At 66.3% G+C, this 56,342-nt stretch carries 53 protein-coding genes, 1 tRNA gene and 1 pseudogene (2 of these 55 only partly in view); 22 read left to right on the top strand and 33 right to left on the bottom strand.

The window, feature by feature from the left end:
* Positions 1-624 carry the 5' portion of a type 1 glutamine amidotransferase gene (locus tag P0086_RS17835; RefSeq protein ID WP_275787949.1) on the bottom strand. 120 nt of this gene lie to the left of the window's left edge, so 624 of the gene's 744 nt are visible here — the first part of the coding sequence; its start codon is at positions 622-624; its stop codon lies off the left edge, out of view.
* A gap of 69 nt (positions 625-693) precedes the next feature.
* Entirely contained in the window at positions 694-1,920 is a 1,227-nt protein-coding gene (locus P0086_RS17830) for an ROK family transcriptional regulator (protein WP_112600478.1), read from the bottom strand.
* A 270-nt stretch (positions 1,921-2,190) separates the two neighbouring features.
* Between P0086_RS17830 and P0086_RS17825 the strand changes: the two genes are divergently transcribed.
* From P0086_RS17825 to pyrC, 6 genes are all read left to right on the top strand, one after another.
* Entirely contained in the window at positions 2,191-3,216 is a 1,026-nt protein-coding gene (locus P0086_RS17825) for a sugar ABC transporter substrate-binding protein (RefSeq protein ID WP_148651356.1), read from the top strand.
* Positions 3,217-3,407: 191 nt separating this feature from the next.
* The gene (locus P0086_RS17820; protein WP_112608957.1) at positions 3,408-4,490 is read left to right on the top strand and encodes an ABC transporter permease; all 1,083 of its coding nucleotides are present in this window, start codon (positions 3,408-3,410) and stop codon (positions 4,488-4,490) included.
* Positions 4,490-5,272 (top strand): ATP-binding cassette domain-containing protein, encoded by a 783-nt coding sequence (locus P0086_RS17815; protein ID WP_112600655.1) that lies wholly within the window; start codon positions 4,490-4,492, stop codon positions 5,270-5,272. The genes P0086_RS17820 and P0086_RS17815 overlap by 1 nt, the downstream gene beginning before the upstream one ends.
* Positions 5,269-5,895 (top strand): nucleoside triphosphate hydrolase, encoded by a 627-nt coding sequence (locus P0086_RS17810; protein WP_148149447.1) that lies wholly within the window; start codon positions 5,269-5,271, stop codon positions 5,893-5,895. The genes P0086_RS17815 and P0086_RS17810 overlap by 4 nt, the downstream gene beginning before the upstream one ends.
* Positions 5,896-5,970: 75 nt before the next feature.
* A complete protein-coding gene (locus P0086_RS17805) occupies positions 5,971-6,318 on the top strand; it encodes a DUF805 domain-containing protein (protein ID WP_112600462.1) in 348 nt (115 codons plus the stop codon).
* A gap of 88 nt (positions 6,319-6,406) precedes the next feature.
* Positions 6,407-7,444 (top strand): dihydroorotase, encoded by a 1,038-nt coding sequence (pyrC, locus tag P0086_RS17800; protein WP_275787943.1) that lies wholly within the window; start codon positions 6,407-6,409, stop codon positions 7,442-7,444.
* A 31-nt stretch (positions 7,445-7,475) separates the two neighbouring features.
* On the opposite strand, the gene P0086_RS17795 is transcribed toward pyrC, so the two are convergent.
* A complete protein-coding gene (locus P0086_RS17795) occupies positions 7,476-8,234 on the bottom strand; it encodes a Crp/Fnr family transcriptional regulator (protein ID WP_275788008.1) in 759 nt (252 codons plus the stop codon).
* 248 nt (positions 8,235-8,482) lie between these two features.
* On the opposite strand from P0086_RS17795, the gene P0086_RS17790 reads away from it, so the two are divergent.
* The gene (locus P0086_RS17790; protein ID WP_275787941.1) at positions 8,483-8,863 is read left to right on the top strand and encodes a hypothetical protein; all 381 of its coding nucleotides are present in this window, start codon (positions 8,483-8,485) and stop codon (positions 8,861-8,863) included.
* On the opposite strand, the gene P0086_RS17785 is transcribed toward P0086_RS17790, so the two are convergent.
* Positions 8,854-9,306 carry a DoxX family protein gene (locus tag P0086_RS17785; RefSeq protein WP_112600659.1) on the bottom strand — a complete coding sequence of 151 codons (453 nt, stop codon included), beginning with the start codon at positions 9,304-9,306 and terminating at the stop codon, positions 8,854-8,856. The genes P0086_RS17790 and P0086_RS17785 overlap by 10 nt on opposite strands.
* 168 nt (positions 9,307-9,474) lie before the next feature.
* Here P0086_RS17785 and P0086_RS17780 point away from each other — a divergent pair, with 168 nt between their 5' ends.
* Entirely contained in the window at positions 9,475-9,756 is a 282-nt protein-coding gene (locus P0086_RS17780; RefSeq protein WP_112600347.1) for a SelT/SelW/SelH family protein, read from the top strand.
* A 60-nt stretch (positions 9,757-9,816) separates the two neighbouring features.
* Here P0086_RS17780 and P0086_RS17775 read toward each other — a convergent pair whose 3' ends face one another.
* Positions 9,817-10,287: a BA14K family protein gene (locus tag P0086_RS17775; protein WP_112608949.1), complete on the bottom strand. Its 471-nt coding sequence runs from the start codon at positions 10,285-10,287 to the stop codon at positions 9,817-9,819.
* A gap of 230 nt (positions 10,288-10,517) precedes the next feature.
* Here P0086_RS17775 and P0086_RS17770 point away from each other — a divergent pair, with 230 nt between their 5' ends.
* Both P0086_RS17770 and P0086_RS17765 read left to right on the top strand, forming a co-directional pair.
* The gene (locus P0086_RS17770; protein WP_275788005.1) at positions 10,518-11,945 is read left to right on the top strand and encodes a phosphomannomutase; all 1,428 of its coding nucleotides are present in this window, start codon (positions 10,518-10,520) and stop codon (positions 11,943-11,945) included.
* Positions 11,946-12,044: 99 nt separating this feature from the next.
* A tRNA-Leu gene (locus P0086_RS17765) sits at positions 12,045-12,129 on the top strand.
* A 342-nt stretch (positions 12,130-12,471) separates the two neighbouring features.
* On the opposite strand, the gene P0086_RS17760 is transcribed toward P0086_RS17765, so the two are convergent.
* Together P0086_RS17760 and P0086_RS17755 are read right to left on the bottom strand one after the other, a co-directional pair.
* Positions 12,472-13,311, bottom strand: coding sequence for a hypothetical protein (locus P0086_RS17760; RefSeq protein WP_275787936.1), 840 nt, complete (start codon positions 13,309-13,311; stop codon positions 12,472-12,474).
* A 106-nt stretch (positions 13,312-13,417) separates the two neighbouring features.
* Positions 13,418-14,833, bottom strand: coding sequence for an XRE family transcriptional regulator (locus P0086_RS17755; RefSeq protein WP_275787933.1), 1,416 nt, complete (start codon positions 14,831-14,833; stop codon positions 13,418-13,420).
* A 131-nt stretch (positions 14,834-14,964) separates the two neighbouring features.
* Between P0086_RS17755 and P0086_RS17750 the strand changes: the two genes are divergently transcribed.
* The 3 genes from P0086_RS17750 to P0086_RS17740 are packed head-to-tail and all read left to right on the top strand — an operon-like array spanning position 14,965 to position 19,149.
* Positions 14,965-16,497 carry an acyl-CoA carboxylase subunit beta gene (locus P0086_RS17750; protein ID WP_112615878.1) on the top strand — a complete coding sequence of 511 codons (1,533 nt, stop codon included), beginning with the start codon at positions 14,965-14,967 and terminating at the stop codon, positions 16,495-16,497.
* A gap of 10 nt (positions 16,498-16,507) precedes the next feature.
* Positions 16,508-17,149, top strand: a complete 642-nt coding sequence (locus P0086_RS17745) for an HXXEE domain-containing protein (protein WP_275787930.1) — start codon at positions 16,508-16,510, stop codon at positions 17,147-17,149.
* Positions 17,137-19,149 carry an acetyl/propionyl/methylcrotonyl-CoA carboxylase subunit alpha gene (locus P0086_RS17740; RefSeq protein WP_275788002.1) on the top strand — a complete coding sequence of 671 codons (2,013 nt, stop codon included), beginning with the start codon at positions 17,137-17,139 and terminating at the stop codon, positions 19,147-19,149. The genes P0086_RS17745 and P0086_RS17740 overlap by 13 nt, the downstream gene beginning before the upstream one ends.
* 25 nt (positions 19,150-19,174) lie before the next feature.
* Here the strand turns inward: P0086_RS17740 and P0086_RS17735 are convergent, their stop codons facing one another.
* Together P0086_RS17735 and P0086_RS17730 are read right to left on the bottom strand one after the other, a co-directional pair.
* Positions 19,175-19,528, bottom strand: coding sequence for a type II toxin-antitoxin system RelE/ParE family toxin (locus P0086_RS17735; protein ID WP_148656057.1), 354 nt, complete (start codon positions 19,526-19,528; stop codon positions 19,175-19,177).
* Positions 19,518-19,787, bottom strand: a complete 270-nt coding sequence (locus P0086_RS17730) for a type II toxin-antitoxin system ParD family antitoxin (protein ID WP_148656056.1) — start codon at positions 19,785-19,787, stop codon at positions 19,518-19,520. The genes P0086_RS17735 and P0086_RS17730 overlap by 11 nt, the downstream gene beginning before the upstream one ends.
* A gap of 309 nt (positions 19,788-20,096) precedes the next feature.
* On the opposite strand from P0086_RS17730, the gene scpA reads away from it, so the two are divergent.
* Entirely contained in the window at positions 20,097-22,292 is a 2,196-nt protein-coding gene (gene scpA, locus P0086_RS17725) for a methylmalonyl-CoA mutase (RefSeq protein ID WP_275787924.1), read from the top strand.
* 104 nt (positions 22,293-22,396) lie between these two features.
* Here scpA and P0086_RS17720 read toward each other — a convergent pair.
* Positions 22,397-23,939: pseudogene (locus P0086_RS17720) on the bottom strand (D-aminopeptidase).
* 225 nt (positions 23,940-24,164) lie between these two features.
* Between P0086_RS17720 and P0086_RS17715 the strand changes: the two are divergent.
* A complete protein-coding gene (locus tag P0086_RS17715; RefSeq protein WP_112600666.1) occupies positions 24,165-24,650 on the top strand; it encodes an acyl-CoA thioesterase in 486 nt (161 codons plus the stop codon).
* 23 nt (positions 24,651-24,673) lie between these two features.
* On the opposite strand, the gene P0086_RS17710 is transcribed toward P0086_RS17715, so the two are convergent.
* Genes P0086_RS17710 through lepA form a run of 3 tightly spaced genes read right to left on the bottom strand, consistent with a single transcriptional unit; the run spans position 24,674 to position 27,093 of the window.
* The gene (locus P0086_RS17710; protein WP_275787921.1) at positions 24,674-24,973 is read right to left on the bottom strand and encodes a CcdB family protein; all 300 of its coding nucleotides are present in this window, start codon (positions 24,971-24,973) and stop codon (positions 24,674-24,676) included.
* On the bottom strand, positions 24,973-25,203 hold the full coding sequence (locus P0086_RS17705; RefSeq protein WP_112615866.1) for a type II toxin-antitoxin system CcdA family antitoxin: 231 nt from the start codon (positions 25,201-25,203) through the stop codon (positions 24,973-24,975). Before P0086_RS17705 ends, P0086_RS17710 begins: the two co-directional genes overlap by 1 nt.
* A 57-nt stretch (positions 25,204-25,260) precedes the next feature.
* Entirely contained in the window at positions 25,261-27,093 is a 1,833-nt protein-coding gene (gene lepA, locus P0086_RS17700) for a translation elongation factor 4 (protein ID WP_148180008.1), read from the bottom strand.
* A gap of 189 nt (positions 27,094-27,282) precedes the next feature.
* Here lepA and P0086_RS17695 point away from each other — a divergent pair, with 189 nt between their 5' ends.
* From P0086_RS17695 to P0086_RS17685, 3 genes are all read left to right on the top strand, one after another.
* Positions 27,283-27,861, top strand: coding sequence for an XRE family transcriptional regulator (locus tag P0086_RS17695; protein ID WP_275787916.1), 579 nt, complete (start codon positions 27,283-27,285; stop codon positions 27,859-27,861).
* 11 nt (positions 27,862-27,872) lie between these two features.
* Positions 27,873-28,409, top strand: coding sequence for a GNAT family N-acetyltransferase (locus P0086_RS17690; RefSeq protein WP_112608923.1), 537 nt, complete (start codon positions 27,873-27,875; stop codon positions 28,407-28,409).
* A 145-nt stretch (positions 28,410-28,554) separates the two neighbouring features.
* Positions 28,555-28,785 (top strand): hypothetical protein, encoded by a 231-nt coding sequence (locus tag P0086_RS17685; RefSeq protein ID WP_112608921.1) that lies wholly within the window; start codon positions 28,555-28,557, stop codon positions 28,783-28,785.
* Between the two features lie 40 nt (positions 28,786-28,825).
* On the opposite strand, the gene fabI is transcribed toward P0086_RS17685, so the two are convergent.
* Genes fabI through fabA form a run of 3 tightly spaced genes read right to left on the bottom strand, consistent with a single transcriptional unit; the run spans position 28,826 to position 31,430 of the window.
* Entirely contained in the window at positions 28,826-29,632 is an 807-nt protein-coding gene (gene fabI / locus P0086_RS17680) for an enoyl-ACP reductase FabI (RefSeq protein ID WP_275787909.1), read from the bottom strand.
* Positions 29,633-29,639: 7 nt separating this feature from the next.
* On the bottom strand, positions 29,640-30,863 hold the full coding sequence (gene fabB / locus P0086_RS17675; protein ID WP_275787907.1) for a beta-ketoacyl-ACP synthase I: 1,224 nt from the start codon (positions 30,861-30,863) through the stop codon (positions 29,640-29,642).
* Positions 30,864-30,914: 51 nt separating this feature from the next.
* Entirely contained in the window at positions 30,915-31,430 is a 516-nt protein-coding gene (gene fabA / locus P0086_RS17670) for a 3-hydroxyacyl-[acyl-carrier-protein] dehydratase FabA (protein WP_112600673.1), read from the bottom strand.
* A gap of 318 nt (positions 31,431-31,748) precedes the next feature.
* Here fabA and irrA point away from each other — a divergent pair, with 318 nt between their 5' ends.
* Positions 31,749-32,171: an iron response transcriptional regulator IrrA gene (irrA, locus tag P0086_RS17665; RefSeq protein WP_112600674.1), complete on the top strand. Its 423-nt coding sequence runs from the start codon at positions 31,749-31,751 to the stop codon at positions 32,169-32,171.
* Positions 32,172-32,230: 59 nt separating this feature from the next.
* Here irrA and P0086_RS17660 read toward each other — a convergent pair whose 3' ends face one another.
* Positions 32,231-32,866 carry a trimeric intracellular cation channel family protein gene (locus P0086_RS17660; RefSeq protein ID WP_112600675.1) on the bottom strand — a complete coding sequence of 212 codons (636 nt, stop codon included), beginning with the start codon at positions 32,864-32,866 and terminating at the stop codon, positions 32,231-32,233.
* A gap of 131 nt (positions 32,867-32,997) precedes the next feature.
* Here P0086_RS17660 and P0086_RS17655 point away from each other — a divergent pair, with 131 nt between their 5' ends.
* On the top strand, positions 32,998-33,474 hold the full coding sequence (locus P0086_RS17655) for a hypothetical protein (protein ID WP_275787904.1): 477 nt from the start codon (positions 32,998-33,000) through the stop codon (positions 33,472-33,474).
* A gap of 6 nt (positions 33,475-33,480) precedes the next feature.
* On the opposite strand, the gene P0086_RS17650 is transcribed toward P0086_RS17655, so the two are convergent.
* The 12 genes from P0086_RS17650 to rimP form a co-directional block, all read right to left on the bottom strand.
* On the bottom strand, positions 33,481-34,272 hold the full coding sequence (locus tag P0086_RS17650; RefSeq protein WP_275787901.1) for a YdcF family protein: 792 nt from the start codon (positions 34,270-34,272) through the stop codon (positions 33,481-33,483).
* Between the two features lie 168 nt (positions 34,273-34,440).
* Positions 34,441-35,457 carry a class I SAM-dependent methyltransferase gene (locus P0086_RS17645; RefSeq protein WP_275787898.1) on the bottom strand — a complete coding sequence of 339 codons (1,017 nt, stop codon included), beginning with the start codon at positions 35,455-35,457 and terminating at the stop codon, positions 34,441-34,443.
* Between the two features lie 121 nt (positions 35,458-35,578).
* On the bottom strand, positions 35,579-37,723 hold the full coding sequence (pnp, locus tag P0086_RS17640; RefSeq protein WP_275787896.1) for a polyribonucleotide nucleotidyltransferase: 2,145 nt from the start codon (positions 37,721-37,723) through the stop codon (positions 35,579-35,581).
* Between the two features lie 330 nt (positions 37,724-38,053).
* Complete coding sequence (gene rpsO / locus P0086_RS17635; protein WP_112600475.1) at positions 38,054-38,323, bottom strand: 30S ribosomal protein S15; 270 nt, start codon at positions 38,321-38,323, stop codon at positions 38,054-38,056.
* A gap of 178 nt (positions 38,324-38,501) precedes the next feature.
* Positions 38,502-40,235 carry a sensor histidine kinase gene (locus P0086_RS17630; RefSeq protein WP_275787891.1) on the bottom strand — a complete coding sequence of 578 codons (1,734 nt, stop codon included), beginning with the start codon at positions 40,233-40,235 and terminating at the stop codon, positions 38,502-38,504.
* 307 nt (positions 40,236-40,542) lie between these two features.
* Complete coding sequence (truB, locus tag P0086_RS17625; RefSeq protein ID WP_275787888.1) at positions 40,543-41,478, bottom strand: tRNA pseudouridine(55) synthase TruB; 936 nt, start codon at positions 41,476-41,478, stop codon at positions 40,543-40,545.
* Positions 41,479-41,480: 2 nt separating this feature from the next.
* The gene (gene rbfA, locus P0086_RS17620; RefSeq protein ID WP_112600680.1) at positions 41,481-41,891 is read right to left on the bottom strand and encodes a 30S ribosome-binding factor RbfA; all 411 of its coding nucleotides are present in this window, start codon (positions 41,889-41,891) and stop codon (positions 41,481-41,483) included.
* Between the two features lie 82 nt (positions 41,892-41,973).
* Complete coding sequence (locus tag P0086_RS17615; protein ID WP_275787884.1) at positions 41,974-42,507, bottom strand: YcxB family protein; 534 nt, start codon at positions 42,505-42,507, stop codon at positions 41,974-41,976.
* A gap of 89 nt (positions 42,508-42,596) precedes the next feature.
* A complete protein-coding gene (gene infB, locus P0086_RS17610; RefSeq protein WP_112600681.1) occupies positions 42,597-45,242 on the bottom strand; it encodes a translation initiation factor IF-2 in 2,646 nt (881 codons plus the stop codon).
* A gap of 106 nt (positions 45,243-45,348) precedes the next feature.
* A complete protein-coding gene (locus tag P0086_RS17605; protein WP_275787881.1) occupies positions 45,349-46,011 on the bottom strand; it encodes an RNA-binding protein in 663 nt (220 codons plus the stop codon).
* A gap of 40 nt (positions 46,012-46,051) precedes the next feature.
* Positions 46,052-47,659, bottom strand: coding sequence for a transcription termination factor NusA (nusA, locus tag P0086_RS17600; protein ID WP_112600682.1), 1,608 nt, complete (start codon positions 47,657-47,659; stop codon positions 46,052-46,054).
* Positions 47,660-47,788: 129 nt separating this feature from the next.
* Entirely contained in the window at positions 47,789-48,382 is a 594-nt protein-coding gene (rimP, locus tag P0086_RS17595; protein ID WP_275787876.1) for a ribosome maturation factor RimP, read from the bottom strand.
* Between the two features lie 330 nt (positions 48,383-48,712).
* Between rimP and P0086_RS17590 the strand changes: the two genes are divergently transcribed.
* The gene (locus P0086_RS17590) at positions 48,713-50,338 is read left to right on the top strand and encodes an MFS transporter (protein WP_275787874.1); all 1,626 of its coding nucleotides are present in this window, start codon (positions 48,713-48,715) and stop codon (positions 50,336-50,338) included.
* A 58-nt stretch (positions 50,339-50,396) separates the two neighbouring features.
* Here P0086_RS17590 and P0086_RS17585 read toward each other — a convergent pair whose 3' ends face one another.
* Positions 50,397-51,641: a lytic murein transglycosylase gene (locus P0086_RS17585; protein ID WP_275788000.1), complete on the bottom strand. Its 1,245-nt coding sequence runs from the start codon at positions 51,639-51,641 to the stop codon at positions 50,397-50,399.
* 141 nt (positions 51,642-51,782) lie between these two features.
* On the bottom strand, positions 51,783-52,388 hold the full coding sequence (gene recR, locus P0086_RS17580) for a recombination mediator RecR (RefSeq protein WP_275787871.1): 606 nt from the start codon (positions 52,386-52,388) through the stop codon (positions 51,783-51,785).
* Positions 52,389-52,614: 226 nt separating this feature from the next.
* Between recR and P0086_RS17575 the strand changes: the two genes are divergently transcribed.
* Positions 52,615-54,444 (top strand): patatin-like phospholipase family protein, encoded by a 1,830-nt coding sequence (locus tag P0086_RS17575; RefSeq protein ID WP_275787869.1) that lies wholly within the window; start codon positions 52,615-52,617, stop codon positions 54,442-54,444.
* Between the two features lie 22 nt (positions 54,445-54,466).
* On the opposite strand, the gene P0086_RS17570 is transcribed toward P0086_RS17575, so the two are convergent.
* Complete coding sequence (locus P0086_RS17570; protein ID WP_112594405.1) at positions 54,467-54,790, bottom strand: YbaB/EbfC family nucleoid-associated protein; 324 nt, start codon at positions 54,788-54,790, stop codon at positions 54,467-54,469.
* Positions 54,791-54,823: 33 nt separating this feature from the next.
* On the bottom strand, positions 54,824-56,342 hold the 3' portion of the coding sequence (locus P0086_RS17565; RefSeq protein WP_275787866.1) for a DNA polymerase III subunit gamma/tau. 359 nt of this gene lie beyond the right edge of the window; 1,519 of the gene's 1,878 nt are visible here — the last part of the coding sequence; its start codon lies beyond the right edge, outside the window — the gene reads right to left on this strand; its stop codon occupies positions 54,824-54,826.

The raw sequence follows: 56,342 nt of genomic DNA, 5'->3' as shown, positions 1-56,342 counted from the left end.
CTCGTCGAAGCGGCCGGTCCAGCCGGGGGCCATGCGCTCGATCTGCTCGGGGAAGGTATCGCGCCACCACGCGGCCACCGTCCGGTCCACCTCGAAATGAAACTGCGTTCCATAGGTCGCCCTGCCGATCCGGTAGGCCTGGTTGGCGGCGGCGGCATTTCCGGCCAGCCGCACGGCGCCGTGCGGGAGCGTGAAGGTGTCGTTGTGCCACTGGAAGATCGGAAACGGGCCGCCGACGGCTGAAAGCAGCGGATCCGCCAGGCCCTCTTCGGTCGGCTGGATCTCGTGCCAGCCGAACTCGGTCGCCGCGCCGATCAGGTTGTCCGAGCCGTAGCTTCGCGCCAGCAGCTGGCTGCCGAGGCAGACGCCGAGAACCGACCGGCCGGCATCGCCGAACCTGCGCATCAGCGCGCAGAGGGCGGGCAGGTAGGGAAAGTTTTCGTCGTCGACCGCCGACTGCGGCCCGCCCATCACGACCAGCGCATCGTGGCCGGCCTCGTCCTCGGGGAGCGATTCTCCGGCATGCGGCCGGCAGCGGACGATCTCCGCGCCCGCCTCCAGCAGCGCCACTTCGATCTGCCCGAGGGCGGTATGCCTGTCGTTCTCCACCACCAGTACGCGCATGGGCCTCTCCCGAATCCTGCCACCAGACAAGCACGGGGCTCGATCGCGTTCAAGGACGCCAGCACGCCGTCAGGCAGGCCCCTTGAACAGGACGTTCTGGTCGAGGAGATAGCGGGCGAACAGCGGCAGGCTGGCGGCGCCGATGGTGCGCGCATGGCTGCCCGCCTCCCCCTCCAGGATCTCCGGCATGATCACGCCCTGCAGGTCGTGCTGGTCGAGGGCCGCACGCGTGGCCGCGACGATGCGTTCGCGCACCCAGGCGGGGAAGCCGCCGTCGATGACGGCGGCGGAGAAGTCGATCACCGAGGCGGCCGCGATGACGGCCTGGGCCAGTGCGGCGGCGGTGTCCTGGATCCAGGTCTCCAGCGGCGCGCCGAAATCGATCCAGTCGTCCGGCGAATACCAGAGCGGCTTCGGATCGATGCCGCTGGCGCGCAACTGATTCTCCAGGACGAAGATCGAGGCGATCTTCAGGAGCTGCACGGTCCTGCCGTCGCGGCCCTGGACAGGAAGCGGGCCGATGGCGCCGGCCGTGCCGGTGCGCCCGGAAAACAGCGCCGAGTTGAGCACGACACCGCCGCCGATGAAGGAGCCGATGAAGAGATAGATGAAATCCGGATAGCGCTGGCCGAGGCCGAACACCAGCTCGGCGGCGCAGGCGCTGGTGGCATCGTTGTGCAGGAACACCGGATGGGACACCCTGGCCGCGACTTCGCGCTGCAGGTCCATGCCGTGCCACAGGTCCATGTCCTTCTGTGGCGCGCCGACCTCCTCGGCCCAGTTCCACAGCTCGAACGGCGCGGCGACGCCGACGCCGGCGATGCGGGCGCGCTGATCCTGATCCAGTCTTGCCTCGAGCTCGGCGATGCCGTCGACGATGAACGCCAGGACCTCGTCCGGCATGGGATAGGCGTAGATCCGGCGCACCTGCAACCGCACCCTGCCGACGAAATCCATGACCGCGAGCTCGGCGCTGCGCCGGCCGATCTTGACCCCGAAGGAATAGACCGCGTCGGGATTGAGCCGCATCGGCGTCGACGGCTGGCCAACCCGGCCGCGGGTGGGCTCGCCGCGGATCAAAAGCCCGTCGGCCTCCAGCGCGCGCATGATGACGGTGACGGTCTGGGCCGACAGGCCGCTGCGCCGCGCGATCTCGGCCTTCGAAAGCGCGCCGTGGCGGCGGACCAGCGACATGACGAGCCGCTCGTTATAGGCCCGCACGCGCACCTGGTTCGACCCGCCGGACGGGTCGAGGATCGTCGCCGGCGATGCTGCCGATACGCTGTCCTCAGGCATGCGAATTCCTCCCGAACCGGGCCTTTCGAATTGTCCGCCGTGTCGTCTCCGCCGCCGCAAGAAGGAGCGGCTTCGTTCGCCTCGGCCTACGCCCTGGTTTGCCGCAGCATGCCACATCGAATTAATAATTCAATTCGATTTATTTATTGACAGAAACATTTTTCAGTGGTTCCTTTTGTGACGGAAGCCTGATCGACGGCCGCAGAGGAGCGGCGCGGATCGGCATCCGGACGGCGCTGCGCCGTTCCGTTTTGTCCTTGGGAGGATTGCATGAAGACCACGATTGTGAGCGCCGCTCTCGGCGCACTTGCGCTTGGCGTTGCCTTTTCCACGCCGGCCGCGGCAGCGGACGTCACCGCCTGCCTGATCACCAAGACCGACACCAATCCCTTCTTCGTCAAGATGAAGGAAGGCGCGACCGCCAAGGCCCAGGAACTCGGCGTAACGCTGAAGGCCTATGCCGGCAAGATCGACGGCGACCACGACAGCCAGGTGGCTGCGGTCGAATCCTGCATTGCCGACGGGGCCAAGGGCATCCTGATCGCCGCCTCCGACACCAAGGCGATCGTCGATCAGGTCAAGAAGGCCCAGGCGGCCGGACTGCTGGTGATCGCGCTGGATACCCCACTCGACCCGGCCACCGCTGCGGACGCCACCTTCGCGACCGACAACCTGCTCGCCGGCAAGCTGATCGGCCAGTGGGCGGCCGCCACCATGGGCGACAAGGCGAAGGACGCCAAGATCGGCTTCCTCGACCTCACCCCGTCGCAGCCGACGGTCGACGTCCTGCGCGACCAGGGCTTCATGATCGGCTTCGGCATCGACCCGAAAGACCCGAACAAGATCGGCGACGAGGACGACCCGCGCATCGTCGGCCATGACGTGACGAACGGCAACGAGGAGGGCGGCCGCACCGCCATGGAGAACCTTCTCCAGAAGGACCCGGACATCAACGTCATCCACACCATCAACGAGCCGGCAGCCGTCGGCGCCTACCAGGCGCTCAAGGCCGTGGGCAAGGAAAACGACGTGCTGATCGTCTCCGTCGACGGCGGTTGCCCGGGCGTGAAGTCGGTGACCGAAGGCGTGATCGGCGCCACCTCGCAGCAGTACCCGCTGATGATGGCCGCACTCGGCGTCGAGGCGATCAAGAAGTTCGCCGACACCGGCGAGAAGCCGAAGCCGACCGAAGGCAAGGATTTCTTCGACACCGGCGTGGCTCTCGTCACCGACAAGCCGGCCGCGGGCGTCGAATCGATCGACACCAAGGTCGGCGGCGAGAAGTGCTGGGGCTGACACGGCGTCAACCCGGCTACCGGTCGAGGGGCGGTTCTGCCGCCCCTCCCACACATCAAAACGCGTGCCTTTGACAAGAAGGCGAAAGCCGCGCAGCCTCTTTTCAGCGCCGGGCCTCGCCTGGTTTCTGGCGGGCTGTGCGCGGAACGGATCACGACCCCTCGGCAGCGGGGTCTTCGGGAGGAAAATCCATGGGCGAGCCTACAGCCGCACATTCGGCGCAGGAGTTCGAAAAGGTCCTGGCCCAGAGTTCGACGCAAGTGGCGTCGTTCGATACCCACGACAAGACGGCCGTGCAGAAGATCCAGCATTTCCTGCACTCGACGCCGGCAGCGATCCCCTTCATCGTGCTGATCGCCGCCGTCATCATCTTCGGCATTGCGCTCGGCAGCCGCTTCTTCTCGTCCTACACGCTGACGCTGATCCTGCAGCAGATCGCCATCGTCGGCATCCTGGGCGCGGCGCAGACGCTCGTCATCCTGACCGCCGGCATCGACCTTTCGATCGGCGTCATCATGGTGTTCTCGGCGGTGGTGATGGGCAACTTCGCCGTGACCTACGGCCTGCCTGCGCCGCTCGCCATCCTGGCCGGCTTCGGCGTCGGCGGCATCTGCGGCTTCGTCAACGGCTTCCTCGTCTCGCGCGTCAAGCTGCCGCCGTTCATCGTCACGCTCGGGACATGGTACGTCATCATGTCGACCAACTTCATCTACTCCGAGAACGCGACGATCCGCGAAGCCGACGTGACCGCGGTGACGCCGGTTCTGCACCTGTTCGGCCTCAGCTTCAAGGTCGGCTCGGCCGTCTTCACGGTCGGTGTCGTCATGATGGTGCTGCTGGTGTTCGGGCTCTGGTATGCGCTGAACCACACCGCCTGGGGCCGGCACCTCTATGCCGTCGGCGATGATCCGGAAGCCGCCAAGCTCTCGGGCATCCGCGTCGACCGCGTGCTGCTCGGCGCCTATACGCTGGCCGGCCTGATCGCCTCGCTCGCCGCCTGGGTCTCGATCGGCCGCAACGGCTCGATCTCGCCGTCCGCCGCCGTCACCGACTACAATCTCCAGGCCATCACCGCGGCCGTGATCGGCGGCATCTCGCTCTTCGGCGGACGCGGCTCGATCCTCGGCACGCTGATCGGCGCCATGATCGTCGGCGTCGTCTCGATGGGGCTGAACATGCTCGGCGCCGACCCGCAGTGGAAGGTCTTTTTGACCGGCGTTCTCATCATCACGGCTGTCGCCGTCGACCAGTGGATCAGAAAGGTAGCAGGCTGATGGCAGCAGAACCCATCCTCACCGCCCGCGGTCTCGTCAAGCGCTACGGCCGCGTGACCGCCCTCGACAATGCCGATTTCGACCTCTATCCCGGCGAGATCCTCGCCGTGATCGGCGACAACGGCGCGGGCAAGTCGACCCTGATCAAGGCGATCTCCGGCGCCGTCACCCCCGACGAGGGCGAGATCCGGCTCGAGGGCGAGGCGGTGCACTTCCGCTCGCCGATCGAGGCCCGCCGCGCCGGCATCGAGACCGTCTACCAGAACCTCGCGCTGTCGCCGGCGCTGTCGATCGCCGACAACATGTTTCTCGGCCGCGAGATCCGCAAGCCCGGCGTGCTCGGCAAGTGGTTCCGCAAGCTCGACCATTCGGCAATGGAGAAGTTCGCCCGCAACAAGCTTTCCGAACTCGGCCTGATGACCATCCAGAACATCAACCAGGCGGTCGAGACGCTTTCGGGCGGCCAGCGCCAGGGCGTCGCCGTCGCCCGCGCGGCGGCCTTCGGCTCCAAGGTGATCATCCTCGACGAGCCGACGGCGGCGCTCGGCGTGAAGGAAAGCCGCAAGGTGCTGGAACTGATCCTCGACGTGCGCTCGCGCGGCCTGCCCATCGTCCTGATCTCGCACAACATGCCGCACGTCTTCGAGGTTTCGGACCGCATCCATGTCCACCGCCTCGGACGGCGCCTGTGCGTGATCAATCCGAAGGAGTACACCATGTCCGACGCCGTCGCCTTCATGACCGGCGCCAAGGAGCCGCCGCGGGAAGCGCTGGCCGCATGAGCGCGACGATCGAGGAGATCGCGGGCGACCTCGTCCGCCGGGCCGATGGCGCGAAGCGCTTCCTCGTCGCCATTGCCGGCCCGCCGGGGGCCGGCAAGTCGACGATGGCCGACAGTCTCGCCGCAGCCCTCAGGGCGCGGGGCGAGAGCGCGGAAGTGCTGCCGATGGACGGCTTCCACATGGACAACGCCATCCTGATCGAGCGCGGCCTGCTGGCGCGCAAGGGCATCCCCGAGACCTTCGACGTGCGCGGTTTCATCGACATCGTCCGCGCCGTCCGCCCCGCCGACCAGGAGGTGCTGGTGCCGGTGTTCGACCGGTCGCGCGAACTGGCGATCGCCTCGGCGCGGGTGGTCTCGCCGGACCACCGCTTCATCATCGTCGAGGGCAACTACCTTCTCTTCAGCCGGGGCAAGTGGGCGGAGCTGGAGGGCATGTTCGACTTTTCGATCATGCTCGCGCCGCCGATCGAGGTGCTGGAGGAACGGCTCTGGGACCGCTGGCGGGGCTACAGGCTGAGCGAGGAGGCGGCCCGCGCCAAGGTCTACGAAAACGACCTGCCGAACGGGCGGTTGATCCTGGAGAACCGCCGCCCCGCCGACATCACGCTTGCAATCGCCTGATCCCGCCATCCCTCGTTGCATTCGCAGCCGAATCGGCGCAGCCTCGCCATAGTCGGGGACCGTCAGGGGGAGCGCATGAACTTCACGCAGGCCGTATCGACCGTCTTGTCCAAATACGCCACCTTCACCGGACGCGCCGCTCGGCCCGAATTCTGGTGGTTCGCGCTTTTCAACGTCATCGCGTCGCTGGTCACCGGGATGGTCGACCAGGCGCTCTTCGGGCACGAGGTCGTCAGCATCGTCTATGCGCTCGCGGTGCTGCTGCCGGGGCTAGCCGTCGCCGTGCGCAGACTTCACGACACCGACCGCTCCGGCTGGTGGCTGCTGATCGGCCTGGTTCCGGTGATCGGCTGGATCGTGCTGGTCTACTGGTACGCGAGCGAAGGGACCCCGGGGGCGAACCAGTTCGGACCGCCGGCCTGACCCTCCCGCAAAGCGTTTGCCACGAACGGCGCAAGGGTATAATGCCCGCGGCACAGAGACCCACCTGAGCCCCGCGGAGTCCCGGCCCATGCAAACGATCACCCTTCGCCGCCCCGACGACTGGCATCTGCACCTGCGGGACGGCGCGATGCTTCAGGGCGTGATCGGCGATACGAGCCGGCACTTCGCGCGCGCGATCATCATGCCGAACCTCGTGCCGCCGGTGGTGACGACGGCCAATGCCGCGGCCTATCGTGAGCGGATCATGGCGGCGCTGCCCGCCGGCGACCGCTTCCAGCCGCTGATGACGCTGTACCTCACCGAACAGACGAGCCCGGACGATGTCGAAGCCGGCAAGACGAGCGGGCTCATCACAGCGGTGAAGCTCTATCCCGCCGGGGCCACCACCAATTCGCATGGCGGCGTGCGCGACATCGAAAAGGCGATGCCGGTGCTGGAACGGATGGCGAAGATCGGCCTGCCGCTCTGCGTCCATGGCGAAGTGACCACCCCGGAGGTCGACATCTTCGACCGCGAGGCCGTCTTCATCGAGACGGTGCTCGATCCGCTGCGCCGGCGGCTGCCGGAGCTGAAGGTGACGATGGAACACGTCACGACGAAGGACGGCATCGACTACATCAAGGAAGCGAAAGCCAATCTCGCCGGCTCGATCACCACCCATCACCTGATCATCAACCGCAACGCCATCCTGGTCGGCGGCATCCGCCCGCACTACTACTGCCTGCCGGTCGCCAAGCGCGAGCATCACCGGCTCGCCCTGCGCGCGGCCGCCGTCTCCGGCGATCGCCGCTTCTTCCTCGGCACCGATTCCGCCCCGCATGTCGATCCCCTGAAGGAATGCGCCTGCGGTTGCGCCGGCATCTACACCGCGATCAACACGATGAGCTGCCTGGCCCACGTCTTCGAGGACGAGGGCGCACTGGACAGGCTCGAGGCCTTCACCTCGCTGAACGGCCCGGCCTGGTACGGCCTGCCGGCAAACGAGGAGACGATCACGCTGGTTCGTCGCGCGCAACCGGTCGTCTTTCCGGCCAGGATCGAGACCGGGGCCGGCCCGGTCACGGTGTTCGACCCGATGTTTGCGCTGCACTGGGACGTGGCCTGATCGCCGGCCGCAGCAATGGCCTGACGGCGTGTCATATGAAGGGGCGCCCGGTCTCCTTCAGCCCCTCCCAGCCCGATAGCTTCAGGAGCCCGTCCGGCTCCAGCACCTCGCAGCCGCCGTCCTGCCAGCGCACGAGTTTGCGGTCGGCAAGCTTGCGGATGGTCTTGTTGGTGTGCACCAGGGACAGGCCGAGCGTGTCGGCCAGGTGCTGCTGTGTGAGCGGAATCGCCTTCCGCCCGCCGTTGACGAGACCGACCGCCCGGGCGCGCTGGTGGATGTAGGACAGGAGATAGGCCGTGCGCTCGACCGCCGAGCGGCGGCCGATGCTGAGCAGGTGCTCGTCGAGGATGCGCTCCTCGTGCGCTGCGATCCAGGTGAGGTCGTAGGCCAGGGACGCATGGCGGGTGAACAGGCGGTCGAGCTTCGAGCGCTCGAAGACGCAGAGCGTGATCGGCGTCAGCGCCTCCACCGAATGATCCAGCTCCCCCATCAGCACGCCCTGGAGGCCCACGAGGTCACCGGGGAAGGCATAGTTCATGATCTGCCGGCGACCGTCGGAGAGCAGCTTGTAGCGAAAGCCGAGGCCGTTCAGGACCGTATAGATGTGCGGGCTGTGCGTCCCCTCGACCAGCACCGTCGCGCCGCGCTCGACGGACAGCTCGCCGACCTTGAACTGCGAGACGAACTCCAGTTCCCGGGCGGAGAAATCGCGGAAATGCTTCAACCCGCGCAAGGGACACTTTTCGCAAGGCGTGTGCCACTTGCCCGACGCAGGCCCCGCCGCCGTCATCGACATGGTCCCGCGGGCCTATGACACCGCGCCGTTTTCACCTGATTCATCCCGCGCCCTTCCGGTCTCGACCCTTCGGCGGAGAACGCGTGGGCCCGGCAGCGGTTCCGGAAAACAGCGACTTCCTATGTCTTTTTTAAATGACGGTTTCGCGGCGGCGGGGGAGACTGGCGCGCTGGAACGGCATCGTGCCCATTGCTTCGCACGTCCCCGTTCCCGCTTCCGCATGCCGTTGAAAGCGCCGCTGAATGAGCAAGGCCCATCCGCACGTCGCGATCGTCGAGCAGGAGTTCCTGATCGCGGTCGATGCCGAATATCTGATCAGCGAAGCGCTGGACTGCCGCGTCACCATCGCCCGCGAGGACGAGATGATGCGGTGGACGCCATCGGATCTGGCCGCGCTCGATCTCTGCCTGATCGACCTGCCGACCGAAGCGACAGGTGCCCTAGCCTTGGCCGCGCGGCTGGAGGAAATCGGGGTCGCCTTCGCCTTCACGTCGGCGTCCGATCTGCACCGCAGCGGCGCGCCAGCCTTCGAAGGGGTTCCCGTCGTCATGAAGCCCTATGACGACGTCCTGCTTGCGGTCGTGCGGCAGATGCTCGCCGACGCCCGGTGCCGTCAGAACTGACGGCCGATGCGGGCGTCGACCGACTGGCCGTTCGATCCGCGCACGGCGAAATAGAGCATGATGGCCGTCCACAGGATGGATTTTTCCGCGCCGCCCAGGCCCTCCATCTTCACGATGCCATGGAAATAGATCGTCACCGCCAGGACGATCGCCGAGGCAAGCGCGGCCGGCCGGGTGAACAGCCCGATCGCCACCAGGATTCCGCCGAAGAATTCGGTCGCAGCCAGGAGCGGCGACCAGAAGACGCCGGGATAGAAGCCCAGCCCCTCGACCATCCCCACCGCGCCGAAGGGGTTCATGATCTTGCCGTAGCCATGGGTGACGAGAAGACCGCCGGCGACGAGGCGCAGCAGCGTCTCCGCGCTCTCGTTCAGCGTGGCATAGAGGGGCCGCAGAAACGGCAGGATGAGGCCGGGGCGATGGGTGGTGGTGATATCGGTCATGCGGGTCCGCTCCAAGGATGTTGCGCTGCATCCTTGTCTCGGTCATCCTTTCGAGCGCAAGCGGGTGTCCGCGCAAAAGATGATAAACGCAGTTGACAATTCCGTGAGGTCGGCGTGCGCTGGCCGCCTTCGGCCCCGAATTGGCAGCGGAAGCAAGGAAAGGCAGACATGAGCCAGAAGCCCCGGATCACCATCCTCTACTGCACGCAGTGCAACTGGCTGCTCCGCTCCGGCTGGATGGCGCAGGAGCTCCTGCAGACCTTCGGCGACACGCTCGGCGAGGTGGCGCTCATCCCCGGTACCGGCGGCAATTTCGAGATCCGGGTGGATGGCGAACTCGTCTGGGAACGCAAGCGCGACGGCGGCTTTCCGGGGCCGAAGGAACTCAAGCAGCGCGTGCGCGACATCGTCGAGCCCGAGCGCGATCTCGGACACGTCGACAGGCCGTGAGGCGGGCGATGCCGGGCTGACGGTCCCGGAGCGCCGGCAGATCCGGCGCCATCCTATCCCTCAGCGGTACGGCGAGACGCAGACCCGATAGACGCCGCCGCCGGCGTGGTAGCGGTTCGTGGCCGGATTGTAGGTGCGATAGCGGTTCGTGCACCAGTCGACATGGGTGCCGTAACCGCTGCGAACGGCCGGGGCGTAGTACGGTCCGCCATAGGGGCGATAGATGGTGGCGCCCCGGTTGTAGGATCGATAGCCCGGCCCGTAGTACGGCGGCACGTAGGGACGATAAGGCCGGTAGATCGGCCAGGAATAGGGCCGGTAGTACGGCCGATAGACGGGACTGTAATAGGGGCCGGTGTTCCAGCAACTGTAGCCGTTGCACACGAATGCGACCGGTACGACGGCGCCGTCCCTATCAGCGGCAAGGGGTTCCGGGATCGCCATCGGCCCGGCGGCAACCGTGGACGGCAGGCCGGACGAAACGGCCAGCGCGGCCGCAACGGTAAGCAGGATGTTACGCAAGCTGAACATTTCGATCCCCTGTGCGTTTGCGGACTAGGCGTGCGCGGAGCGCGCGTTCCTGAACATGACCTCCCGCCGGGCTCGGTGTCCTGCCGTGCGATCCGGATAGCCGATGGCTGGTGGTGGCGAAGCCGGGTCGAACAAGGTCGGGCGGGACAAGCCGTCAAAAATCGGGCATGACAGATCGGACATGTCATGGGCGAGCGCCAGCATACTATAATTCGGAGCATGAGATGAGTCTGAAATTCGGAACCAGCGGACTGCGCGGCCTTTCCAGCGACCTGGAGGGGCCGCCTGCCGCTCTCTATGCAACCGCGTTTGCGCGATATCTGCTCGAAAGCGGGCTGAGCCGGAAGGGCGATACGGTGTTGATCGGACGCGACTTCCGGCCCTCGAGCCCGGCGATCGCCGCGATCGCCGCCGGTGCGCTGCGCCGCGCAGGCCTCTCGCCGCTCGACTGCGGCACGATCCCGACGCCGGCGCTGGCCCTGTTCGGGCTGGAGAAGGGGGCCGCCAGCCTGATGGTCACCGGCTCGCACATCCCCGCCGACCGCAACGGCATCAAGTTCTATCGCCCCGACGGCGAGATCGGCAAGGCGGACGAGGCGGCGATCACGCAGATCGCCGCGGCGATATCGGCCGGCGAGACGATCGACGCCACGCCCGCGACGGCCCCCGACGCGTCCGCCGAGGCCGAAACGCTCTTCCTGCAGCGCTACGAGGGGCTGCTCGCGCCGGACGCGCTCACGGGCAGGCGGATCGGCGTCTACCAGCACAGCACGGTGGCGCGCGACCTGTTCGTCACGGTGCTTTCCAGCTTCGGCGCCGATTGCGTGCCGCTCGGCCGTTCGCAGAGCTTCATCCCCGTCGACACCGAGGCCGTCCCGGCGGAAACCGTCGCCATGCTGCAGCGCTGGGCGGGCGAACACGGGCTCGACGCGATCGTCTCGGCCGACGGCGACGGCGACCGGCCGCTCGTCGCCGACGAGACCGGCACGCCGCTGCGCGGCGACCTGCTCGGCCTGATCACCGCCGGCTTCCTGGACGCGGACGTCGTGGCGACGCCGGTCACCTCCAACTCCGGCATCGAGGCGGCGGGCCGGTTCGCGGTCAGGCGCACCCGCGTCGGCTCGCCCTTCGTGATCGGCGCCATGGACGAGGCCGTGGCAGGCGGCGCAAGGGCCGTGGTCGGCTTCGAGGCGAACGGCGGCACCCTGACGGGCACGGCCTGCACCGCCAACGGCACGACGCTCGCAGCCCTTCCGACCCGCGACAGTTTCCTTCCGGCGCTTGCCGTACTCGCCCTGTCCGTCGAACGCGGACAGCCGCTGTCGGCGGTGGCCGCGAGCTTCCGCCTGCCGGCCGCCGCCGCCGACAGGCTGGAGAATTTCCCGGTCGAGACGAGTGCCGCGCTGATGGCCGAACTGCGCTCCGGCAGCCAGGCGCTCGCCGCCTTCCTCGCGCCGATCGGCACGCCCGCAGGCACGAGCGACATCGACGGGCTGCGCGTGACGCTGGAAGATGGCCGCATCATCCACTTCCGCCCCTCCGGCAACGCCCCGGAGATGCGCTGCTATGTGGAGGCGAGCGACGAAGCGGCCGCACAGGGCCTGCTTGCAGAGGGTCTGTCGCTGATCCGCGCCTGGGCGGAAAAGCGCAAAGACTGACGCCCGCACCACGGAAACGAGGGAAAAGCGCATGCCTTTGCAAAAACTTCAAAAAGCCAGTTGACACCAACGGCAGCGCCCCTTACATCCGCGTCCGTCGCCCAGATGGCGGAATTGGTAGACGCGCAGGTTTCAGGTACCTGTGCCGCGAGGCGTGGAGGTTCGAGTCCTCTTCTGGGCACCATTTCCCGTTTCAGAATATCGCTTGCGGTATCTTGAAATGACCTGAAAGACCCCGGCCCGCCGGGGTTTTTTCGTTTTTGGCGCTGCACTGCGTCTCGCCACGTGTGATTGGACACAGAAATTCTGTGGTTGCTAGTCGATACATTGCGCGGTGGGATGATACCGGGCGATTTCAACATACAAGACAAAGAAATCAGAAACTCGAGGCCGCGTGAGCTACGCAAGGGGCAAATTTCACCTTGAAACAAGTAACAGCTTCAAGGAAATGCTGACCTTCCCAATTTTTCCTTATGCAGCCTAGTGGGCAGAAACACGGCGGCGCTCGGCCGCACGTGTTATCACATCACTTCATTAGCCGCTTGAATGGATAACCGAATATCTTGATTGTCTGCTCATAGCTCGGAGGACTGTGTTTAAGAACCGTATCTCTGAACAGAATATGATGAATTTTCCGGGCGCGATTGTTGGGCGTCCCCGAGAATTCCGTCATGAAGGGCAGGAAATGATCTCTATAGTGAGGGACATCTGCCGTGTTCTGCGCATAGTAAATCGTTGCGCCGCGGTGGGTACGGTTCTTGCCTGCCTCTATTACCGAAAAGCGATAGAGGTCCTCCTGCGGGATTTCGCCAGCTGCGCCATGGTTGTAATATTCAAGTGCCTTAAGCCAACGAGGTTGCGACCGGAAGCGCCAGACTTCAATTTGAGGATTGATACAGAAGCACTGCCTAGCATGTCCCGTCATTGTTGACTGTAGCGCTGCGAAGCCGCCTCCTGAGGAGCCCATAACGATGAATTTAGCCCCGGGAGCGATCTCCGATCGAATTCGATTCAGCTTTTCCCAGACCTTCTCCAGCGTCCACTCATCCCGGCGCCCGAGATACCAATCGATATGCAGGCCGCTCGCAGGCGAGACGGCCGGATCGCTGACGCATACGACTGGATACTTGCATTTGGCCGCCCATGACCAGCGATTGAAGAGCGGCGTGTCGGAATGACGACCGCCATTCATCGCGCCATTGAAGAAAACCAAGATGTACTTCTTCTGGTCGTTGTTGCGAAAGAAGTAGTATCCGCATCGACCGAAGCCCGCATTGAGCAGATCATCCAGGGTCTCGTAGGTCGGAATAACTACTGGGGATGCCTTAGCCTCCCGCGGCTCTTTCAAGGCCGGGACCGAGTGCATGTTCGCGCTTACTCCTCTCTTTGCCGATGCGCGACACTATTCATTTGCGTAGGGACCGCAACCGTTATCGCGTCAATATCCTGACAATTTTGCGAAACCAACGGCCTCAGTTCTCCAGCTCATACGGCACGATCCGGCGCACGTGGTGGTCGACGTGCAGGCGGCGCTTGAAGGGGGGAACGGCGCGGCTGGCGCAGTTGGCGCGCTCGCAGATGCGGCAGGAGATGCCGATCGGGGCGAAGGCGCCGGCGTTTTCGAGGTCGAGGTCGTCGGCATAGACGAAGGCGCGGGCGTAGGAGACCTCGCAGCCGAGCGCCAGCGCATATTCCGGCCGCGCCGCACGGAAGCCGCCGCTGCCCTTCGTGGCGTTGGTGGCAAGACAGAGGTAGCGCACGCCGTCCGGCGTCTCGGCGAGCTGGCGCAGGATGCGGCCCGGACGCTCGAACGCCTCGTGGGCGTTCCAGAGCGGACAGGCGGCCCCGAAGCGGGCGAACTGGAACTTCGCCGCGCTGTGGCGCTTGGTGATGTTGCCGGCGCGATCGATGCGGGCAAAGAAGATCGGCACGCCCTTCTGCCCCGGACGCTGCAGCGTGCTGAGGCGATGGCAGACCTGCTCGATCGAGGCGCCGAAGCGGGCGGCGAGAAGCTCCAGGTCATGCCGCAGCTCCTGGGCGGCCTGGAGGAAGGCGCCGTAGGGCAGAAGCAGGGCGCCGGCGACATAGTTCTCCAGCCCCATGCGACAGATTTCCATCGCCTCCTCCGAGCGGAAGCCGGCCGCCTGCACCACCGCGTCGATCTCGCGGGGCACCTTGAGCTGCGCGATCTGCAGCGCCAGCTGGAAGTCGCGGGTCGGGGCTGCGGCATAGGGGCTGATCGTCAGCACGCGCGCCTGCGGATCGTAGCGGCGGATCGCGTCGTCGCCGGCCACGCCGCGCGCGAGGCGGACGCCGAAGGCGCTGTCCAGATGGTCCGCCAGCACGGCGTGGTTGTCACCCCTGCCGATGCCGAGTTCGCCCGCCAGCCGCTCGGCCGCAAGATCGAGCTCGTGGATGTAGTTGTCGACGAAATGGAAGAAGTCGCGCACCTCCTCGTAGGGCGTCGTCTCGGCCGGGCCGCCGGCGCGCCCCAAGGTGGCGTCGAAACTTGCGAGCCGCTCGCTGCTGCGGCGGTAGGCCTGGTGGCAGGCGATCAGCGCGTGCGCCAGCCCCGGCGCGTTCTGGGTGACGAGCTTCAGTTCCTGCAGGCTCGGCGTGTAGGTCTCGAACAGCGGATCCGTCAGCGCCTCCGACAGCGCCGAGAGCAGCCGGTCGTTCTCGCCGACCGAGAGCTCCGCGATGTCGAGCCGGAACTTGTCGGCGAGCGCCAGCAGCACCGCTGCGGAGACCGGGCGCTGGTTGTTCTCGATCTGGTTCAGGTAGCTGGTGGAAATGCCGATGCGATCGGCGAACTGGCTCTGCGTCGTGCCGCTTGCCAGCCTGAGATCGCGGACCTTGCGGCCGATGAAGAGTTTGCCGATCGCCATGGTCCACCGGATTTGCAAATTCGCATTTTCAATTTTGCTTTTTTATATTGCCACATTTGCACCTGTTCAACTGTTTTAAAGTGGCAAATATCGGCATAATGCGCGCTGAAGAAAGTCCAGAGGGAGTGAGGATGCGCCCGATACTCGAACAGTTGCAGGCCCGGCGCGACGAGGCCTATCTCGGCGGTGGCGAGAAGCGGATCGAGGCCCAGCACGGCAAGGGCAAGCTGACGGCGCGCGAACGGCTGGAGGTGCTGCTCGATCCCGGCTCGTTCGAGGAATACGACATGTACGTGACCCATCGCGCGGTCGATTTCGGCATGGCGGCGCAGAAGATCGCCGGCGACGGCGTCGTCACCGGGTGGGGGACGATCAACGGCCGGCAGGTCTACGTGTTTTCCCAGGATTTCACCGTGCTCGGCGGCTCGCTGTCGGAGACGCACGCGCAGAAGATCTGCAAGATCATGGACATGGCGGTTCGCAACGGCGCGCCGGTGATCGGGCTGAACGACAGCGGCGGGGCGCGGATCCAGGAGGGGGTCGCCTCGCTCGCCGGCTATGCCGAGGTGTTCCGCCGCAATGCGGAGGCCTCGGGCGTGATCCCGCAGATCTCCGTCATCATGGGCCCCTGCGCGGGCGGGGCGGTCTATTCGCCGGCGATGACCGACTTCATCTTCATGGTGCGGGATTCCTCCTACATGTTCGTCACCGGCCCGGACGTGGTGAAGACGGTGACCAACGAGATCGTCTCGGCCGAGGAGCTCGGCGGTGCGGGCACGCACACGAAGAAATCCTCGGTCGCCGACGGCGCCTATGAGAACGACATCGAGACGCTGGAAAACGTCCGGCTGCTGTTCGATTTCCTGCCGCTCAACAACCGCGAGAAGCCGCCCGTCCGCCCGTTCCACGACGATCCGGCGCGGCTGGAGGCGCGGCTCGACACGCTGATCCCGGATACGTCCAGCAAGCCCTACGACATGAAGGAGCTGATTCTCGCCGTCGCCGACGAGGGCGATTTCTTCGAGCTGCAGGAGAATTTCGCGAAGAACATCATCACCGGATTCATAAGGCTGGAGGGCCAGACGGTCGGCGTCGTCGCCAACCAGCCGATGGTGCTGGCCGGGTGCCTGGACATCGACTCATCGCGCAAGGCTGCGAAGTTCGTCCGCTTCTGCGACGCCTTCAACATTCCGCTTCTGACGCTGGTGGACGTGCCCGGCTTCCTGCCGGGCGTCGCCCAGGAATATGGCGGCGTCATCAAGCACGGTGCCAAGCTGCTGTTCGCCTATAGCCAGGCGACGGTGCCGATGGTGACGCTGATCACGCGGAAGGCCTATGGCGGCGCCTATGACGTCATGGCCTCGAAGCATATCGGCGCGGACATCAACTACGCCTGGCCGACCGCCGAGATCGCCGTGATGGGCGCAAAGGGCGCCACCGAGATCCTCTACCGCTCCGAACTCGGCCATCCGGAGAAGATCGCGGCGCGGACGCAGGAGTACGAGGAGCGCTTCGCCAATCCGTTCGTCGCCGCCGAACGCGGCTTCATCGACGAGGTGATCATGCCGCATTCCTCGCGCAAGCGGATCGCCCGGGCGTTTGCGAGCCTGCGCAACAAGCAGGTGGACGCGCGCTGGCGCAAGCACGACACGATTCCGTTGTGAGAGGCCGGACATGACGCTGCGCGCGCCCTTCCCGCCCCCCTCTCGCCCCACGGCGCCGCTGACGGGCATGCTCGACCGCCTCTGCCAGAACTGGGTCTATGGCGGCGCCCTCGCCGGCGTGCTGATCCTCAGCCTGGCGCCGCTGCTCTTGGCGGACTGGTCCTGGCCGATGATCGCGGTGTTCCTGCAATTGCCCGTCTACATGCTGCACCAGTACGAGGAGCACGACGACGGCCGTTTCGGACGCTTCATCAACGACATGCTGGGAGACGGCAGGACCGTGCTGTCGACCGCGGCGATCTTCGTCATCAACGTTCCCGGCGTCTGGGGCGTCAATGCGGTCTCCATCTGGCTCGCGGCCAGCCTCGGCGTCGGCTTCGGACTGGTCGGCATCTACCTGACGCTCGTCAACGCGGTTGTTCACATCGTGCCGGCGCTGCGTCTTCGCCGGTTCAATCCGGGGCTCGTGACCGCGATCGTCCTCTTCCTGCCGGTCGGCATCTGGGCGCTCTTCGAAGTCGCGGGCGCTCCTGGCGTGACCGGGATCCACCACCTGATCGGACTTGGCTTCGCCGTGCTCATCCATCTCGGCATCGTTGCCTATGTCTTCAACAACCGCAGGCATGCGTTTCGGGAATTATCACGTCCATGATCCAGAAAATCCTCATTGCCAACCGCGGCGAGATCGCCTGCCGCGTCATCAGGACGGCGCGGAAGATGGGCATTGCCACCGTCGCCGTCCATTCCGATGCCGATCGCGACGCGCTGCATGTGCAGATGGCCGACGAGGCCGTGCATATCGGGCCCGCGCCGTCCAGCCAGTCCTACATCGTCATCGAGAAGATCCTGGGGGCGATCCGGCAGACGGGCGCTGATGCCGTGCATCCGGGCTACGGCTTCCTGTCGGAGAACGCCGGCTTCGCCGAGGCGCTGGAGACGGAAGGCGTCACCTTCATCGGCCCGCCGGTCGGCGCGATCCAGGCAATGGGCGACAAGATCACCTCCAAGAAGCTCGCGGCCGAAGCCGGCGTCTCCACCGTCCCCGGCCATATGGGCCTGATCGAGGACGCCGACGAAGCGGTGAAGATCGCGGCGAAGATCGGCTACCCGGTGATGATCAAGGCGTCCGCCGGCGGCGGCGGCAAGGGCATGCGCATCGCCTGGAACGACCAGGAGGCGCGCGAGGGCTTCCAGTCCTCGAAGAACGAGGCGAAGAGCTCGTTCGGCGACGACCGCATCTTCATCGAGAAATTCGTCACCCAGCCGCGCCACATCGAGATCCAGGTGCTCGGCGACAAGCACGGCAATACCCTCTATCTCGGCGAGCGCGAATGCTCGATCCAACGGCGAAACCAGAAGGTGATCGAGGAGGCGCCCTCGCCCTTCCTCAACGAGGCCACGCGCCGCGCCATGGGCGAGCAGGCGGTGGCGCTCGCCAAGGCCGTCGGCTACCACTCGGCCGGCACGGTCGAGTTCATCGTCGACGGCGAGCGGAACTTCTACTTCCTCGAAATGAACACGCGGCTGCAGGTGGAGCACCCGGTCACCGAGCTCATCACCGGCATCGACCTGGTCGAGCAGATGATCCGGGTGGCGGCCGGCGAAAAACTCTCCTTCGGGCAGGACGACGTGACGCTGACCGGCTGGGCGATCGAAAGCCGGCTCTATGCCGAGGATCCCTACCGCAACTTCCTGCCCTCGATCGGCCGGCTGACGCGCTACCGGCCGCCGGCGGAGGGGCGGCATGCGGACGGCACCGTCGTGCGCAACGACACCGGTGTCTACGAGGGCGGCGAGATCTCGATGTACTACGACCCGATGGTGGCCAAGCTCTGCAGCTGGGGGCCCGATCGGAAAGCGGCGGTGGACGCCATGGCCCGGGCGCTGGACGATTTCGAGGTGGAGGGCATCGGCCATAACCTGCCCTTCCTGTCGGCGGTGATGCGGAACGACCGGTTTCGCGAAGGGCGGCTGACGACGGCCTTCATCGCCGAGGAATTTCCGGACGGGTTCGAGGGCGTCACCCCGGACGCGGCGTCGCGCCGGAAGCTCGCCGCCGTGGCGGCCCTCATCAACGACCGGCTGCAGCGCCGGGCGACCAAGATTTCCGGCACGATCGGCAACCACCGCCGCCGGGTGGGTGCCGACTGGGTGGTGGCGCTCGGCGGCGAGCCGATCGCGCTCACGCTCTCGCAGGAAGGCGACGCCTCCCGTATCACCTTCGACGACGGCGCGACGGTGGCGATCCGCAGCGACTGGCTGCCGGGCCAGACGCACGCGACCTTCTTCGTCGACGAGGCGCCGATGGGCGTGAAGGTCAACAAGATCGGTTATGCGCTGCGGCTGCGCTGGAGCGGCATCGACGTGACCGCCCGGGTGCGGGAGCCGCGGGTGGCGGAGCTTGCCAAGCTGATGCCGGTGAAGGTGCCGCCGGATACCTCGCGGATGCTGCTCTGCCCGATGCCGGGACTGGTCACGGCGATCGCGGTCGCCGTGGGCGACACGGTGGAGGCGGGACAGGCGCTGGCGACGATCGAGGCGATGAAGATGGAGAACATCCTGCGTGCCGAAAAACGGGCGGTGGTCAAGCACGTCCCCGTCTCCGTCGGCGCCAGCCTCGCCGTCGACGAGATCATCATGGAGTTCGAGTGAGGGGACGATGCGTCGCCGCCGGCCGTCAATCCTCCGGTCGCAAGAGACGCTTCAGCATATGACGCTGGTGATCCTGGCCACCGAAGAAGACAGCGATGACGCGAATGATTTCGGCAGTGTCGTCGACATGAAAATAGATGATCGCGCGGTTCTTCGTAACGTGACGCAAGCCGGGACCAATGTCCGGGTGAAGGCTTCCCTGGTGCGGTGCGAGCGCCAGGGCCCTCACGTCTTCCTTGAGGGCGTCCACCCGACGGATTGCTGCCTGAAAGGCATCGGAAACCGGCGCTCCGAGCGCAACATGGGAATCGACCAAGTGCCTGAAGATCAGGTTCAGATCCCGGTCACTGTCTTTGGAGCGGATGACCCTATAGGCCATAGGCTTTTCTGTTGGCCTCGATCATCGCCGCGATCTGGCGATCACTCTCCTCCATCGTCAGAAATTCACCCTTCATGCGGTCTTCCACGAGCTGTTTCAGCGCCGCCCGCTCCACGTCCTTCAATTCAGTCTCCTCGCGCAGCAGTTCGAGGCCGCGCTGGACGACGGCGCTCAGGCTCGCATAGCGCCCGTCCTCGACGAGTTTCCGGGCAAAGGCATCCTGCTGGTCGGAAATCGATACGGAAGCTTTCACGGACATGGGGTGTCTCCTGTGTCGGCGAAAGATACTACCAGGTAGCATCCGAATCAAACGCGGCCAAAAAATCTTTCCCCGCTTCATGCCCATGCCCCCGGCCCGGTCCTATACTGGTGTCGCGATCTTCGGACGCGGCCGGCGCCTATTCGGCGCACAGGATGCGGGGCCGCGCCGCCGAACGGGGCGCTGAGAGGTGTCACTTTCGTACCAATCAACGAGGCAGCTTTCAGCGCCCCGTCCGCAGTCCATGTCGATCACCACGGCGCTTTCGGGCGCGCGTGAACGCGATCGCGTATTCAGGAGGAGAAGTCCGTGTCAGACGAAAGCTCGAAGGCTCAAGGCCCAGGTAACGGGAAGGGCGACACGCGCGACCGCGAACACCGGCTTGAACACTGGGAGGCCCTCGCCGAGCGCGAGCTGAAGGCCTCGCCCGAGACGCTCACCTGGCAGACGCCGGAGGGGATCGCCGTCAAGCCGCTCTATACGGCCGAGGACCTGGAAGGCATCGACCACCTCGGCTCCCTGCCCGGCATGGCGCCGTTCGTGCGCGGGCCGCGGGCGACCATGTATGCCGGCCGGCCCTGGACGATCCGGCAATATGCCGGCTTCTCGACGGCGGAGGAATCCAACGCCTTCTACCGGAAGAACCTCGCGGCCGGGCAGAAGGGCCTGTCCGTCGCCTTCGACCTCGCCACCCATCGCGGCTATGACAGCGATCATCCGCGCGTCCTGGGCGACGTCGGCAAGGCCGGTGTCGCGATCGATTCGGTCGAGGACATGAAGATCCTGTTCGACGGCATCCCGCTCGACGAGATGTCGGTGTCGATGACGATGAACGGCGCGGTCATCCCGATCCTTGCGAGTTTCATCGTCGCCGGCGAGGAGCAAGGTGTGCCGCGCGCCGCCCTCTCCGGGACGATCCAGAACGACATCCTCAAGGAGTTCATGGTCCGCAACACCTATATCTACCCGCCGGAGCCCTCGATGCGGATCGTCGCCGACATCATCGCGTTCACGGCGAAGGAGATGCCGAAGTTCAACTCCATCTCCATCTCCGGCTACCACATGCAGGAGGCGGGTGCGACGCTCGTGCAGGAGCTGGCGTTCACCCTCGCCGACGGGCGCGAATATGTACGGGCCGCGCTGGCCAAGGGCCTGAACGTCGACGATTTCGCAGGCCGCCTGTCCTTCTTCTTCGCCATCGGCATGAACTTCTTCATGGAGGCGGCGAAGCTGCGCGCGGCGCGGCTCTTGTGGACGCGCATCATGGAGGAGTTCCAGCCGAAGATGGCCTCGTCCCTGATGCTGCGCACCCACTGCCAGACCTCCGGCGTGTCGCTGGCCGAGCAGGATCCCTACAACAACATCGTGCGCACCGCCTTCGAGGCAATGTCGGCCGCACTCGGCGGCACGCAATCGCTGCATACCAACTCCTTCGACGAGGCGATCGCGCTGCCGACGGAGTTTTCCGCCCGCATCGCCCGCAACACGCAGCTGATCCTGCAGCACGAGACCGGGGTGACGAGGGTCGTCGATCCGCTGGCCGGCTCCTACTATGTGGAGAGCCTGACCAGCGAGCTGGCGGAGAAGGCCTGGGCGCTGATTGGCGAGGTCGAGGCGCTCGGCGGCATGACGAAGGCGGTTGCCGAGGGCCTGCCGAAGCGGATGATCGAGGAGGCGGCGGCACGGCGGCAGGCGGCGGTCGACAAGGGCGAGGAGGTGATCGTCGGCGTCAACAAATACCGGCTGGAGAACGAGCATCCGATCGACATCCTCCAGATCGACAACAGCGCGGTGCGCGCCGCGCAGATCCGGCGGATCGAGGAGACGAAGCGGCGCCGCGACGGGCCTCGCGTGAATGCAGCGCTCGAGGCGCTCGCAGACGTCGCCCGCACCGGCAACGGCAACCTGCTTGCCGCGGCGGTGGAGGCGGCGCGGGAACGGGCCACCGTCGGCGAGATTTCCGACGCGATGCGCCGGGCCTTCGGCGACCATGCCGCGCAGCCGGAGGTCATCCGCGACGTCTACGGCGAGGCCTATCGCGACGAGCCGGAGCTCGCCGTACTGAAGTCACGCATGGCCGGCGTCGCCGACAGGCTCGGCCGGCGGCCGAAGATCATGGTCGCCAAGCTCGGCCAGGACGGGCACGACCGCGGCGCCAAGGTGATCGCCTCGGCCTTCGGCGACATCGGCTTCGACGTGCTTGCCGGGCCGCTGTTCCAGACGCCGGAGGAAGCCGCCGCGATGGCGCTTTCCGAGGACGTCAGCGTGATCGGCGTGTCCTCGCTTGCGGCCGGCCACAAGACGCTTCTGCCGCAACTCATCGACGACCTGAAGAAGCGGGGCGGCGGCGAGGTGATCGTCGTCTGCGGCGGCGTCATCCCGCGGCAGGACTACCAGTTCCTGCAGGACCATGGCGTGGCCGCGGTCTTCGGACCCGGCACCAATGTCATCGATGCGGCCAACTCGGTGCTGGACCTGCTGGAAGGGCGGCGGCGGAACGTCTGAGGCCGGATCGGTCGGCGCCGTTGCGCCCCGGCACATCGCTTGGCCCGTGCCTCGGCGCTCCGCGGTCGGCGGTCGCTCAGGTGCCGACTGCATCGGTCAGGTCATTAGTCGGCTTTCGAATAGGCGATCTTGCGGGCCAGCCAGCAGCCGAGGGTAAGCCCGCTCACCGCGCCCGCATCGTCGCGGTGCACGAGGATCGTCCAGTCGCCGGGGGCCGGCGCGTCCATCGAGCGGCGGCAGGAGAGCTGCCAGACGTCCTCGCCGACCGGGTGGACCGGATGCATGGCGCCCTTGCCGAGGAAGCCCTCGAAGGCGCCGAACCAGGCGCCACCGGCCGAGACGATCTCGAAGGAAGCCTGCAGTTCTTCCGAAACGTAACGGCCGGCGATGTCGTCGCGCAGGCCCGTCCGGATACGGGTGGCAACGGCAGAGAGGTTGTCGCCGGGACGCTCCATGCGGATTGCATCGCCGTCGCGGACAAGCGTCATCGTCACCGAACGGGCGACGCCGTCGGCACCGAGCGCAAGCGTATCGGGCGCGGTGGCGAAGCGCGCCTTCAGCCCGTCATGCACGGTGGACAGGCGCAGCAGCAGGCCGGTCGACGGCTCGAGATAGCTGCCGGCCCATTCCGGCGCCGGGCGCCTGCGGCCGGCCGAGGGCCGCGCGCAGCACGGCGTTCGCGGCGGCATGGGCATCGGCCTCGTGGTTGAACATGACCACGACGGAGAGGCGCTCGGCCGCCGCATGCAGGCGCCTTGCGCGGAAGCCACGCAGCGCGCCGCCATGCCCGGTCAGCGCGATCCCGTCGACGCTCTCGCGGGCGAGGCCGAAGCCGTAGCGCGAGGCCCGGCCATCGGAAAACGGCTGCGGCACCGATATACGGTTGTAGAGCCCGTCCGGATCGTCGCGGCTGCGGTCGATGAAGGCCTCCCAGGCCAGCATGTCGTCGAGCGAGGCGGCGATGCCGGCATCGCCGGACCAGAAGATGCGGTTGACGGCGGCAAAATAGCCGAGGTTGGCATTGCCCTCGTAGCCGACGACGCCGTTCAGCGGATCTGCGGTGTCGGCTGCGAGGATCGCGGTCGCCATGCCGGCCGGCTCGAACAGACGCGTGCGATAGACCTCCGCCAGCGGCATGCCTGCAACCTCCTCGACCAGTTCGCCGAGGATGCGGAAGTTGCCGTTGGAATAGGAATAGCGGCTGCCGGGCTCGAAATGGGTGCGACGCATGCGCGAGAACAATCTGGCGGCATCCTCGCGGGCAAAGACGCCGTCGGCCAGCGCGCCGTGCAGCACCGTCAGCGCCCAGTAGTCGCGCAGGCCCGACTGGTTGGCGCAGAGCTCCGCCACCGTCGGGCGACGCCCTTCGATGTTCGGCAGATGGCGGGCAAGCGCCCCGTCGAGCCTCGCCGGATCGCCGGCGACGTCCAGCAGCGCGGCGCAGGTGAACTGCTTGCTGATCGAGCAGATCGGCAGCAGCGTCTCCGCCGTCATCGGCAGGCGCCGGTCGAGATCGGCAAAGCCCCAGGCGTGGCGCAGGATCACCGCGCCGTCGCAAACGACGCCCACGACGCCGCCAGGACCGGGATAGCGGTCCGGCAGCGCCTTTACGGTGGCTTCGAGGGTGGCGGTGTCGATGCGGGTCATGGGAATCGGCTTCGGGGACAGGAGACGAAACGGCATGCGCGGCCGGGTGCGGCGCGCCGGGACCGTATCGCGGCGGACCAGCGCAGGCAACAGGACCGGTCGAGCCTCCGGCGACAATCGGCCGGGCATCGGGCTCACCACGGCGCGGGTTCTTTTCCTTGCATGCCGCAGCGGGTAGGCTTAGGGCGCTCTTTTCGCCCGACCGCACCCTCGAAAGGACCGCCCATGGACCGCGCCCACGACCCCAGCCAGCTCGAAATGGTGGTGCTGATGACGCCGGACATGGCGAATTTCTCCGGCAAGGTGCATGGCGGAGCGCTGCTGAACCTGCTTGACCGGGTCGCCTATTCCTGTGCCTCGCGCTTCTCCCAGCAATATGCGGTGACGCTCTCGGTCGACCAGGTGGTGTTCCGCCAGCCGATCCATGTCGGCGAGCTCGTGACCTTCCGGGCCTCGGTGAACTATGCCGGCCGCACCTCGATGGAGATCGGCATCAGGGTGGAGGCGGAGAACATCCGCACCGGCGAGCGCCGGCACACCAATTCCTGCTACTTCACCATGGTCGCCGTCGACGCCGACGGCAAGCCGATCCCGGTGCCGCAGCTCGTGCTCGACACGGAGGCCAAGAGGCGGCGCGCCAAGGCCGCCGAGGGCCGCCGGGCGCTGCGGCAGGAGTTCGAGGCGCGGCTCCGGGAAGTGAAGGTGGAGTGAGGCGACGCGCAGCTTCGCTTCCGTCAGAAGCCGCTGAACAGAAAGTCCGTGGCGGCGGTGACGTCATCATAGCGCGCGCCGAGGCTACCCAGTGTCTCGGCAATTTCCTTCACCGATATCGTGCCCATCAGGTGAACCGCCAGGACATAGGAACCGCCGTCAAGTTCGATGACCGGGTTGAGGCGGGTGATCGGCTTCGAAAAGGCTTCCGCGCGAAGCAGCGGCGCAACGACGCGCGTATCCAGAGCGTCCAGAAGATCGGCCTGCAGGTCGACCACCAGCATCTCTCCCGTCCTGAGCCGGTAGATGTCGAAACGGGCCATCAGAATTGCCGATGAGGCGCGAGCGGCAGACCGTGCTTCTCGACATAGTCGTTGGACTGCCTGACCGCTTCGGCATTCTCGTCGCGCCACCGGCGCTCACGCTCGGCGCGGATCGCGCGGGCGATCCCCTCTTCGGCCGCGCGCGAGACGTTGACGTTCAGCGCGCGCGCGGCCGACACAAGGTCTTCGTCCAACGATAGATTGGTCGGCTTGCGAGAGGATCGAGACATGGCCGGACTCCGGATTGATGCGCATATATTATGCGCATCAATCCGGACTGCAAACCCTCACTCGTCGCCCATCTTCAGCGCGGCGATGAAGGCTTCCTGCGGGATCTCGACCTTGCCGAACTGGCGCATGCGCTTCTTGCCTTCCTTCTGCTTTTCCAGAAGCTTGCGCTTGCGGGTGGCGTCGCCGCCGTAGCACTTGGCGGTCACGTCCTTGCGCAGCGCGCGCACCGTCTCGCGGGCGATGATGCGGCCGCCGATCGCGGCCTGGATCGGGATCTGGAACATGTGCTGCGGGATCAGGTCCTTCAGCTTCTCGCACATGACGCGGCCGCGCTTTTCCGCCGCCGAACGGTGGACGAGCATGGAGAGCGCATCGACCGGCTCGGCATTGACGAGGATCGACATCTTGACGAGGTCGCTCTCGCGGTAGCCGAAGAGGTTGTAGTCGAAGGAGGCGTAGCCCTTGGAGATCGACTTCAGCCGGTCGTAGAAGTCGAAGACCACCTCGTTCAGCGGCAGCTCGTAGGTCAGCATCGCGCGGTTGCCGACATAGGTCAGCTCGGTCTGGATGCCGCGGCGGTCCTGGCAGAGTTTCAGGATGCCGCCGAGATATTCGTCGGGGGTGAGGATCGTCGCCTTGATCCAGGGCTCGCGGAATTCGGCGATCTTGACCACGTCCGGCATGTCGGCCGGGTTGTGCAGCTCCTTCTCGGTGCCGTCCGTCATCGTCAGCTGGTAGACGACCGAGGGGGCGGTGGCGATCAGGTCGAGGTCGAACTCGCGCGACAGCCGCTCCTGGATGATCTCGAGGTGCAAGAGGCCGAGGAATCCGCAGCGGAAGCCGAAACCGAGGGCTGCCGAGCTCTCCATCTCGAAGGAGAACGAGGCGTCGTTCAGACGCAGCTTGCCCATGGCCGAGCGCAGTTCCTCGAAATCGGCGGCGTCGACCGGGAACAGGCCGCAGAAGACCACCGGCTGCGCCGGCTTGAAGCCCGGCAGCGCCTCGGCGGTCGGGCGCTTGTCCTCGGTGATCGTGTCGCCGACGCGGGTGTCGGCCACTTCCTTGATCGAGGCGGTGATGAAGCCGATCTCGCCGGGGCCGAGGCTTTCCATCGCCACCATCTTCGGCGTCAGCACGCCGACGCGCTCGATCGAATACTTGGCGCCCGTGCCCATCATACGGATGGTCTGGCCCTTGGTCAGGCGGCCTTCGATGACACGCACCAGCACCATGACGCCGAGATAGGTGTCGTACCAGCTGTCCACCAGCAGCGCCTTCAGCGGCGCCGCCTCGCCACCGGGGCTCCTGGGCGCCGGCAGCTTGTGGACAATCGCCTCCAGCACATCGGGAATGCCGAGGCCGGTCTTGGCGGAGATCAGCACGGCGTCGGACGCGTCGATGCCGATCACCTCCTCGATCTGCTCCTTGATGCGGTCGGGCTCGGCCGCCGGCAGGTCGATCTTGTTGAGGACGGTGACGAGCTCGTGGTTGTTGTCGATCGCCTGGTAGACGTTGGCGAGCGTCTGGGCTTCCACCCCTTGCGAAGCGTCGACGACCAGCAGCGAACCCTCGCAGGCCGAGAGCGAACGCGAGACCTCGTAGGCGAAGTCGACGTGACCGGGCGTGTCGATGAGGTTGAGCACATAGGTTTCGCCGTTGTTCGCCTTGTAGTGCAGGCGGACGGTCTGCGCCTTGATGGTGATGCCGCGCTCGCGCTCGATCTCCATGTTGTCCAGCACCTGCTCGGACATTTCCCGGTCCGCCAGCCCGCCCGTCGACTGGATCAGCCGGTCGGCCAGCGTCGATTTGCCGTGGTCGATGTGGGCCACGATCGAGAAGTTGCGGATATGGTCAAGGGGCGTCGACGAATTGGTGCTCATGGGCGCCATATAGCAGTGCGCCTTGCGGGCGCAAAGCGGTAATTGACCGGCCGTTCTCCCAAATTTCAGGCTGTTGCGCTTCGGCGCGATGCCTCCACTTCCGGGCCGCCCGGGCCCGGAGCCGGCAGGGCCGGAATTGTTACCCGGCGGCGTTGATCCGGCTTGACTCCATTATAGTAGACAATTAAATCCACAATAATGGAACAGAGCGAACCCCCGATCGATGCCGCGATTGCCGAGCGCCTGCGCGTGCTCCGCAACCGTCGCGAACTGACGCTTGACGAACTGGCCGGACGTTCCGGCGTCAGCCGGGCGATGATCTCGCGCATCGAGCGCGGCGAGGCGAGCCCGACGGCGCAATTGCTGTCGCGGCTCTGCGCAGCCCTCGAGGTGACGCTGTCGGCCTTCTTCGCCCCCGAAGGCGACGCGCCGAACCCGCTGTCCCGCCGCGCCGAGCAGCCGGTCTGGCGCGATCCGGAAAGCGGCTACGAGCGCCGGGCCGTCTCCCCGCCGGCAACGCCTTCGCGCGTCGAGGTGATCGACGTCGTCTTCCCGCCCGGAGCCCGGGTCGCCTATCCGCCGGAAACTGCGCGCGAGGGCATGACCCAGCATGTCTGGCTGTTCTCCGGCATGCTCGAGATGACGATCGCCGAGACCACCTACCGGCTGGAGCCGGGCGACTGCCTCTACATGAGCATCACCGAGGGACACGTCTTTCACAATCCGGGCCAGTCGCCGGCGCATTATGCCGTCGTGCTTGATCGTGGCCGCAACTGAAGAGGGGAACCATGGACGAGATCAGGATGCTTGGGCGTGAGGAAGCAAGGCAGCGGATCGAGGAGCTGGCCGACGTGCTGGTGGACTGCGTGATGGGCGGCGCCTCCGTCGGGTTCATGGCGCCCTATGGCCGCGCGGACGCGCTGTCCTTCTGGCAAGGGGTAATCGAGGCGGTGGCGGACGGCGCGACGCTGCTCTTCGTTGCCGAGCGGAACGGCCGCATCGCCGGAACCGTGCAGGTCGGTATGCGGCAGATGCCGAACCAGGGGCACCGGGCCGACATCAAGAAGCTGCTGGTCAAGGAGAGCGAACGCGGCTCCGGCCTTGCCCGGCGGCTGATGGATGCGGCGGAGGACGCGGCGGCGGCCGGCGGCAAGACGGTGCTGGTCCTCGACACGGCGACCGGCAGCCCGGCGGAGACCGTCTACCGCAAGCTCGGCTGGCAATGGGTCGGCGTCATCCCCGACTATGCGCTCTATCCCGACGGTCGCTTCTGCAGCACGACGCTGTTCTACAAGCGGGTCGGCAGCGGCGCGGCAACCGCCTGACCTGCGCGCGGACGGGCGGCCGGCCGGCTCGACCCGGTGGCCGGTTCGCAGGGGCGCGTCATGCCGTCCCATGGTTGCATTTGCGATTGCCAAAACAACGTTTCGGGTTCACCATCCGCCCGCATCCCAAAGAGGAGCGCGCAGGATGGTTTTCGGACCCTCAAGGCCGCCCATCACAGAAGATGTGGCGGAAGTCATCGCCAAGGACGTCAAGGGAAGCGAGGACCATACCCCGCCTTCCGAGACACCGATCGCCTTCATCCGGCGCAAGATCGATCCGACGGTCGCCGTCGACATGCACCCGCGCGTGCGCCGGGTGCTGCTCGGCATCCTGCTTGCGATGCTGGCGCTGATCGTCGTTCTGCTCTTGCGCTGACGACGGCGCGCGTTTGTCCGCGCGCGCCGCAGGCCGCAGCCTACTCGCTGTCGGCGCGGGAGAGCGTTTCCAGCGTCGGCATCGAGGTGATGTTGTAGCCGGAATCGACGTAGTGGATCTCGCCGGTGACGCCGCTCGACAGGTCCGACAGCAGGTACATCGCCGAGTTGCCGACGTCGTCGATCGTGACGGTGCGGCGCAGCGGCGAGTTCTTCTGCTGCCAGGAGAGCATCGCGCGGGCATCGGCGATGCCGGCGCCGGCCAGCGTGCGGATCGGACCGGCCGAGATCGCGTTGACGCGGATGCCGCGCGGACCGTAGTCGGCCGCGAGATAGCGAACCGAAGCCTCCAGCGCCGCCTTGGCGACGCCCATGACGTTGTAGTTCGGCATCACCCGGACCGAGCCGCCATAGGTCAGCGTCAGCATGGTGCCGCCCTCGGTCATCAGATCGGCCGCACGGCGGGCGATCTCGGTGAAGGAGAAGCAGGAGATGACCATGGTGCGGGTGAAATTGTCCCGCGAGGTATCGGCGTAGAGACCCTTCAGCTCGTTCTTGTCGGAAAAGCCGATGGCATGGACGATGAAGTCCAGCCGGCCCCAGCGCGCCTTGATATCGGCCACCACGGCATCCACCGAGGCGATGTCCTCGACGTCGCAGGGGAGCAGGAACTCCGAACCGAGCTCGGCTGCGAGCGGCTTGACGCGTTTGCCCAATGCCTCGCCCTGATAGGTGAAGCAGAGCTCGGCGCCCTGGCCCTCCAGCGCCTTCGCAATTCCCCAGGCGATGGAATGATTGTTCGCGACCCCCATGATCAGGCCGCGTTTTCCCTTCATGATCCCCGTCATTGGTCCGTTATCCGTTGTAGCGCTGGAAGACGAGCGTCGCGTTCGTCCCGCCGAAGCCGAAAGAGTTGGAGAGCGCGATGTCGATCTTGGCGTCGTCGATACGCTTGCGCACGATCGGCATCCCCTCGAATTCCGGATCGAGTTCCTGGATATGCGCGCTTTCGCCGATGAAGCCGGCCTGCATCATCAGGAGGCTGTAGATCGATTCCTGCACGCCGGCAGCGCCCAGCGAGTGGCCGGTCAGCGACTTGGTCGACTGGATGTGCGGGACACGATCGCCGAAGACTTCGCGGATCGCGCCGATCTCCTTGCTGTCGCCGACGGGCGTGGAGGTGCCGTGGGTGTTGATGTAGTCGACGTCGCCCTTCACGGTGGCAAGCGCCTGGCGCATGCAGCGCACCGCACCCTCGCCGGAGGGGGCGACCATGTCGTAGCCGTCCGACGTGGCGCCGTAGCCGACGATTTCGGCATAGATCCGGGCGCCGCGGGCCTTGGCATGCTCCAGCTCTTCCAGGACCAGCACGCCGGCGCCGCCGGCGATCACGAAGCCGTCGCGGTTGACGTCGTAGGCGCGCGAGGCGGTATCGGGCGCATCATTGAACTTCGAGGACATGGCGCCCATGGCGTCGAAGAGGTTCGACATCGACCAGTCGAGGTCCTCGTGGCCGCCGGCGAACATGATGTCCTGCTTGCCCCACTGGATCATCTCCGCGGCATTGCCGATGCAATGCGCCGAGGTCGAGCAGGCCGACGAGATCGAATAGTTGACGCCATGGATCTTGAACCAGGTGGCGAGCGTCGCCGATGCCGTGGACGACATCGCCTTCGGCACGGCGAACGGGCCGATGCGCTTCGGGCTGCCGTTCTTCAAGGTGATGTCGGAGGCCTCGACGATGGTCCGGGTGGACGGGCCGCCCGAGCCCATGATGATGCCGGCACGCTCGTTCAGCGCGTAGTCCTTCTCTTCGAGACCGGAATCGGCGATCGCCTGTTTCATGGCGACATGGTTCCAGGCGCCGCCCTGCGACAGGAAACGCATGGCACGGCGATCCACCAGCTCGGTCGTGTCGATGTTCGGCGCACCCCAGACCTGGCACTTGAAGCCGTGCTCGGCGAAATCCTTGGAGAAGCTGATGCCGGACTTTGCCTGACGCAACGATTCGGTCACCTCCGCCGCGTCGTTTCCGATCGACGATACAATACCAAGACCCGTGACAACTACCCGTCTCATCTGCTTAAACCTCTGTGATCATTGAGCCCGGCTGACGACCGTTTGACGGCCTCAGGCGGCCTTTTCCTTCGACAGGCCGACGCGCAGATCGGTTGCCTGGTAGATGGTCTCGCCGTCGGCCTTCAGCCAGCCATCGGCCGTGCCGAGCACGAGCCTGCCGCGCATGACGCGCTTGAAATCGATGCCGTACTGCAGAAGCTTGGTGTGCGGGCGAACCATGCCCTTGAACTTCACCTCGCCGGTGGAGAGCGCCATGCCGCGCCCTTCCTCGCCGAGCCAGCCGAGGAAGAACCCCGTCAGCTGCCACATGCCGTCCAGCCCGAGGCAGCCCGGCATGATGGGGTTGCCCTCGAAATGGCACGGGAAGTACCAGTCGTCCGGCTTCACGTCGTACTCGGCGCGAATATAGCCCTTGTCGTGCGCCCCGCCCGTCTCCGAGATTTCGGTGATGCGGTGGACCATGAGCATCGGCGGCAGCGGGAGCTGCGCGTTGCCGGGGCCGAACAGTTCGCCGTGTGCACAGGTGAGGATCTCTTCGTAGGTGAAGCTCGATTGCCTGGTCGTCATGGGCTGTTTCTTCCCGGTCCTTGGTTCTTTGTTCTAGCTTTAGAGCAGGACCGGGCCAAAATGAAGCTTTGGCCGCTCGCTGCACCGGCTGCGCCCGGCCTCCCCGTTGCGGGGCATGCCAGAGTGGATTTTGCGTTTCGCATACATGATGACCGGCCTTACAGCTAGTCCTAAGTGCTCGCTTGCGGCGCAAAGCATTGGTTTTCCGCATCCTGCAACATTGTCGCGCCGCGCAAAACTATTGAATCCGTTCGCAGCAAAAGTTATATCGAAACGTCAAGATTGTTCTGCAAGATCGGGCGAACGGATTCGTCAACCATGGTGCATGTCGGAGAATTGAGTGTGGAGACCCGGTTGCGGGACTGTGGGCTTAGGCCCACGCGCCAGCGCATCGCGCTGGCCGACCTGCTCTTTGCGAAGGGCGACCGGCACCTGACGGTGGAAGAACTGCACGAGGAAGCGGTCGATGCCGGCGTGCCGGTTTCGCTGGCCACCGTCTACAACACCCTGCATCAGTTCACGGAAGCCGGGCTTGTCCGCGTGCTTGCGGTCGAGGGCTCGCGCACCTATTTCGACACCAACACCTCCGACCACCACCACTTCTTCATCGAGGGTGACAACGAGGTGCTGGACATTCCGGTCAGCAGCATCGAGATCGGCAATCTGCCGGAGCCCCCGGAAGGCATGGAGGTCTCCCATGTCGACGTCATCATCCGCCTGCGGCCGAAGAAGGACCGCTGACGGCTCCCGGGCGAGCCCGCCAGCACAATCCAGCGCAAGCACAATCCAGCGCAAGTCATCTACATGACATCGTCGGGATGGCGTCCCGGTTGATGCCTGTAGACCGGGATGCACCAGGCGAAGCGCAAGGCCCCGCCGCGCACGGCAAAGGCCGCCAGCGCGCCGATCACCGAAGCCATTGCGAGCGACGCGCCGGCAAAGGTCAGGGCGGTGAAGACCGCTGCCCCGCAGAGGGCTGCCGTCACGTAGATCTCGGGGCGGAGCAGCACGGAAGGCTCGCCGGCGAGGAGATCGCGCAGGATGCCGCCGACGCTCGCCGTCATGACGCCGGTGGTGATCGCCACCGTCGGCGATCCGGTGGCCGCCAGTCCCTTCGCCGCCCCCATGACGCTGTAGGCCGAAAGCCCGATCGCATCGAGCCAGAGCAGCAGCCGGTATCGGGATTCGAACAGGTGCGCGGTGAAATAGACGATCAGCCCGACGCCGCAGCAGACGAGCAGATAGGTCGGATTCGTCACCCAGAACACCGGCGCAGCACCGAGGACGAGATCGCGGAACGTGCCACCGCCGACACCGGTCGCGGCCGCCAGGAAGAGAAAGCCGATGATGTCGAGCTGCTTGCGCGAGGCCGACAGCGCCCCGGTCGCCGCGAAGACCGCAACGCCGGCATAGTCGAGCAGTTCCAGGATCGTCACGCATCCCTCCCCATACGGTCCGCAGCCAAGCCTCGCGACAGCTTGGTCGGGCAAAGATGCAGCCTGCCCGGGGCGCCAGGTCGCCGCCAGACGCTATTTTGACCGATCCGGATATCAAGGAAAGGCCCTGAATGATGTTTTCCCGTTCGGTGCTTCGCATTCTCCTCCTGCCCGCAGCCCTGTTTCTTTCCCCGGCAGCCCAGGCGGCGCCGATTCTCGACGACGCCATCGCCCACGAGAAGGCGGCGGTCGGCGAGCAGTGCAAGACGGCAAGCTACGGCGGCGATTTCGCCCGCCCCATCGACTTCAACAATGACGGGATCGAAGACGTCATCACCAACCTCGGCGCGGTCAACTGCGACGGGGTCGACGGCAAGCTCTGCGGCGAGGTCGGCTGCCCGCACAATTTCTACGTCGGCGTCGCCGAGGGCGGCTACGTGCTGATCGGCAGCGCGGATCTCTATGGCTACGAACTGAAGAAGCGCTACGGCAACCTCGTCTTCGAGATGAAGGCCAATGCCGTGTCCTGCGACCGCGACGACGGCGAATACTGCATCATCACCACCCGTGTGCGGGGCCTGCGCTTCGACACGATCTCCAAGCGGTGAAGCCGGTCATTCCGGCAGGAGCGTCTCCGTGCGACCCGCGAGATAGTAGGCCGCAAGCCCGATCCATTCGCGGATGGCGGTGGTCGTCAGCTGGGCATTGGCCGACGGCTGGGTGAAATCGAGCTTCAGCGACGCAACGCCGCTCGTGCGGTAGTCGGTCGGCCAGGGGACGGCCGACAGCCCCGCCTTGCGGAACAGCCCGACGGCGCGCGGCATGTGGAAGGCGGAGGTCACGAGCAGGCAGCCGTCGAGCCCGTGCCGCCGGAGCAGGTCCCTGGTGTTTTCGACGTTCTCGAAGGTGGTGCGCGAGGCCTCCTCCTGGATCAGCCGGGCCGGCGAGATACCGTAGGCGCCGAAGAAGGCGGCCGACACCGCGGCATCGCCGGCATACCGGCCGCTGAAGGATCCGTCACCGCCGGAGACGAGCACCCGCGCCTCGGGATAGGCCTGCAGCAGGCGAAGGGTTTCGACGAAGCGGTCGCCGGCCTGGTTCAGCTCGACGCCGCCGCGGGCGGAGATCACCTCGGCCTCGAAGCTGCCGCCGAGCACGATGATGCAGCGCGGCCCCTCGACCGGCAGGGCCGACCGGCCAAAGCGGTTTTCCAGCGCCTGCAGCATCACCGTCCCCGCGCTGGTATAGAGCGTGACGAAGAGGATGCCGGCGGAGAGCAGGAGGAACGTGGCCTGCAGGCGTCGCCAGCCGACCCATCCGAGCACCAGGGCGATGACGACGGCGAAGAAAGCCAGCGACAGCGGCTGGGCGGCCAGCCAGAAAAACTTGGATGCGTAGTAACTCAATGGTGCTCCGTCGACGGCACAGGTCCGGCCGGATGCCGAATCGATGCGCCCGAGGGAAACATGCGGGCCCTGTCATGAAAAGGCCCGGCGGCATGCCAGGCCATGACATCGATGTGATCGCCCGCCCGTCCTGTTGCCTTTATTGCCACCTTCGCGACCGGGTAGGCGTCAGCGCCGGCCCCACAGAACCTTGAAGCGGGCGTTGCGGCAGACTTCGCCGCTCTCCTTGAAGGCTTCCTTGAGCACCGGCTCGTAGGGGAGGCCGCGATTGGCGACGAGGAGCAGGCGCCCGCCCGCCTTGAGCGACGTCGCGGCCATGCGGATCATGCCGGCACCCAGCCCGTGGTCGGCCGCATGGCCTTCGTGGAAGGGCGGGTTCATGACGATCAGGTCGTAGTGATCGCGCGGCTGCTCGGCCGTCAGGTCCTGCCAATAGAAGCGGGTCGGGACGTCCGGGCAGTTCTCGGCCATGTTCTCCTTCGCCACCTCCAAGGCATTGTAGTCGGCCTCGAACAGGTCGATCCCCTTCAGGCCGGGCGCGCGCTCGGCGAGCAGCACGGAGAGATAGCCCCAGCCGGCGCCGAAATCGGCGGCATGGCCGCGGAAATCCTCCGGGATACGGGTTGCGAGCAGTTCCGAGCCCTCGTCGATGCGGTCGTGCGAGAACATGCCGGGTGCCGCTGTAAAGCGGCCCTCGACGCGGACGGCGCGCGCGGCCAAGGCCTGCACCTGCTCTGCGACATCCGCCGGGCGGGTGAACCAGAAGGCGACGCCATGGTATTTCGGCGCGTGGTCGCCGCCGAAGCCGAAGCGGTCGATGCGCTTGCGCAGCGACTGGATGCCGTCTTCCTTGCCGCCGGCAATCACGATCGTCCCACCCGCGCGCACGCGCTTGAGCGCCTCGGCGATGTTGTTCTCGTTTGCGCCCTTGTGCTTGCCGCAGAGCACCAGCGCGCCGTCGTAACCCTCGCCCGCGACCGTCGGCGTCACCTGGGCGCGCGCCGCCTCCAGCGCCCGGTAGAGCGGGCGGAGCGGCTGCACGGCCTCGATGCCGGCCGCAAATCCCTCGGGCAGGCGTTGCCCGGCCTCGGCGTTCAGGAAAAGGAAGCGCTGCCCCTCCCCCGGCAGGTCCAGCAGACCGGCGGCGAAGGGATGGTAGAGGGTCTTAAGCGCGTCGCGGCTCATCACGGGTTCTCTTTGTTCGGGGGCGAGCGCGGCAGGTCCGCGTCATCGGTATCGGGTGGTGCTGATACGAAAAGAGGCGCGGAGCATTCGCTCCGCGCCCCATGGATCGGTCAGTCAGAGCTTACTCGGCAGCTTCGCCGCCGTCGCTCTTCTTTTCGGCCGCGAGTTCCTTGCCGGTCGACTGGTCGACGACCTTCATGGAGAGGCGGACCTTGCCGCGCTCGTCGAAGCCCATCAGCTTGACCCAGACCTTGTCGCCTTCCTTGACCACGTCGGAGGTCTTGGCGACGCGCTCGGAAGCGAGCTGCGAGATGTGCACGAGGCCGTCACGCGGGCCGAAGAAGTTGACGAAGGCGCCGAAGTCGGCGGTCTTGACGACCGTGCCTTCATAGATCTGGCCGACTTCCGGTTCCGCGACGATCGAGTGGATCCACTTGCGGGCCGCCTCGATCTCCTTGGCCGAGGACGAGGCGATCTTGATGGTGCCGTCGTCTTCGATGTTGACCTTGGCGCCGGTCTTTTCGACGATCTCGCGGATGACCTTGCCGCCCGAGCCGATGACTTCGCGGATCTTGTCGACCGGGATGTTCATCACTTCGATGCGCGGCGCGAACTCGCCGAGTTCGGAGCGGCCCTCGGTGATGGCCTTGGCCATTTCGCCGAGGATGTGCTTGCGGCCACCCTGCGCCTGGTGCAGCGCGACCTTCATGATCTCCTCGGTGATGCCGGCGATCTTGATGTCCATCTGCAGCGAGGTGATGCCGTCGGCCGTGCCGGCGACCTTGAAGTCCATGTCGCCGAGGTGATCTTCGTCACCCAGAATGTCGGAGAGAACCGCAAAGCGGTCGCCTTCGAGGATCAGGCCCATGGCGATACCGGCGACCGGCTTTGCCAGCGGAACGCCGGCGTCCATCAGGGCGAGCGAGGTGCCGCAGACGGTTGCCATCGAGGACGAACCGTTGGATTCGGTGATCTCGGAGACGACGCGCAGCGTGTAGGGGAACTGCTCGGCGGTCGGCAGCATCGGGCGGATGGCGCGCCATGCGAGCTTGCCGTGACCGATTTCGCGGCGGCCCGGGGACCCCATGCGGCCCGTCTCACCGACCGAATAGGGCGGGAAGTTGTAGTGCAGCAGGAAGCGTTCCTTGTACATGCCGGTCAGGCTGTCGACATACTGCTCGTCCTCGCCGGTGCCGAGGGTGGCGACGACGATCGCCTGGGTCTCGCCGCGGGTGAACAGCGCCGAACCGTGGGTGCGCGGCAGGATGCCGACTTCGGAAACGATCGTGCGGACGGTCTCGAGATCGCGGCCGTCGATTCGGCTCTTGGTGTCGAGGATGTTCCAGCGGACGATCTTGGCCTGCAGATGCTTGAAGACGGCGGCGATCACTTCGGCGTTGTACTTCGGCTCGACGCCTTCGGGCAGGAAGTGTGCCTTGACCTTGGCCTTGACGGCGTCGACGGCAGCGTAGCGATCGGCCTTCTGGGTGATCTTGTAGGCGGCGCGAAGATCGGCTTCGGCAAGGCCCAGCATTTCGGCTTCGAGTTCCGAAAAGTCTTCGGGGGTGAACTCGCGCGGTTCCTTGGCAGCCACTTCGGCGAGCTTGATGATCGCGTCGATGACCGGCTGGAAGCCCTTGTGGCCGAACATGACGGCGCCGAGCATGACCTCTTCGTTCAGTTCCTTGGCTTCCGATTCCACCATCAGAACGGCGTCCTGGGTACCGGCGACGACGAGGTCGAGAACCGACTCGTCCATCTCGTCGAGATGCGGGTTCAGCACGTACTCGCCGTTGATGTAGCCGACGCGGGCGCCACCGACCGGGCCCATGAACGGAACGCCGGAGAGTGTCAGGGCAGCCGAGGCGGCGACCATCGACAGGACGTCCGGGTTGTTCTCGAGGTCATGCTGGACGACGGTGACGACGACCTGGGTGTCGTTCTTGTAGCCTTCCGGGAAGAGCGGGCGGATCGGGCGGTCGATCAGGCGCGAAACGAGGGTTTCGTTCTCGCTCGGCCGGCCTTCGCGCTTGAAGTAGCCGCCCGGGATCTTGCCGGCGGCGTAGGTCTTTTCCTGGTAGTTGACGGTCAGCGGGAAGAAGTCTTGGCCGGGCTTCGGCGCCTTGGCCGAGACGACGGTGGCGAGGACCACGGTCTCGCCGTAGGTGGCGAGAACGGCGCCGTCAGCCTGGCGGGCGATCTTGCCGGTCTCGAGCTTGAGCGGACGACCCGCCCATTCGATTTCAACCGTATGGGTATCGAACATGTCTTGTCCTTACGTGGTTGCGGAGATGCGCACCGCCGCCTTGTCGGCGCAGGTGGCTCTATCCGCATGCATGACGCATCATGGGCAAGACAACGGGAGGCTTCGCATTCTGGCCACACCACCCGGCAAACGGCGCTTCCCGCCGCGCCGGATACAGGCGAGCGCCTGAAGCATCCTGCAATCCTGCCCCATGACAGGTCATCGGTTGTTCCGCAGGTCCGGCCCATCCGGCCTGCTGGAGTTTCGAGTTCCGATGTCCGGAACGTCTGCGGAAACAGTCCCGCAGATAGCGCTGACGGGCGTCCCGCGAGGAACGCCCGTCAGAATTGGTTAGCGGCGGATGCCCAGGGCAGCAATCAGCTTGCTGTAGCGGGCTTCGTCCTTCTTCTTGAGGTAGTCAAGAAGCGAGCGGCGGCTGGACACCATCGTCAGAAGGCCACGACGGGAGTGGTTGTCCTTCTTGTGACCCTTGAAGTGTTCCGTCAGGTTGTTGATGCGCTCGGTGAGGATGGCAACCTGGACTTCCGGAGAACCGGTATCGCCTTCGACGGTCGCGTATTCCTTGATCAGCGCAGCCTTGCGCTCGGCAGTGATCGACATCGGATGATCCTTTCTGAAATGGAGGACTTGGGTCGCCAATCGCCGGGATGTCGTCCAGCGATGGCCATGAAGGCAGACGGACCGGGTCCGCGTGCTGGCGCTGCCTATAAACCATTCAACGAGGAAATGGAAGGGCCGTCAGATTGTGCATTCCCGGGCACGGATGCACCGCAGCGCCTCAGCCTTCGCCGTCCGCCCCGTCCCCGGAGGCGAGATCGTTCCGCAACTGCGAGAGCGGGATCCAGACCCGCCATTCGATGCCGTCGGCATGCATCAGCCGTTCCAGCTCGGCCTGCAGCGCCATGCCGAGCATGCGCTCCAGCACGAGGCTGCCGAAACCCTTGCGCTCGGGCCCTTCGGCGGGCGGTTCGATATCGGCGCCACGCTCGCGCCAGACGAGGGCAAGCCGGTCGTCGGCAATCGACCAGGAAAGGTCCACCGTGCCGCGATCATTGGCGAAGGCGCCGTATTTCGAGGCGTTGGTGGCGAGCTCGTGCAGCGCCATGCCAAGCGTCTGGGCGGTCTGGCTGTCGAGGCGGACGGACGGCCCGGCGATGCGCACGCGGGCGGCATCGTCGGGCGTGAAGGGTTTCAGCTGGTTGCGCGCCAGTTCGGCCAGTTCCACGCCCTGGGCGGCATGGGCGATCATCAGGTCGGTGGAGCGGGCCAGTCCGGCGACGCGCTTGCGGAAGGCGTCGGCAAAGGCGGTGGCGGATTCGGCGGTGCCGGCCGACTGGTTCAGCATGGCCTGGATCACCGTCAGCTGGTTCTTCGAGCGATGCGCCACCTCGCGCATCAGGAAGCGCACCTCGTTCTCCGCCCGGACGCGCGCCTCGGCAGCCTCGGAGAGGGCCCGCGAGACGGTGTCGAGCTCGGTGATGACATGGCGGCGCGGCGGCACGCCTTCGCCCATGCCGAGCCGCGTCGCATCGCTCGCCAGGAGCTTGACGTCGCGCGAGACCACCCGGGCGATCAGCATGGCCGCACCGGCGGCAAGGCCGGCGAAGATGGCGCCGCCCGCGGCCAGCCAGACGAAGGAGGAGGTGGCCGGCGCCTGCACGTCGGACGCCTTGGCCCAGGCGACGATGCGCCAGCCGGTGAGCGCCGAGAAATCCGTCACGATCTGGTAGTCGGTGTTGTCGTGCCGGATATTGGCGACGCCGATCCTCAGCGCCGGCACGAGCGGCAGGAAGAACGGCCTGCCGACTGCCGCCGCACCATCGGTGGAAACGATCACGGTGCCGGCATCGTCGACCACCGCCGCGTTCCATCCCGGCGACAGGATCTCCCTGTTCACGACACTGGTGAAGCTCTCGGCGTTCTGCGTGAGCGTCAGCAGCACCTGCTCGCCGGTCGGCAGCGTCACCGGCATGTGGACGTTGAACACCCACTTCTGCGCCGTCTGTCCGAAGAAGATGTTCGAGACGGCGGGCTCGCCGCTGGCAAAGGCCTTGTCGGCGGTCACCCGATCCGGCGTCTCGCCGAGAAAGGTGCCATAGGGCACGCGGGTGTTCAGGCGCTGCCGGTAGTTCCGGTCGATCACCAACAGATAGGAATTCGTTCCGGCCAGCGCCTTTTCCGCCTGCTCCTGCAGGCCGGGCAGGTCGTTGCGCGCCAGTTGCTCGGAGGTGGTGAAGAAGGCGAGCGTGGACAGCATGGAGGTGATCTCCCGCTCCACCACCCGGCTCACGGCGCCGGTGGAGGTCCGCAGCAGCGATTCCTGCACGCGTTCCTGCGCCTCGTTGGCGCGGTTCAGGACGATGGCGGCAAAAATGAAGGCCGGAACGATGGCGAGCAGGATCAGCCAGACCAGGTAGAAGACGACCGGATGACGCATGCGGGCGCGCCAGTCCGCCACTCCCTTGCCGGTCGCGGGTGCCGATACCCGTTCCTTCGTGCCCAAGACCGTCACCCGATCTCCCTTCCACTCCGGCGCGTCCCAAAGCGCGTCGCGAGCCTCCGGGTTCGCTTTCCGCGCTTCAAGTCCCTGGTTTGTCGCATGTCGCTGTCGCAAGACCGCTGTGCACTCGTGCGCGACATGCTTTCGGCGAGCGGCGCCCGGCCGCCGGTGGCGGGCCGGAATCCGTCTGCGGCTCTATTGAGCCCGTGGGGATGCGCGAAATCAAGGCGCAACGTCGATCAATGTTCGACGCGGGAGGAATATCGGCGGTCCGCCGGCACCGATCAAGTCCCGAGCGAATGTGCTGCGGGCAAATTCCTTAGCCGGCGAACACGCGCTTCGGACGGAATTCGCCGCCGCCGACCTCGCCGATCGCCACCAGCCTGCCGCGCGCGGTCGCATAGGCCTCGTCGGCGGAGACCGGGGCATCGCGGCCGCGCAGGATGATCGGGTTGCCCATGCGCAGGCGGTGGGCCTGGTCGTCGTTGACGACGATCTGCGGCAGGTTCGACAGCGCCTCGCCGGTATCGATCAGGAACGCATCGAGCGCTGCGAGCCGCTCGGCCTCGTCCTCGATTTCTTCCAGCGCGGTCAGGTCGGACAGGGGCACCATCGCGTCCTCGCCGAAGGGCGCGACGTAGGTGCGGCGCAGCTCGGAGATGTGGCCGAAGCAACCGAGGTCGCGGCCGAAGTCGCGGGCGAGCGCGCGCACATAGGTGCCCTTGCCGCACTCGACCTCGAACCGGGCGGAATTCACACCCGGGCAGCCGAGAAGGGTCAGGCGATGGATCTCCACCTCGCGCGAGGGGATCTCCACCGTCTCGCCGTCGCGGGCGATGTCATAGGCCCGCTCGCCGTCGATCTTGATCGCCGAGAACTGCGGCGGCACCTGCTGGATCACGCCGGTGTAGCCCGGCAGCAGGGCCTGGATCTCGTCCGCCGCCGGACGCTTGTCAGAGGAACGGGTCACGTCGCCCTCGAGATCGTCGGTCGCGCGCTCCTCGCCCCAGGTGACCGTGAATTCGTAGATCTTCCGCCCGTCCATGACATAGGGGACGGTCTTGGTCGCATCGCCGAGCGCGATCGGCAGCATGCCGGAGGCGAGCGGATCGAGCGTGCCGGCATGGCCGGCCTTCTGGGCCTTGAACAGCCACTTGATCTTGGAGACGGCCTCGGTGGAACCGAAGTCGAACGGCTTGTCGAGGATCAGCCAGCCGGAGACCGTGCGGCCCTTGGGTTTGCGAGGTTTGGACATCGTTATTTCTGTTGTTCTTCGTCGGTGTCGTCGAGGTCGCGTGCGACCTCCGGCGAGCGCAGGAGCTCGTCGATCTTCTTGTAGTTGTCGAAGCTGGTGTCGTCGCGGAAACGCACCTCGGGCATGTATTTCATCTGCCTGAGCTGCGGGCCGAGCCGGCCGCGGATGAACCTGGCATTGCGGTTGAGCGCCTCGATCACGGCCGCGTGGTCGGGCACGCCGAGCGGGGTGACGTAGGCGGTCGCATGCTTCAGGTCGGGCGACATGCGCACCTCGGAAATCGAGATCACGGTCTTCTCGATCAGCGGGTCGCGCACTTCGCCGCGCTGCAGCACCTGGGTGATCGCGGCACGGACCTGTTCGCCGACGCGCAGCATGCGCTGCGAGGGCGCGGAGGACGTTGCTCTGGTCATTGTTCTTCTCTGTTTGCCGACAATCGGCCACGGGGGTCGAACCCATCAAAGGCTGGGCAAATGAACCCTTTTTATGGATACGTCAAGCATTGATCTGTCCATTTCGTAACGCAGCCCGACAGAAGCGAAGAAAGGCGTCATCATCTTCTGCGGAAGAAAAGGCCGAGCGCGGCACCGCAATGTAGTAATCAAGCGAATGTACTATCACGAAATACGCAGGCAATTCGACAAAATCTGAAACCTGTTTCCAGCTCAACACGCTCCTCAAGCCAGTCACCTCACCGACAACAACTTGACCATCTACTTCCATTCGAAGCGGCAAAGATTTCAATAAGTTATTTTGCCGAAAGGAACATGTATATGGAACAATGACGCCAATTATCAATACAATAACAAAAAACAACGTAAAAGAATAATACCCAGAGACCGTTTCACCAATGAAAAATTGAACGAGACCCTGAGCCAAGGGCAGCAGAACTAGGGAAACGACAGCAAGGAACAGGCCATACATGGCAATGACAAAGACATCGAACAACCAAAAGAAAGCTCTTCCGAAGAGGGATCGCTTCCGCCTGTAGGCCTCAAGCTGCCATTTGCTCTGCTTGACGTCCTTCATGGTCCACGGTGCGTCAATATGCCAAGAGCCATCCACCAATCTGGCGGATGGCTCCGGAAGATATTCAGCTCTTACGTTCGACATGCCTCTTACAGCGTGCGCGTCACATGCTCCACGCGGAAGCACTCGATCGTGTCGCCGGCGCGGATGTCCTCGTAATTCTCGAAGGCCATGCCGCACTCCTGGCCGGACTGGACTTCGGAGACCTCGTCCTTGAAGCGCTTGAGCGTCTTGAGCTTGCCTTCGTGGATGACGACGTTGTCGCGCACGAGACGGACGCCCACCCCACGCTCGACCTTGCCTTCCGTGACACGGCAGCCTGCGACCTTGCCGACCTTGGTGATGTTGAACACCTCCAGGATCTCGGCATTGCCGAGGAAGGTCTCGCGCCGTTCCGGCGACAAGAGGCCCGACATCGCCGACTTCACGTCATCCACCAGGTCGTAGATGATGTTGTAGTAGCGGATCTCGATGCCCTGGCGCTCGGCCAGGCTGCGCGCCTGGGCATTCGCACGGACGTTGAAGCCGATGATCGCCGCGTTCGACGCCTCGGCGAGCGAGATGTCGGATTCGGTGATGCCGCCTGCGCCGGAATGGACGATGCGGGCACGGACCTCGTCGGTGCCGAGCTTCTCCAGCGCGCCGGCGATCGCCTCGATCGAGCCCTGCACGTCGCCCTTGATGACCAGCGGGAACTCCTTCATGCCGGAGGTGTGGAGCTGGGTCATCATCTGCTCGAGCGAGCCGCGCGAACCGGACTGGCGGGCAACCTGCTTCTCGCGGGCGAGGCGCTGGCGGTACTCGGAGATCTCGCGGGCGCGGCTCTCGTTCTCGACGACGGCGAACTTGTCGCCCGCAGCCGGCGTGCCGGACAGGCCGAGGACCTCCACCGGGGTGGACGGGCCGGCGGACTTCACGTGCTCGCCCCGGTCGTTGACCAGCGCACGCACGCGACCCCACTGGTCACCGGCGACGATGATCTGGCCGGGCGTCAGCGTGCCCTTCTGGACGAGCACCGTCGCAACCGCACCGCGACCGCGGTCCAGCTCGGCTTCGACGACGACGCCCTCGGCGGTGCGGTCCGGGTTGGCCTTGAGATCGAGGATTTCGGACTGCAGCAGGATCGCCTCGAGCAGCTTGTCGAGGTTGGTGCCGTTCTTGGCCGAGACCTCGACGTCGAGCACCTCGCCGCCCATGGATTCGACGAAGACCTCGTGCTGCAGCAGCTCCGTGCGGACCTTCTGGGCATTGGCCGTCGGCTTGTCGATCTTGTTGATCGCCACGATGATCGGCACGCCGGCCGCCTTGGCGTGGTTGATGGACTCGATCGTCTGCGGCATCACGCTGTCGTCGGCGGCGACGACCAGGATGGCGATGTCGGTCGCCTGCGCACCGCGGGCACGCATGGCGGTGAACGCGGCGTGGCCGGGCGTGTCGATGAAGGTGATCTTGTTGCCGTCCTGCTCGACCTGATAGGCGCCGATGTGCTGGGTGATGCCGCCGGCTTCGCCGGCGACCACGTTGGCATGGCGGATCGCATCGAGAAGCGAGGTCTTGCCGTGGTCGACGTGGCCCATGATGGTGACGATCGGCGGGCGCGGCTGCATCTCGGCGTCGGCGTCGGCGACGTTGAAGATGCCTTCCTCGACGTCGGATTCGGAGACGCGCTTGACGGTGTGACCGAATTCGCCGGCGATGAGCTCGGCCAGGTCGGCGTCGATCAGGTCGCCCGGCTTCATCATCTGACCTTCCTTCATCAGGTACTTGATGACGTCGACGGCGCGTTCGGACATGCGCTGCGACAGTTCCTGAATGGTGATGGTCTCGGGCAGGATGACCTCGCGCGAGATCTTCTCACGCGTTTCCTGCATCATGGAGCGCTTGAACTTCTCCTGGCGGCGGCGGATCGAAGCGAGCGAGCGGCCGCGCTGCGCGCCGTCCTCGTCGGTCGACGCCGTCGTGAGCGTCAGCTTGCCCTGGCGGCGGCCTTCATCGCCCTTGGGGCGGGCCGGAACCTTGGCCGGCTCCGGACGCGTGACCTTGCCGCGCACGGGGGCACCCGCGCCACGCGGGCCACGGCTGTCGTCCTCGTCGATCTCGCGACGGCCGCGCACGCCGGCGGGCGCCGGGGTCGCTGCAGCCGGCGTCGCAGGCCGGGCGACGGCCGGGCGCGGGGCGACGGCGGGCGCGGCTTCCGCGGCTGCGACCGGAGCTGCGGCTTCCGCCTCGACGGTCTCGCCGCGGGCCTCTGCGGCTGCCTTGCGCTCGGCCTCTTCCTTCTCGCGCTGGATGCGGGCTTCTTCCTCGGCCTTGCGGCGGGCCTCTTCCTCGACCTTGCGGCGGGCTTCCTCCTCGGCGCGGCGGCGGGCGTCCTCGGCCTCGCGCACCTGCGCATCGGCGAGCGCGCGGCGACGGGCCTCGACCTCTTCCGGCGAAAGCTGGTTCAGGACGACGCCGACGCGCGGACGCTGCGGCTCGGGACGCGGCGGCGGGGACGGCTGCTGGCGCACGGGCGCCTGCTCGGCCACGCGCGGCGCCGGCGTCACCGGCTGGATCGGCGGCCGCTCGTCCTCGGGGCGCGACGGACGGCGCTTGCGGGTCTCGACCACGACAGCCTTGGTGCGGCCACGGCCCATGTCCTGACGCACGGTACCCTGCTGAACCCCGGAGGGCTTCAGGGTCAGCGTCTTCTTGCCCGCTACGCTGATCGTCTTGTCGTCTTTGTTATCGGTCATTCCGTATCCGTTCCGTTGGATCAGGGTCGGATGCGTATCACCAGACCCTGTCGTTCAATTCCTGTCGATCGACGCGCTTGATGCCGGTTTCGGCCGGTCACCCGCGTCATGACTTTGGCTGGCGAGCGTCGCCCTGCGCCCGGACCGAGCCACCGCCACGGTACTTTTCGAGCATGATTGCGCGCTTCACTACACCCTCACCCGCCTGCCCTGCAAGCGCGCAAGCATGGATAAAAGCATTCTGGCCCAAAAGCCCTTCCATTTCCGCCGCGGTGGCGAAGCGGAAGGAGGGGATCTCCTCATCCTCGTCGGCGGCGTGCATGAAGGCCTTGCGAGCCTGGTCGATCTTGCGCACGCCGTCGGCGGCGGCATCGGCCGCATGGAAGACGGCAAGGGCCGCGCCGCTGCGCACCGCCTTGTCGACATTCATGCCGCCGGTGACGAACTGGCCGGCCTTGCGGGCGAGGTTCATCATGCCGGCGAGCTGGGCGACCAGCAGCCGCTCGACGTCGGCGCCGAGGTCTGCGGAGGCCTTCACGTCCGCCTTCAGCGCCCTGGCGAACGCCTTCTTCGCCACCGCCTTGTCGACGAGCGCGCGCTCGGCCTTCACCCAGCAGCCGCGGCCCGGCAACTGGCGCTTCAGGTCCGGCACGACGCTGCCGTCCGGACCGGCGACGAAACGGATGAGCGCATCGGGATCCCCGCTCTCGCGGGTGACGATGCACATGCGGCCGTTTTCGCCGTCGTCCTTCCTGTTTCTCTCGGGCAACGGCTTCTCCGGCTGCTGCTTTGCGGGAAGAGGACGCCCGTCAGGCGTCCTGCTCCGCACCTTCCACGACCTCGACCGGGGCGTCCTCGGCTGCGAGGTCCTCCTCGGTGATCCAGCCGGCGGCAAGCCGCGCCTGGACGATCATCGCCTCGGCTTCCGCGCGGGAAACCTCGAACTTCGAGAACAGGCCCTCGAACTTCTTCGTCTCGCCGTCCTTGCGCTCCGACCAGCCGACGAGGTCGTCTGCGGCGCAGCCGGCAAAGTCCTCGATCGTCTTGATGCCGTCCTCGCCGAGCGCGACCATCATCTGCGAGGTCATGCCGTCGATCTGGCGCAGCTCGTCGGCGACGCCGAGTTCCTTGCGCTTGGCATCCATCTCGGCTTCGAGGCGCTCGAGGAACTCGCGGGCGCGGGTCTGGATCTCGGTCGCCGTGTCCTCGTCGAAACCGTCGATCGAGGCGATTTCGTCGAGATCGACATAGGCCAGTTCCTCGACGGCGGCGAAGCCCTCGGAGGCCAGCACCTGGCCGACCATTTCGTCGACGTCGAGCGCGTCCATGAACAGCGCGGTGCGCTCGTTGAATTCCTTCTGGCGGCGCTCGCTCTCTTCCTGCTCGGTGAGGATGTCGATATCCCAGCCGGTCAGCTGCGAGGCGAGGCGGACGTTCTGGCCGCGGCGGCCGATGGCGAGCGAGAGCTGCTCGTCCGGAACCACGACCTCGATACGCTCGGCATCTTCATCCAGAACGACCTTGGCGACTTCGGCCGGCTGCAGGGCGTTGACGATGAAGGACGCCGGATCCTGGCTCCACGGGATGATGTCGATCTTCTCGCCCTGCAGTTCGCCGACGACGGCCTGGACGCGGGAGCCGCGCATACCGACGCAGGCGCCGACCGGATCGATCGAGCTATCGTTCGAGATGACGGCGATCTTGGCGCGCGAGCCCGGGTCACGGGCGACCGACTTGATCTGGATGATGCCGTCGTAGATTTCCGGCACTTCCATGGTGAACAGCTTGACCATGAACTGCGGATGGGTGCGCGACAGGAAGATCTGCGGGCCCCGCTGCTCGCGGCGGACGTCGTAGACATAGGCGCGCACGCGGTCGCCGTAGCGCATGTTCTCGCGCGGGATCATCTCGTCGCGGCGGATGATGCCTTCGCCGCGGCCGAGGTCGACGATGACGTTGCCGTATTCGACGCGCTTGACGGTGCCGTTGACGATCTCGCCGACGCGGTCCTTGTATTCGTCGAACTGGCGGTCACGCTCGGCCTCGCGCACCTTCTGCACGATCACCTGCTTGGCGGACTGGGCGGCGATGCGACCGAAATCCATCGGTGGCAGCGGATCGGCCATGAAGTCGCCGATCTTGGCGTCCGGGTTGCGGTCGCGCGCCAGTTCCAGCGGGATCTGGGTGGAGTAGTCTTCGGCGTGCTCGACGACTTCCAGCAGGCGCTGGAGCCGGATCTCGCCGGTCTTGGAATTGATGTCGGCGCGGATGTTCGATTCCGAACCGTAGCGCGAGCGCGCAGCCTTCTGGATGGCGTCGGCCATCGCAGCCAGAACGATTTCGCGGTCGATGACCTTTTCGCGGGCCACGGCATCCGCGATCTGCAGAAGTTCGAGCCGGTTAGCGCTGACTGCCATTGTCTCAAGTCTCCGTTGTGATGCCGGTCGCTACCGCCGGCCAAGGGGAGCGGGCGCGCCGCTCCGGTTCCATCCTCAACGCCGCCCTCGATCGGAACAGGTGTCCGACATGGCGGCGCACTCAATCCATCATTCGCCGTCTTCGTCGTTCTGGTTCGCGGCCTGCGCCTTCGCGGCCTTGTCGGCGCGCAAGGCGTCGCGGATCAGATCGTCGGTCAGGATCAGCTTCGCCTCGGCCAGGGCCGAAAACGGGATCGTCACGGTCGGCGCCTCGCCGTAGGCGGGCTGGTCGCGGTCAACCGTGAAGCCATCGCCATCGGCGGAAACGATCTTGCCGCGGAAGCGCTTGCGGCCGTCGATCAGGATCGACGTCTCGCATTTGACGAGGTGACCCTGCCAGCGGGAAAAGTCCGACTTGCGGACCATCGGCCGATCGATGCCGGGCGACGAAACCTCGAGATGATACGCCTTGTCGATCGGATCCTCAACGTCGAGGACCGGCGAGATCGCCATGGAGACCGCTTCGCAGTCCTCGACCGTCATCGTCCCGTCGTTGCGCTCGCACATGATCTGCAGCGTCATGCCGTGCTGCGAAGACAGGCGAACGCGCACCAGCCGATAGCCGATCTGCTCGATCGTCGGCTCGATGATATCGGCCACGCGCCGGTCGAGACCGGTTTCGACGATCAGCCGCGGTTCGCTCTCAAGTTCCGTCATCGTCACGTCCCTCGCCGTCTGCCCCTCAAGGGATGCGCGGCGGTGCAAGCCCTTGAAAACCGTTGCCGGCAGCGGCCGGTCTCCAAGGCATCGTTCATCATGCGCCCGACCGGGCCAATAAAAAAGAGCGGGTCCGGTGCGGCCCCACTCTTCATCAAACCGATCAAGAATTTGACGCTGATATATACGCCTTCGCCGGCGTTTGCAAGATCGGCGGGCCGGGCAGGGCGGAGAGGCGGAAAAATGCGTGTGCGGCTGCCGGGTTTTCCTTGCCGCCTGCGATGACCTCGCTATCTTGTCTCGCGAACGAAGAACAAGAACGGCGAGACTTCAGCAGTGCCCGATCGCAAATCCCCGCTTGCGCCCTTCAGGCACGACATCTTCCGGCTCATCTGGGGGGCGAGCCTCGTCTCCAACTTCGGCGCCCTGATCCAGTCGGTCGGCGCGGCCTGGATGATGGCCTCGATCTCGAATTCGGCCAACATGGTCGCCTTGGTCCAGGCCTCGACCTCGCTGCCGATCATGCTGTTCTCGCTCGCCTCCGGCGCGCTGGCCGACAGTTTCGACCGCCGCCGCATCATGCTGTCCGCCCAGTGTTTCATGCTGGTGGTCTCCATCTCGCTGACGCTCTGCGCCTGGTACGGGCTGATCACGCCGTGGCTGCTTTTGTTCTTCACCTTTCTGATCGGTTGCGGGACGGCCCTGAACAATCCGGCCTGGCAGGCCTCCGTCGGCGACATGGTGCCCCGCGAGGACCTGCCGGCGGCGGTCGCCCTGAACTCGATGGGCTTCAACATCACCCGCAGCGTCGGCCCGGCGGTCGGCGGCGCGATCGTGGCGGCGGCGGGGGCGGCGGCCGCGTTCGCCGCCAATGCCGGCAGCTATCTCGCGCTGATCTTCGCGCTCTTGCGCTGGAGGCCGGTCGTGCCGGCGAACCCGCTGCCGCGGGAGAGCTTCGGGCGGGCCATCTCGGCCGGTTTCCGCTACGTCTCGATGTCGCCCAACATCGGCAAGGTGCTGCTGCGCGGCTTCGCCTTCGGGCTCTCGTCGAGCGCCATCCTGGCGCTGCTGCCGCTGGTGGCGCGCGACCTGGTCGCCGGCGGGCCGCTGACCTACGGCGTCCTTCTCGGCTGTTTCGGGGTCGGCGCGATCGGCGGCGCGCTCGGCAGCGCCTGGGCGCGCGAGCGGTTTTCCAGCGAAGCCATCGTCCGCATGGCGTTTGCCGGCTTTGCCACGAGCGCGATCATCACCGCCGTCAGCGGCCATGCTGCAATCACCGGCCCAGCGCTGTTCCTGGCCGGCGGCTGTTGGGTGCTGGCGCTGTCGCTGTTCAACACGACGGTGCAGCTGTCGACGCCGCGCTGGGTCGTGGCGCGGGCGCTCTCGCTCTACCAGACCACGACCTTCGGCGGCATTGCCGGCGGCAGCTGGCTCTGGGGCACGGTCGCCGACATGCAGGGGGCCGCGAATGCGCTGCTGTGGGCCGCCGCGGCGATGCTCGCCGGCGGGGCGCTCGGCCTGCGCTATGGCCTGCCGCAATTCGAATCCTTGAACCTCGATCCGCTCAACCGCTTCAGCGAGCCGCAGCTGCCGCTCGACCTCAAGCCGCGCAGCGGGCCGATCGTCATCCTGATCGACTACGAGATCGCCGAGGAGGACATCCAGACCTTCCTGACGGCGATGACGGAGCGCCGGCGCATCCGCATCCGCGACGGGGCCGGCCAGTGGACGCTGATGCGCGACCTGGAGAACCCGACGGTCTGGACGGAGACCTACCACGTGCCGACCTGGATCGAATACGTCCGCCACAACCAGCGGCGCACCCAGGCCGACGCCGAGAACGGCGACCTCCTGCGGGCGCTCCATCGCGGCGCCGAGGCGCCGCGCGTCCACCGGATGATCGAGCGCCAGACGATCCTTCCGACCGAATACGAACGCTACAAGATGGACATGCATCACTGAGGGCGCGGCCGGGCTTCGAAGGCCCGACACGAACGACCCGCAGGCGTCACGGACCGTCTCAGCGTAGCCTGGTCTTCAGCGACGCATCCGGGTAGCAGGTCGGCGCGAGGCCAGATTTCGCCTGCCAGTCGCCGAGCGACCGGCGGGTCTTGTAGCCCGGCAGGCCATCGACCTTGCCGACGTCGTAGCCCTTGGCGACCAGCGCCTTCTGCATGGCGAGGACGTCGGAGCGCAGCATCTTGCCGACGTCGCCCCAGGCGCCGGCGAACGGGCCGCTGCCGAAGGCGATGCGATCGGCGAGATTGCCGATGAAGAGCGCGTAGAGGTCGGAGTTGTTGTATTCCTTGATCACGTAGAAGTTGGGCGTGACGATGAATTCCGGGCCGTGCGTGCCGGCCGGCACCAGCATCATGCCGGATGCGCCCGCCTCGCCGCGGGGAAACGGCTTGCCGGAGATGCGCGCGATGCCGGTCGCCGCCCATTGTCCGATCGGTCGCGCCAGGTCCGGTCCCTCCTGGGCGCAGGAGACCCCGTCCGGAATGCGCACCTCGTAGCCCCAGCCCCGGCCGGCCTCCCAGCCCTTCTTGCGCAGATAGTTGGCAATCGAGGCCAGGCTGTCGGGCACCGAATCCCAGATATCGCGGACGCCGTCGCCGTCGAAATCGACGGCGTATTTCAGGTAGCTCGTCGGCATGAACTGCGGCTGGCCCATCGCGCCGGCCCAGGAGCCCTTGAGCTGGGCGGGCGTGCGGTCGCCGCCGTCGACGATGTGCAGGGCGGCGATCAGTTCGCGCCGGAACATGTCCTTGCGCGTCGACATGAAGGCCTTGGTCGCCAGGACTTCGATCGCCGGGTGCGGGATGTCGGCGCGACCGTAGCCGGATTCGCGGCCCCAGATGGCAAGGATGATCTCGCCGGGAACGCCATAGGCCTGCTCGACCCTGCGAAGCGTCGCGGCATGGGACTTGGCGAGCGTGCGCCCGGAGGCGGCCAGCCCCTGCAGCCGCTTTTCGGAAAAGTAGGCGCCCGGCGAAGAAAACTCCGCCTGGCTCTGCTTCTGTTCCTTCTTCGGCGCCGAACCGGGCGGAACGAGGTCGGGAAGATCCCAGTTCAGGCGGACGCCGTCCAGGGCCGCGTCGAAGGCCTTCTGCGACACCCCGGCCTTGGCGGCCTCCGGCCAGAGATCGTCCCGCAGCCACGCCTGGAACTGGCGCTCGACGTCCGGCTTGCTCTGGGCGGCCACAGGAAGCGGCAGAAGAGCGGCGAGCAGGAGGGCTACGGCGACCGCCGAGCGGCGCAGCATGCCCCCTGCCCTGCCGGGCATCGCCGCCTCGAGGGGTGAGATCGGCAGAGAACGGGCGCCCGGCGCCCCCTCTGGTCTTCCCCCTCGAAGGGGACATGTCACGAAGCGGCGGAGGGGGCTTAAAGATCGCATCCTTCGTCCTCAGATCGTCGTGCGTGCGCGCAGCGCCGCCGTCAGGGTGCCCTCGTCGAGGTAGTCGAGCTCGCCGCCGACGGGCACGCCGTGGGCGAGGCGGGTGATCTTGACGTCCAGCCCCTGGAGCTGGTCGGTGATGTAGTGGGCGGTCGTCTGCCCCTCGACGGTGGCGTTGACGGCGATGATCAGCTCGCGCACGCCGCCTGCCGACACCCGGTTGATCAGGCCGCCGATGTTGAGGTCCTCCGGGCCGACGCCGTCGAGCGGCGACAGCGTGCCGCCGAGAACGTGATAGGCGGCGTTCATCGCGCCCGCGCGCTCCAGCGCCCAGAGGTCGGAGACGTCCTCGACGACGATGATCACCGACTGGTCGCGGCGCTCGTCGGTGCAGACCGTGCAGGGATCGATGGTGTCGACATTGCCGCAGCAGGAGCAGATCCTGACCTTGCGATGCGCCTCGCCCATCGCGTCGGCCAGCGGCCCGAGCAGCTGGTCCTTCTTCTTGACGAGGTGGAGGGCGGCGCGCCGGGCGGACCGCGGCCCGAGCCCCGGCACCTTTGCCAAAAGCTGGATGAGTTTTTCGATTTCGGGGCCGGTGACTCGTTTTGCCATGGGCGGTTTCTACCCCATATCCCCGGCGAACGGAAACCTGGAAGGCGTGGTCGCGGGATGAAAATTGGCGGCCGGTCACGATGGCCGGATCTGCTCCCGACGTTCGGCAGTTCCATCGTCCGCTCGGGCTGAGCGTAGACGAAGGAAGCTGATAGACTAACACAAGCCAACGTGTATCATGTGCATGTACAATCTATGGTAGGCAATCCGGTCCGGAGGAGCCCGCATGGTCGACAGCAGCGCAGTGCACCCCTTTGCCAATCCGCCGAAGAAATGCGACCTGATCATGAAGGGCGGCATCACGTCCGGCGTCGTCTTTCCCCAGGCCATCTGCGAGCTTGCCCGCGAATACCGCTTCGTCTGCATCGGCGGCACGTCCGCCGGCGCGATCGGCGCCGTCATGGCGGCGGCGGCGGAATACTGCCGCCGGAAGAACATCGACGACCCGGCCAAGCAGGGCGCCGGCTTCGACCGGATCGCCGCCATGCCCGCCGCGCTTGCCGCGAACCTGCCGACCTTCTTCCAGCCGTCGCAGGAGACCAGGCCGCTGTTCGACATCGGCATGGCGGCGATCCGCACCCAAGGCAGCAAGGCCCGGGCGGCGCTGCGCCAGACCCTCTGGGTGTTCCGGCGAGAGGCGCTGAAGGGCGCCATCCTCGGGCTGCTGGTCCTTGCGGTCTCGATCGCCACCGACAACATTGCGGGCCTGCTACTCGGACTGCTGCTGGCGCTGATGGGTGCGGCGGCCGTGGTCGGCCATGCGCTCTACAAGGCCGTGACCATCACCATTCCGCAGCATGACTTCGGCCTTTGCAGCGGCCTCACCCAGCCGAACAACAGCAAGCCCGGCTTCACCGACTGGATCGCCGGCGAGATCCAGGCCGTCGCCGGACGGAAGACGACGGACGATCCGCTCACGATCGGGGATCTGGACGAGGAGGACATCCAGGTCGCGAGCGTCACCACCGACCTCTCGTCGCGCCGGCCCTACGAACTGCCCTTCGGTTCGGACGTGTTCTGCTTCCGCAGGTCCGAATTCGAGCTCCTGTTCCCCGACTGGATCATGAACTACCTCCTCCGGGTCAGCCGCGAACTTCCGGTGGTGGCCTATGGCGGTGCCCGCGACTTCTACCAGCTTCCGGAAAAGAAGGCGCTGCCGGTGGCGATGATCGCGCGGATGAGCCTCAGCTTTCCCGGCCTCATTCGCGCCGTTCCGCTCTATCGCTATGATCAGTCGCTCTTGACGAGCGGGGAGAAACTGCAGCTTGCGCCGGTGCGCTGCCTGTTCTCGGACGGCGGCATCACCAGCAACTTCCCGATCCACCTGTTCGACAGCCTGCTGCCGGGCCGTCCGACCTTCGGCATCTCGCTCGCAAGCTACGACCCGAAGCGGCACGATCGCCGCGTGCACATGCCGAACACCCGGGAGGGCGGCGCCGACGACACCGACCGGACGCCGATCCTGCCGGTGGGCGGACTGCTCGGCTTCGTCTCCGCCATCCTGTCCACCGCCCGCAACTGGCAGGATACGCTGCAGAGCCAGCTGCACGGCTACAGCGAGCGCATCGTGGAAATCCGCCTGGACGACAGCAAGGAGGGCGGCCTGAACCTCGACATGGACGAACGGACCATCAAGACGCTGACCGACCTCGGCAAGGAGGCGGGCGGCACGATCCGGCAGAACTTCCACTTCAACGAACATCGCTGGCGGCGCGCCGCCACGGCGCTTCCGACCCTGGCGCAGTCGCTGCGGAAGCTGCACGAACGCTACGGTGCGGCGCCGGGTCCGGATCTCAACGACCTCGACCCGGACGTGCTGGACTATGCGGCCATCCTCTCCTCCTACCAGCCGACCGCCTTTGTCGACCGGCCGATGGTGACGCGGGAGAGGCTGAAGGCCTTGGCAGAGAAGCTCGCCGCGATCGGCGCGAAGATCCCCAAGGAGGCGGAGGCGAGCGCCACGACGCAGAAGGCCAACCTGCGCATCACCGCCAGCATGGAGACCAGCGCGCCCGCGCCGCCGGTCGAGCCGGCGGCGGCCCCGCGCAAGAGCTGACCGCGGCCGGCCGGCTGAGACATCAGAACGGCAGCTTGAAGCCCGGGGGGATCGGCAGGCCGGCGGTCAGCGCCTTGGTCTTTTCGGCGGCCAGCGCCTCGGCCTTGTCCTTGGCATCCTTGTGGGCGGCGACGATGAGGTCCTCGAGGATCTCGACGTCATCTTCCTTGAAGAGCGAGGGATCGACCTTCAGGCCGCGCATGCCGCCCTTGCCGTCGAGCGTGACCGTGACGAGGCCGCCGCCGGAGGTGCCGTCGACGGTCAGCGCCGCGATCTCCTCCTGCAACTGCTCCATCTTGGCCTGCATTTCCTTGACCTTGCCCATCATGCCCATGATGTCGCGCATCGGCCGCTCCTTTTCGTCGTTCTCGTCATGCTCTTAGAATTCGATGTCGTCGCCGGGCAGGATGTCGCCTTCGGCCGATTCGGCGGCCGCGGCCACTTCGACGGTCTCGCTCTCCACCTCCGGCGCCTTGATGCGCACGTCGGTGATCCTGGCGCCCGGAAAGCGCTGCAGGATGGCGGCGACGTCGGGATCCTGCCTGGCATCGGCGACGCGCTCCTCCTGCGCCTTCACCTCGGCTTCGGCGAGCGTCGGGCCCGTCGCCTCGCGCGAGACGATGACCATCCAGCGGATGCCGGTCCATTCCTCGAGGCGGCGCTGCAGGTCGCCGACCAGCGCTTTCGGCGCGTCGTCGCCAAGGCCGATCTCGGCGCGCCCCGGCTCGAACCGGCCCGGGCGGACGAAGTTGCGCAACAGCGCCCGCAGGCGGATGTCCCGGTTCTTCGTGCAGAGATCGGAAATGTCTTCCAGCGAACGCACCGGGACCTTCGGCTGCGGTGCGGCCTCGGCCGGCTCTGTGTGCGGCACGGCCTGCGCGGACGGCTGCTGCTGCGTCTCCTCGGACGGAACCGGGCGCAGCATGGTGGCGCCGCCGCCGCTGCGCATCACCGGCTGGTCGGGGCCGCGGCCGACTGCGGCGACGGGACCCGACGCCTGCGGCGCGCTCGAATAGCCGGAACCGGACGGCGCGCGCTGGCCGTTGCCGCCGCCGATGCCCGCACCGGCGGACAGCTCAGCCAGCCTTCGCGCCGCATCCTCGGGAGAGGGCAGATGGGCGGCATGCGCCAGCCGGATCAGCACCATTTCGGCAGCACCCGCGGGGCGGCTCGAGGCTTCGGTCTCCGGGATACCCTTCAGCAGCATCTGCCAGATGCGCGATAGCGCGCTGACGGCGACGCTCTGCGAAAGCTCGGCCCCGCGCACCCGCTCGATCTCGCTCAGCGACTGGTCGCCTGCCGCATCCGGCACATATTTCATGCGGGTGACGAGGTGGGTGAAATCGGCCAGGTCGGTCAGGACGACGGGCGGACTGGCGCCGGCCTCGTACTGTGCGGCGAATTCGGCAAGAGCGGCTGCGACGTCGCCGCGGACGATGTGGCCGAAGAGATCGACGATGCGGGCCCGGTCGGCAAGGCCCAGCATGGAGCGCACCGCCGACGCCTCGACCACGCCGCCGCCATGGGCGATTGCCTGGTCGAGCAGCGACAGGCCGTCGCGGGCCGAGCCCTCGGCCGCGCGGGCGATCATCGCGAGCGCATCCGGCTCGGCCTGCACGCCTTCCTTCTGAAGGATCGTGGAGAACAGGCCGACGAGGTCGGTGGCGGCGATGCGGCGCAGATCGAAGCGCTGGCAGCGCGACAGGACGGTGATCGGAACCTTGCGGATCTCGGTGGTGGCGAAGATGAACTTCACATGCTCCGGCGGCTCCTCGAGCGTCTTCAGCAGGCCGTTGAAGGCCTGCGTCGAGAGCATGTGCACCTCGTCGATGATGTAGACCTTGTAGCGCGCGGAGACCGGCCGGTAGCGCACCTGCTCGATGATCTCGCGGATGTCG

The organism is Mycoplana sp. MJR14, assembly GCF_029210525.1.
Lineage (GTDB): Bacteria > Pseudomonadota > Alphaproteobacteria > Rhizobiales > Rhizobiaceae > Mycoplana.
Note: the sequence above shows the minus strand (reverse complement) of the source record. Positions and strands in the feature narration are given on the sequence as shown.

Coding starts and splice junctions, on each gene's coding strand:
- P0086_RS17585 (WP_275788000.1), bottom strand. CDS start 51,641: ATGCTGCGCCGCTCGGCGGTCGCCGTAGCCCTCCTGCTCGCCGCTCTT.
- P0086_RS17780 (WP_112600347.1), top strand. CDS start 9,475: ATGAGCCAGAAGCCCCGGATCACCATCCTCTACTGCACGCAGTGCAAC.
- fabI (WP_275787909.1), bottom strand. CDS start 29,632: ATGACGGGGATCATGAAGGGAAAACGCGGCCTGATCATGGGGGTCGCG.
- P0086_RS17655 (WP_275787904.1), top strand. CDS start 32,998: ATGATGTTTTCCCGTTCGGTGCTTCGCATTCTCCTCCTGCCCGCAGCC.
- P0086_RS17795 (WP_275788008.1), bottom strand. CDS start 8,234: ATGACGGCGGCGGGGCCTGCGTCGGGCAAGTGGCACACGCCTTGCGAA.
- irrA (WP_112600674.1), top strand. CDS start 31,749: ATGGTGCATGTCGGAGAATTGAGTGTGGAGACCCGGTTGCGGGACTGT.
- P0086_RS17710 (WP_275787921.1), bottom strand. CDS start 24,973: ATGGCCCGTTTCGACATCTACCGGCTCAGGACGGGAGAGATGCTGGTG.
- P0086_RS17685 (WP_112608921.1), top strand. CDS start 28,555: ATGGTTTTCGGACCCTCAAGGCCGCCCATCACAGAAGATGTGGCGGAA.
- P0086_RS17645 (WP_275787898.1), bottom strand. CDS start 35,457: ATGAGCCGCGACGCGCTTAAGACCCTCTACCATCCCTTCGCCGCCGGT.
- fabA (WP_112600673.1), bottom strand. CDS start 31,430: ATGACGACCAGGCAATCGAGCTTCACCTACGAAGAGATCCTCACCTGT.
- recR (WP_275787871.1), bottom strand. CDS start 52,388: ATGGCAAAACGAGTCACCGGCCCCGAAATCGAAAAACTCATCCAGCTT.
- P0086_RS17790 (WP_275787941.1), top strand. CDS start 8,483: ATGAGCAAGGCCCATCCGCACGTCGCGATCGTCGAGCAGGAGTTCCTG.
- P0086_RS17715 (WP_112600666.1), top strand. CDS start 24,165: ATGGACCGCGCCCACGACCCCAGCCAGCTCGAAATGGTGGTGCTGATG.
- P0086_RS17805 (WP_112600462.1), top strand. CDS start 5,971: ATGAACTTCACGCAGGCCGTATCGACCGTCTTGTCCAAATACGCCACC.
- pyrC (WP_275787943.1), top strand. CDS start 6,407: ATGCAAACGATCACCCTTCGCCGCCCCGACGACTGGCATCTGCACCTG.
- P0086_RS17815 (WP_112600655.1), top strand. CDS start 4,490: ATGGCAGCAGAACCCATCCTCACCGCCCGCGGTCTCGTCAAGCGCTAC.
- P0086_RS17785 (WP_112600659.1), bottom strand. CDS start 9,306: ATGACCGATATCACCACCACCCATCGCCCCGGCCTCATCCTGCCGTTT.
- P0086_RS17755 (WP_275787933.1), bottom strand. CDS start 14,833: ATGGCGATCGGCAAACTCTTCATCGGCCGCAAGGTCCGCGATCTCAGG.
- P0086_RS17760 (WP_275787936.1), bottom strand. CDS start 13,311: ATGCACTCGGTCCCGGCCTTGAAAGAGCCGCGGGAGGCTAAGGCATCC.
- P0086_RS17615 (WP_275787884.1), bottom strand. CDS start 42,507: ATGAAGGACGTCAAGCAGAGCAAATGGCAGCTTGAGGCCTACAGGCGG.
- P0086_RS17730 (WP_148656056.1), bottom strand. CDS start 19,787: ATGTCCGTGAAAGCTTCCGTATCGATTTCCGACCAGCAGGATGCCTTT.
- P0086_RS17570 (WP_112594405.1), bottom strand. CDS start 54,790: ATGCGCGACATCATGGGCATGATGGGCAAGGTCAAGGAAATGCAGGCC.
- nusA (WP_112600682.1), bottom strand. CDS start 47,659: ATGGCAGTCAGCGCTAACCGGCTCGAACTTCTGCAGATCGCGGATGCC.
- P0086_RS17745 (WP_275787930.1), top strand. CDS start 16,508: ATGACGCTGCGCGCGCCCTTCCCGCCCCCCTCTCGCCCCACGGCGCCG.
- P0086_RS17695 (WP_275787916.1), top strand. CDS start 27,283: ATGGAACAGAGCGAACCCCCGATCGATGCCGCGATTGCCGAGCGCCTG.
- P0086_RS17825 (WP_148651356.1), top strand. CDS start 2,191: ATGAAGACCACGATTGTGAGCGCCGCTCTCGGCGCACTTGCGCTTGGC.
- P0086_RS17750 (WP_112615878.1), top strand. CDS start 14,965: ATGCGCCCGATACTCGAACAGTTGCAGGCCCGGCGCGACGAGGCCTAT.
- rbfA (WP_112600680.1), bottom strand. CDS start 41,891: ATGACCAGAGCAACGTCCTCCGCGCCCTCGCAGCGCATGCTGCGCGTC.
- P0086_RS17810 (WP_148149447.1), top strand. CDS start 5,269: ATGAGCGCGACGATCGAGGAGATCGCGGGCGACCTCGTCCGCCGGGCC.
- P0086_RS17820 (WP_112608957.1), top strand. CDS start 3,408: ATGGGCGAGCCTACAGCCGCACATTCGGCGCAGGAGTTCGAAAAGGTC.
- P0086_RS17830 (WP_112600478.1), bottom strand. CDS start 1,920: ATGCCTGAGGACAGCGTATCGGCAGCATCGCCGGCGACGATCCTCGAC.
- fabB (WP_275787907.1), bottom strand. CDS start 30,863: ATGAGACGGGTAGTTGTCACGGGTCTTGGTATTGTATCGTCGATCGGA.
- truB (WP_275787888.1), bottom strand. CDS start 41,478: ATGTCCAAACCTCGCAAACCCAAGGGCCGCACGGTCTCCGGCTGGCTG.
- P0086_RS17705 (WP_112615866.1), bottom strand. CDS start 25,203: ATGTCTCGATCCTCTCGCAAGCCGACCAATCTATCGTTGGACGAAGAC.
- infB (WP_112600681.1), bottom strand. CDS start 45,242: ATGACCGATAACAAAGACGACAAGACGATCAGCGTAGCGGGCAAGAAG.
- P0086_RS17775 (WP_112608949.1), bottom strand. CDS start 10,287: ATGTTCAGCTTGCGTAACATCCTGCTTACCGTTGCGGCCGCGCTGGCC.
- P0086_RS17690 (WP_112608923.1), top strand. CDS start 27,873: ATGGACGAGATCAGGATGCTTGGGCGTGAGGAAGCAAGGCAGCGGATC.
- lepA (WP_148180008.1), bottom strand. CDS start 27,093: ATGGCGCCCATGAGCACCAATTCGTCGACGCCCCTTGACCATATCCGC.
- rpsO (WP_112600475.1), bottom strand. CDS start 38,323: ATGTCGATCACTGCCGAGCGCAAGGCTGCGCTGATCAAGGAATACGCG.
- pnp (WP_275787896.1), bottom strand. CDS start 37,723: ATGTTCGATACCCATACGGTTGAAATCGAATGGGCGGGTCGTCCGCTC.
- P0086_RS17735 (WP_148656057.1), bottom strand. CDS start 19,528: ATGGCCTATAGGGTCATCCGCTCCAAAGACAGTGACCGGGATCTGAAC.
- P0086_RS17575 (WP_275787869.1), top strand. CDS start 52,615: ATGGTCGACAGCAGCGCAGTGCACCCCTTTGCCAATCCGCCGAAGAAA.